The sequence below is a fragment of the Alphaproteobacteria bacterium genome (genome assembly GCA_019635875.1).
GTDB lineage: Bacteria > Pseudomonadota > Alphaproteobacteria > Reyranellales > Reyranellaceae > JAFAZJ01.
In genome coordinates this window covers 555,624-601,686 of the sequence record JAHBYP010000005.1, presented here as the reverse complement: position 1 = coordinate 601,686, position 46,063 = coordinate 555,624, and the positions used below count along the sequence as shown (strand labels likewise).

47 protein-coding genes (1 of these 47 running past the window's edge) are annotated in these 46,063 nt (G+C 69.1%); 28 read left to right on the top strand and 19 right to left on the bottom strand.

Features of this window, described 5'->3' with window-relative positions:
• The first annotated feature begins 164 nt into the window (after nt 1-164).
• On the top strand, nt 165-608 hold the full coding sequence (locus KF889_20875; protein ID MBX3501904.1) for an NfeD family protein: 444 nt from the start codon (nt 165-167) through the stop codon (nt 606-608).
• 100 nt (nt 609-708) lie between these two features.
• On the opposite strand, the gene KF889_20870 is transcribed toward KF889_20875, so the two are convergent.
• The 8 genes from KF889_20870 to KF889_20835 form a co-directional block, all read right to left on the bottom strand.
• Nucleotides 709-1,761 (bottom strand): sulfate/molybdate ABC transporter ATP-binding protein, encoded by a 1,053-nt coding sequence (locus KF889_20870; protein MBX3501903.1) that lies wholly within the window; start codon nt 1,759-1,761, stop codon nt 709-711.
• A complete protein-coding gene (gene cysW, locus KF889_20865; GenBank protein MBX3501902.1) occupies nt 1,758-2,615 on the bottom strand; it encodes a sulfate ABC transporter permease subunit CysW in 858 nt (285 codons plus the stop codon). Before cysW ends, KF889_20870 begins: the two co-directional genes overlap by 4 nt.
• On the bottom strand, nt 2,612-3,460 hold the full coding sequence (gene cysT / locus KF889_20860) for a sulfate ABC transporter permease subunit CysT (GenBank protein ID MBX3501901.1): 849 nt from the start codon (nt 3,458-3,460) through the stop codon (nt 2,612-2,614). Before cysT ends, cysW begins: the two co-directional genes overlap by 4 nt.
• 166 nt (nt 3,461-3,626) lie before the next feature.
• A complete protein-coding gene (locus KF889_20855; protein MBX3501900.1) occupies nt 3,627-4,634 on the bottom strand; it encodes a sulfate ABC transporter substrate-binding protein in 1,008 nt (335 codons plus the stop codon).
• Between the two features lie 85 nt (nt 4,635-4,719).
• The gene (gene cysC, locus KF889_20850) at nt 4,720-6,597 is read right to left on the bottom strand and encodes an adenylyl-sulfate kinase (GenBank protein ID MBX3501899.1); all 1,878 of its coding nucleotides are present in this window, start codon (nt 6,595-6,597) and stop codon (nt 4,720-4,722) included.
• Nucleotides 6,597-7,391, bottom strand: coding sequence for a sulfate adenylyltransferase subunit 2 (locus tag KF889_20845; GenBank protein ID MBX3501898.1), 795 nt, complete (start codon nt 7,389-7,391; stop codon nt 6,597-6,599). The genes cysC and KF889_20845 overlap by 1 nt, the downstream gene beginning before the upstream one ends.
• Entirely contained in the window at nt 7,391-8,122 is a 732-nt protein-coding gene (locus KF889_20840) for a phosphoadenylyl-sulfate reductase (GenBank protein ID MBX3501897.1), read from the bottom strand. The genes KF889_20845 and KF889_20840 overlap by 1 nt, the downstream gene beginning before the upstream one ends.
• 184 nt (nt 8,123-8,306) lie before the next feature.
• Entirely contained in the window at nt 8,307-9,248 is a 942-nt protein-coding gene (locus KF889_20835; GenBank protein MBX3501896.1) for an acetamidase/formamidase family protein, read from the bottom strand.
• A 65-nt stretch (nt 9,249-9,313) separates the two neighbouring features.
• Here KF889_20835 and KF889_20830 point away from each other — a divergent pair, with 65 nt between their 5' ends.
• From KF889_20830 to KF889_20820, 3 genes are read left to right on the top strand one after another with little or no spacing between them, the layout of a single operon-like run.
• On the top strand, nt 9,314-10,204 hold the full coding sequence (locus KF889_20830) for a 23S rRNA (adenine(2030)-N(6))-methyltransferase RlmJ (GenBank protein ID MBX3501895.1): 891 nt from the start codon (nt 9,314-9,316) through the stop codon (nt 10,202-10,204).
• A gap of 43 nt (nt 10,205-10,247) precedes the next feature.
• Entirely contained in the window at nt 10,248-11,666 is a 1,419-nt protein-coding gene (gene cls / locus KF889_20825; protein MBX3501894.1) for a cardiolipin synthase, read from the top strand.
• Complete coding sequence (locus tag KF889_20820) at nt 11,639-12,418, top strand: endonuclease/exonuclease/phosphatase family protein (protein MBX3501893.1); 780 nt, start codon at nt 11,639-11,641, stop codon at nt 12,416-12,418. Before cls ends, KF889_20820 begins: the two co-directional genes overlap by 28 nt.
• A gap of 55 nt (nt 12,419-12,473) precedes the next feature.
• Here the strand turns inward: KF889_20820 and KF889_20815 are convergent, their stop codons facing one another.
• The 3 genes from KF889_20815 to KF889_20805 all read right to left on the bottom strand — a co-directional run bounded on the left by KF889_20815 (nt 12,474) and on the right by KF889_20805 (nt 15,051).
• Nucleotides 12,474-12,803: a DHCW motif cupin fold protein gene (locus KF889_20815; GenBank protein MBX3501892.1), complete on the bottom strand. Its 330-nt coding sequence runs from the start codon at nt 12,801-12,803 to the stop codon at nt 12,474-12,476.
• 3 nt (nt 12,804-12,806) lie between these two features.
• A complete protein-coding gene (locus KF889_20810; GenBank protein ID MBX3501891.1) occupies nt 12,807-14,048 on the bottom strand; it encodes an MFS transporter in 1,242 nt (413 codons plus the stop codon).
• A 175-nt stretch (nt 14,049-14,223) separates the two neighbouring features.
• Nucleotides 14,224-15,051 carry a polyphosphate kinase gene (locus KF889_20805; protein MBX3501890.1) on the bottom strand — a complete coding sequence of 276 codons (828 nt, stop codon included), beginning with the start codon at nt 15,049-15,051 and terminating at the stop codon, nt 14,224-14,226.
• A 107-nt stretch (nt 15,052-15,158) separates the two neighbouring features.
• On the opposite strand from KF889_20805, the gene KF889_20800 reads away from it, so the two are divergent.
• The 12 genes from KF889_20800 to KF889_20745 all read left to right on the top strand — a co-directional run bounded on the left by KF889_20800 (nt 15,159) and on the right by KF889_20745 (nt 26,301).
• Complete coding sequence (locus KF889_20800) at nt 15,159-16,280, top strand: ABC transporter permease (GenBank protein MBX3501889.1); 1,122 nt, start codon at nt 15,159-15,161, stop codon at nt 16,278-16,280.
• Nucleotides 16,281-16,282: 2 nt separating this feature from the next.
• Nucleotides 16,283-17,149, top strand: a complete 867-nt coding sequence (locus KF889_20795) for an ATP-binding cassette domain-containing protein (GenBank protein ID MBX3501888.1) — start codon at nt 16,283-16,285, stop codon at nt 17,147-17,149.
• Nucleotides 17,150-18,217 (top strand): MCE family protein, encoded by a 1,068-nt coding sequence (locus KF889_20790; protein ID MBX3501887.1) that lies wholly within the window; start codon nt 17,150-17,152, stop codon nt 18,215-18,217.
• Complete coding sequence (locus tag KF889_20785; protein ID MBX3501886.1) at nt 18,214-18,957, top strand: membrane integrity-associated transporter subunit PqiC; 744 nt, start codon at nt 18,214-18,216, stop codon at nt 18,955-18,957. Before KF889_20790 ends, KF889_20785 begins: the two co-directional genes overlap by 4 nt.
• 121 nt (nt 18,958-19,078) lie before the next feature.
• Nucleotides 19,079-19,474 (top strand): RidA family protein, encoded by a 396-nt coding sequence (locus KF889_20780; protein MBX3501885.1) that lies wholly within the window; start codon nt 19,079-19,081, stop codon nt 19,472-19,474.
• A 3-nt stretch (nt 19,475-19,477) separates the two neighbouring features.
• A complete protein-coding gene (locus KF889_20775) occupies nt 19,478-20,650 on the top strand; it encodes an FAD-binding protein (protein MBX3501884.1) in 1,173 nt (390 codons plus the stop codon).
• Between the two features lie 115 nt (nt 20,651-20,765).
• Complete coding sequence (locus KF889_20770) at nt 20,766-22,277, top strand: 3-hydroxyacyl-CoA dehydrogenase (GenBank protein ID MBX3501883.1); 1,512 nt, start codon at nt 20,766-20,768, stop codon at nt 22,275-22,277.
• 9 nt (nt 22,278-22,286) lie between these two features.
• Nucleotides 22,287-23,198 (top strand): EamA family transporter, encoded by a 912-nt coding sequence (locus KF889_20765; GenBank protein ID MBX3501882.1) that lies wholly within the window; start codon nt 22,287-22,289, stop codon nt 23,196-23,198.
• 178 nt (nt 23,199-23,376) lie between these two features.
• Nucleotides 23,377-24,816 (top strand): thioredoxin, encoded by a 1,440-nt coding sequence (locus tag KF889_20760; GenBank protein MBX3501881.1) that lies wholly within the window; start codon nt 23,377-23,379, stop codon nt 24,814-24,816.
• Between the two features lie 2 nt (nt 24,817-24,818).
• A complete protein-coding gene (locus KF889_20755) occupies nt 24,819-25,100 on the top strand; it encodes a hypothetical protein (GenBank protein MBX3501880.1) in 282 nt (93 codons plus the stop codon).
• A 21-nt stretch (nt 25,101-25,121) separates the two neighbouring features.
• Nucleotides 25,122-25,340, top strand: a complete 219-nt coding sequence (locus KF889_20750; GenBank protein MBX3501879.1) for a hypothetical protein — start codon at nt 25,122-25,124, stop codon at nt 25,338-25,340.
• A gap of 181 nt (nt 25,341-25,521) precedes the next feature.
• On the top strand, nt 25,522-26,301 hold the full coding sequence (locus tag KF889_20745; protein MBX3501878.1) for a hypothetical protein: 780 nt from the start codon (nt 25,522-25,524) through the stop codon (nt 26,299-26,301).
• Between the two features lie 44 nt (nt 26,302-26,345).
• On the opposite strand, the gene KF889_20740 is transcribed toward KF889_20745, so the two are convergent.
• The gene (locus KF889_20740) at nt 26,346-27,095 is read right to left on the bottom strand and encodes an SDR family oxidoreductase (protein MBX3501877.1); all 750 of its coding nucleotides are present in this window, start codon (nt 27,093-27,095) and stop codon (nt 26,346-26,348) included.
• 117 nt (nt 27,096-27,212) lie between these two features.
• On the opposite strand from KF889_20740, the gene KF889_20735 reads away from it, so the two are divergent.
• The 4 genes from KF889_20735 (at nt 27,213) to KF889_20720 (ending at nt 32,769) form a co-directional block, all read left to right on the top strand.
• On the top strand, nt 27,213-27,830 hold the full coding sequence (locus KF889_20735) for a TetR/AcrR family transcriptional regulator (protein ID MBX3501876.1): 618 nt from the start codon (nt 27,213-27,215) through the stop codon (nt 27,828-27,830).
• 137 nt (nt 27,831-27,967) lie between these two features.
• Entirely contained in the window at nt 27,968-29,068 is a 1,101-nt protein-coding gene (locus tag KF889_20730) for an acyl-CoA dehydrogenase family protein (protein ID MBX3501875.1), read from the top strand.
• Nucleotides 29,069-29,170: 102 nt separating this feature from the next.
• Nucleotides 29,171-30,382, top strand: a complete 1,212-nt coding sequence (locus KF889_20725; GenBank protein MBX3501874.1) for an acetyl-CoA C-acetyltransferase — start codon at nt 29,171-29,173, stop codon at nt 30,380-30,382.
• Nucleotides 30,383-30,534: 152 nt separating this feature from the next.
• Complete coding sequence (locus tag KF889_20720; protein MBX3501873.1) at nt 30,535-32,769, top strand: enoyl-CoA hydratase/isomerase family protein; 2,235 nt, start codon at nt 30,535-30,537, stop codon at nt 32,767-32,769.
• A gap of 307 nt (nt 32,770-33,076) precedes the next feature.
• On the opposite strand, the gene KF889_20715 is transcribed toward KF889_20720, so the two are convergent.
• Nucleotides 33,077-33,271 (bottom strand): hypothetical protein, encoded by a 195-nt coding sequence (locus KF889_20715; protein ID MBX3501872.1) that lies wholly within the window; start codon nt 33,269-33,271, stop codon nt 33,077-33,079.
• A gap of 224 nt (nt 33,272-33,495) precedes the next feature.
• The gene (locus KF889_20710) at nt 33,496-33,726 is read right to left on the bottom strand and encodes a DUF433 domain-containing protein (protein ID MBX3501871.1); all 231 of its coding nucleotides are present in this window, start codon (nt 33,724-33,726) and stop codon (nt 33,496-33,498) included.
• A 110-nt stretch (nt 33,727-33,836) separates the two neighbouring features.
• Here KF889_20710 and KF889_20705 point away from each other — a divergent pair, with 110 nt between their 5' ends.
• Genes KF889_20705 through KF889_20695 form a run of 3 tightly spaced genes read left to right on the top strand, consistent with a single transcriptional unit; the run spans nt 33,837 to nt 35,691 of the window.
• Nucleotides 33,837-34,502 (top strand): methyltransferase domain-containing protein, encoded by a 666-nt coding sequence (locus tag KF889_20705; protein MBX3501870.1) that lies wholly within the window; start codon nt 33,837-33,839, stop codon nt 34,500-34,502.
• Nucleotides 34,484-34,900, top strand: a complete 417-nt coding sequence (locus KF889_20700; GenBank protein ID MBX3501869.1) for a DUF1801 domain-containing protein — start codon at nt 34,484-34,486, stop codon at nt 34,898-34,900. Before KF889_20705 ends, KF889_20700 begins: the two co-directional genes overlap by 19 nt.
• Entirely contained in the window at nt 34,897-35,691 is a 795-nt protein-coding gene (locus KF889_20695) for a hypothetical protein (GenBank protein ID MBX3501868.1), read from the top strand. The genes KF889_20700 and KF889_20695 overlap by 4 nt, the downstream gene beginning before the upstream one ends.
• Here the strand turns inward: KF889_20695 and KF889_20690 are convergent.
• Genes KF889_20690 through KF889_20680 form a run of 3 tightly spaced genes read right to left on the bottom strand, consistent with a single transcriptional unit; the run spans nt 35,642 to nt 38,209 of the window.
• On the bottom strand, nt 35,642-36,550 hold the full coding sequence (locus tag KF889_20690) for an alpha/beta fold hydrolase (protein MBX3501867.1): 909 nt from the start codon (nt 36,548-36,550) through the stop codon (nt 35,642-35,644). The two genes, KF889_20695 and KF889_20690, sit on opposite strands and share 50 nt — an antisense overlap.
• A gap of 10 nt (nt 36,551-36,560) precedes the next feature.
• Complete coding sequence (locus KF889_20685; protein MBX3501866.1) at nt 36,561-37,397, bottom strand: alpha/beta fold hydrolase; 837 nt, start codon at nt 37,395-37,397, stop codon at nt 36,561-36,563.
• A gap of 5 nt (nt 37,398-37,402) precedes the next feature.
• The gene (locus KF889_20680) at nt 37,403-38,209 is read right to left on the bottom strand and encodes an IclR family transcriptional regulator (protein MBX3501865.1); all 807 of its coding nucleotides are present in this window, start codon (nt 38,207-38,209) and stop codon (nt 37,403-37,405) included.
• 304 nt (nt 38,210-38,513) lie between these two features.
• Here KF889_20680 and KF889_20675 point away from each other — a divergent pair, with 304 nt between their 5' ends.
• The 4 genes from KF889_20675 to dxs all read left to right on the top strand — a co-directional run bounded on the left by KF889_20675 (nt 38,514) and on the right by dxs (nt 42,671).
• Nucleotides 38,514-39,440, top strand: coding sequence for a histone deacetylase family protein (locus KF889_20675; protein ID MBX3501864.1), 927 nt, complete (start codon nt 38,514-38,516; stop codon nt 39,438-39,440).
• A gap of 11 nt (nt 39,441-39,451) precedes the next feature.
• Nucleotides 39,452-39,706, top strand: a complete 255-nt coding sequence (locus tag KF889_20670) for an exodeoxyribonuclease VII small subunit (GenBank protein MBX3501863.1) — start codon at nt 39,452-39,454, stop codon at nt 39,704-39,706.
• A gap of 129 nt (nt 39,707-39,835) precedes the next feature.
• Nucleotides 39,836-40,738: a polyprenyl synthetase family protein gene (locus tag KF889_20665; GenBank protein ID MBX3501862.1), complete on the top strand. Its 903-nt coding sequence runs from the start codon at nt 39,836-39,838 to the stop codon at nt 40,736-40,738.
• Between the two features lie 7 nt (nt 40,739-40,745).
• Nucleotides 40,746-42,671, top strand: coding sequence for a 1-deoxy-D-xylulose-5-phosphate synthase (gene dxs / locus KF889_20660; protein MBX3501861.1), 1,926 nt, complete (start codon nt 40,746-40,748; stop codon nt 42,669-42,671).
• A gap of 265 nt (nt 42,672-42,936) precedes the next feature.
• On the opposite strand, the gene KF889_20655 is transcribed toward dxs, so the two are convergent.
• Nucleotides 42,937-43,677 carry an SDR family oxidoreductase gene (locus tag KF889_20655; GenBank protein MBX3501860.1) on the bottom strand — a complete coding sequence of 247 codons (741 nt, stop codon included), beginning with the start codon at nt 43,675-43,677 and terminating at the stop codon, nt 42,937-42,939.
• Nucleotides 43,678-43,721: 44 nt separating this feature from the next.
• On the opposite strand from KF889_20655, the gene KF889_20650 reads away from it, so the two are divergent.
• Entirely contained in the window at nt 43,722-44,465 is a 744-nt protein-coding gene (locus KF889_20650; protein ID MBX3501859.1) for a TlyA family RNA methyltransferase, read from the top strand.
• 80 nt (nt 44,466-44,545) lie between these two features.
• On the opposite strand, the gene sppA is transcribed toward KF889_20650, so the two are convergent.
• Nucleotides 44,546-46,063, bottom strand: partial view of a signal peptide peptidase SppA gene (gene sppA, locus KF889_20645; GenBank protein MBX3501858.1) — the 3' portion only. 240 nt of this gene lie beyond the right edge of the window; 1,518 of the gene's 1,758 nt are visible here — the last part of the coding sequence; its start codon lies off the right edge, out of view — the gene reads right to left on this strand; it ends in the stop codon at nt 44,546-44,548.

Below are 46,063 nucleotides of genomic sequence, written 5' to 3'. Positions count from 1 at the left end.
ATCATGGGCACCCTGGGCGGCATCGCCGAGCTGGCCAAGGAGGCCCAGGCGCGCGCCGCGGCCGGCATGACGGCATTGCCGGCGCCGGCGGGCGGCGGTTCGTCGGCGCGTCCGGCCGGTCCGTGGACGCAGCCGTAAGAGCATATACAAGGGGGGAAACCACGATGTCGGGCTTCACGATCGTTTTCTGGCACTGGTTCGCGCTCGCGGGCGTGCTGCTGCTGCCAGAGATGTTCATGCCCGGCATCGCGTTCCTGTTCATGGCGATCGGCGCCTTCGCCACCGGCGTGCTGAAGCTCGTGTGGCCGTCGGCGACCCTGGACATCCAGCTGGGATGCTTCGCCGTCGTCAGCATCGCCGCCTTCGCCGGCATGCGCGGCTGGATCCGCCAGATCTTCAAGGTGCGCGAAGGCGACCGGCTCAACGAGCGCGGCGGCCAGCTGGTCGGCACGACCATCACGCTCTCCGACGCCATCCGCAACGGCCACGGCCGCGTGCGGGTGGGCGACGGCAGCTGGAACGTCAGTGGCCCGGACATGGCCAGCGGCGCACGGGTGCGCGTGATCGCCGTCGACGGCGCGACGCTCAAGGTCGAGCCGGCGCCTTAACCCTCCATCGTCGTCCTGAGCGCAGCGAGGGGCCCCGCGGTAGTGCGGTCGCATGCCCGTGCTGTGACCGGACGGACCACCGCAAGGTCCTTCGCTGCGCTCAGGACGCCGCCGTTGTAAACGACGCGGCGCGGCGGAAGCGCAGCGAGACCGTATCGCCGGGCCTGAGGCGGTCGGCCTCGTGCAGGTGATGGGCCTGCTCGATGTCGATCGTCGTGCCGTCGGCGAGCGTGATCTCCAGGGCGGCGACCGGGCCGGCGAGGCTGACGGCGCGGACCGTGGCGCTGCCGTCGCCGGCACGGATCGCCGACACGTCGTGCGGGCGCACGAAGAGCATGGCCTTGCCGTTGGGAATGTGCGCGCCGTCGAGGCGGTCGACGATGACGCCCGGCAGCTCGAGCCGGCCGTCGACGATGTCGACCGGGACCCGGTTGGCCTTGCCCAGGAAGTCGAAGACGAAGGCGTTGGCCGGGTTGGCGTAGACCTCCTCAGGCGCGCCGACCTGCTCGATGCGGCCGCTGCCCATCACCACCACGCGGTCGGCGAGCTCGAGCGCCTCCTCCTGGTCGTGGGTGACGAACAGCGTCGTCATGCCGAGCTGCTCGTGCAGATGGCGCAGCCAGCGGCGCAGCTCCTTGCGCACCTTGGCGTCGAGCGCGCCGAACGGCTCGTCGAGCAGCAGCAGCGAGGGCTCGATGGCGAGCGCGCGCGCCAGCGCCACGCGCTGGCGCTGGCCGCCCGAGATCTGGTGCGGATAGCGCGCGCCAAGATCGCCGATCTGCACCAGGCTCAGGAGGTTGGCGACGCGCGCCTTGATCTCGGCCTCCGAAGGCCGCGCGCGGCGGCGCTGCACGCGCAGGCCGAAGGCGACGTTCTCGGCCACCGACATGTGGCGGAACAGGGCGTAATGCTGGAAGACGAAACCGATATGGCGGTCGCGCACGCTCTGGTTCATCGCGTCTTCGCCGGCGATGCGCAGCGTGCCGGTATCCGGCCATTCCAGCCCGGCGATGATGCGCAGCAGCGTGGTCTTGCCCGAGCCCGATGGCCCGAGCAGCGCGATCAGCTCGCCCTTGGCGACATCGAAATCGATGTCGCGCAACGCCACCGACGTGCGGAAGCGCTTGCCGATGCCCTTGAGCGCGATGGTCATGAGGACGACCGGTCCCGGGCCGGCGTGCTCCACTCGACGATCGCCTTGCCCAGCAGGGTGAGCAGCGCCAGGCAGGCGAGCAGCGAGGCGACGGCGAAGGAGGCGACGAAATTGTACTCGTTGTAGAGGATCTCGACGTGAAGCGGCATGGTGTTGGTCTCGCCGCGGATGTGGCCCGAGACCACCGACACCGCGCCGAACTCGCCCATCGCACGCGCGTTGCTCAGCAGCACGCCGTAGAGCAGCCCCCAGCGGATGTTGGGCAGGGTGACGCGGCGGAAGGTCTGCCAGCCCGAGGCGCCCAGGCTCAGCGCCGCCTCCTCGTCCTCGGTGCCCTGTTCCTCCATCAGCGGAATCAGCTCGCGCGCGACGAAGGGGAAGGTGACGAAGATTGTCGCCAGCACGATGCCGGGGATGGCGAAGATGATCTTGAACTCCATCTCCGAGAGCCACGGCCCCAGCCAGCCCTGCAGGCCGAACAGCAGCACGTAGATCAGGCCGGCGATCACCGGCGAGACCGAGAAGGGCAGGTCGATGAGCGTGGTCAGCACGCTCTTTCCGCGGAAGTCGAACTTGGCGATCGCCCAGGCCGCGGCGATGCCGAACACCAGATTGACCGGCACGGCGATGGCCGCGACGATCAGGGTGAGCTTGATCGCCTCCAGCGCCGTCGGCTCGATCAGCGCCGCGATATAGGGTCCGACGCCGCGACGGAAGGCCTCGACGAAGACGCTGACCAGCGGCAGCACGACGAAGATCGCGATGAAGCCGAGCGCCACGGCGATCACCAGCAGCCGCACAGGCAGCGGCTCGGCACGAACGTCGGCGGCTTCCCTGCGGCGCGGCACGATCAGTGCTCCTGGTAGCGCCGCGACCAGCGCTGCAGCAGGTTGATGCCCAGCAGCAGGGCGAAGGACAGCAGCAGCATGACGGCGGCGATCGCGGTCGCCTCGCCGTAGGCGTATTCCTCGAGCTTGATGACGATCAGCAGCGGTACGATCTCCGACACCATCGGCAGGTTGCCGGCGATGAAGATCACCGAGCCGTACTCGCCCACGGCGCGCGCGAAGGCCAGCGCAAAGCCGGTGGCCAGCGCCGGGAAGAGCGTCGGCAGGATCACGCGGCGGATGGTCTGCAGCCGGCTGGCGCCCAGCGAGGCGGCGGCTTCCTCGACATCGGCGCCAAGGTCCTCCATTACCGGCTGCACCGTGCGCACGACGAAGGGCAGGCCGATGAAGACCAGCGCGACGAAGACGCCCAGCGGCGTGAAGGCGACCTTGATGCCCATCTCCGCCAGCGGCGCGCCGATCCAGCCGTTCTCGGCGTAGAGCGCGGTGAGCGCGATGCCGGCCACCGCCGTGGGCAGCGCGAAGGGGATGTCGATCAGCGCGTCGAGCAGCCGCCGGCCGGGAAACGCGTAGCGCACCAGGACCCAGGCGATCAGCGTGCCGAACACGGCGTTCAGCGCGGCGGCGGCGAAGGAGGCGCCGAAGCTCAATCGCAGTGCCGCCAGCACGCGCGGCTCGGCGATCGTCTCGGCGATGCCTTCGAGGCCCAGGATCGAGGCCATGGCGAACAGGCTGACCAGCGGGACCAGCACGATCAGGCCGAGCCAGGCCAGCGTCATGCCGAGCGTCAGGCCGAAGCCGGGCAGGATGCTGGCGCCGATGCGGTGGCCTGCGCTGGTGGCGATGCTCATGCTGGAGTTTGCCTTCCCCCGGAGGGGGAAGGTGCCCGAAGGGCGGAAGGGGGATGTCGAAGACGAACGCAGGAGTCCGTGTTCGACATCCCCCTTCCGTCGCGCTGCGCGCGCCACCTTCCCCCTCCGGGGGAAGGGAGAGTGGCAAGCGCGAACATCTCGATGCTCACCGCGAGCGAAGGATGCGATCGAAGACGCCGCCGTCGGCGAAATGCGTCTTCTGTGCCTGCTGCCAGCCGCCGAAATCCTGGTCGATGGTCAGCAGGTCGAGCTCGGGAAAGGTTTTGGCGTGCCGCGCGGCGACCGCCGCGTCGCGCGGCCGGTAGTTGTGCCTGGCGGCGATCTCCTGGCCTTCGGCGGTGTAGAGGAACTCGAGATAGCCCATCGCCAGCGCCCGCGTGCCGCGCCTGTCGACCACCCTGTCGACCACCGTCACCGGCGGCTCGGCCAGGATGCTGACGCTGGGGATCACGATCTCGAGCCTGTCCCTGCCCAGCTCGTTCGTCGCCAGATGCGCCTCGTTCTCCCAGGCGAGCAGCACGTCGCCCTGGCCGCGCTGCACGAAGGTGATGGTCGAGCCGCGCGCGCCGGTGTCGAGCACCGGCACGTTGGCGTAGATCTCCTTGACGAACTGTTCGGCCCGGCGATCGCCGGCGCCCTCGCCGCGGCGCGCGTAGCCCCAGGCGGCGAGATAGTTCCAGCGCGCGCCACCCGACGTCTTGGGATTGGGCGTGATCACCCTGACGTCCTTGCGCGTCAGATCGCTCCAGTCCCTGACATTCTTCGGGTTGCCCTTGCGCACCAGGAAGACGATGGTCGAGGTGCAGGGCGTGGCGTTCTCGGGCAGGCGCTTCTGCCAGTCCCTGGCGATCAGGCCCTTGCCGGCGATCGCGTCGATGTCGTAGGCGAGCGCCAGCGTGACGACGTCGGCTTCCAGCCCGTCGATCACCGAGCGCGCCTGCTTGGCGGCGCCTCCATGCGATTGCCTGATGGCAACAGCTTGACCGGTCTTCGACTGCCAGGCCCTGGCGAAGGCGGCGTTGACCTCGGCGTACAGCTCGCGCGTCGGATCGTACGAGACGTTGAGGAGCGTTTGGGCTGGCTTGGCGTGGACGGCGGGCGGGAGCGCAAGCGCGGCGCCGGCCGCGGCAAGCATGGATCTGCGGTGAAGCATGACGCACCTCCTGACATGGGTGTCGTGTCGGTCGAGGAGGCCGACAGGATCTGGCGCCGGGGCGTTGCGGGGAACGCGGCCTGGGTCAGCTCAGGACAGCGCCCCAGCCGCCGTGCCGGTCGCCTGTGCTGGTGCCGCTTTTGTCCTCGATGAAGGCGACCAGCGCCTCCGCCGATCGCTTCGCGGACTCCTCGGTGGTGTCGAGCACCAGGTCAGCCTGCAGCGGCACCTCGTAGGGCGCGGTGACGCCGGTGAACGAGCCCAGCTGGCCGCTGGCGGCCAGCCCGTAGAGACCCTTCGGGTCGCGGCCGCGACAGGTCTCGACATCGGCCCGCACATGCACCTCGTGGAATCCCTCGCCGACGATGCGCCGCGCCTCGGCGCGGTCGCGCGCGTAGGGCGAGATCAGCGCGGCGAGCACGATGGTGCCGCTCTCCGCCAGCAGGCGCGCGACCTGCGCCGTGCGCCGGAGATTCTCGGCGCGGTCTTCGCGCGCGAAGCCGAGATCGGCCGCCAGCCCGTCGCGCAGATTGTCGCCGTCGAGCAGTATCACCTGGCGTCCGTCGTCGAAAAGGCGGCGCAACGCCAGATTGGCGATCGTCGACTTGCCGGCGCCGGAGAGGCCGGTGAGCCAGAAGACGCCGCCGCGATGGTGGTTGCGGCTCTCGCGCTCGGCGCGCGAGACGCTGGGCCGCACCGCGACGGTGTTGTTGCGTGCCGCCGTCAGCGCGCGCTCGACGATGAAGCCGCCGACCACCTTGTAGTCGCTGGTCAGCACGCCGCGGCCAGCGCGCGGATCGTCGGCGAAACGGTCGAGATGCAGCGGCTGGGTCGAGCGCAGCACGATCTCGCCCACGCCGTTGCGCTCGACGTGCGAGCCGGGGCCGGCGGCGAGAGTCTCGACGTCGATCACCTTCTCGATCGCCGCCACGACAACGTCGACATCCGCCGTGCCGTAGCGCGCGCGCAGGCGGCGGCCGGCGCGCAGCGGCTCCTCGTCGAACCAGAAGACGCGGACCGCCACCGCGCGGCTTTCGGCCGGCGTCGCGTCGGGCGCGCTCAGCAGATGGCCGCGCGCGGCGAAGACCTCCTCGTCGAGCGTCAGCGCGATGCTCTCGCCGGCCGAGGCGCTGTCCCGTGGCTCGGCGCGCGCCCAGTCCTCGATCGCCGCGACCTGGGCGCGCCGGCCGGTGGGGCTCAGCTGCAGCGTGTCGCCGACCTTGACGCCGCCGCTCTCGATGCGGCCGACGATGGCGCGTCGGTCGCCCAGCCGGTAGACGTCCTGCACCGGCAGGCGCAGCGGCGCGTCGACCGGCGCCGGCCTGCGCACGAAGCCGTCGAGCGCCTGGGTGATCGTCGGGCCGCGATACCAGCCCATCGCCGCGCTCGCGAGGGCGATGTTGTCGCCGTGGCGCGCCGAGACCGGCACGATCGCCGCCGGGCGGATGCCGATCTCGCGCAGATAGTCGGTGATCTCGCGCTCGACCTCGGCGAAACGCGCCCTGTCGTGGCTGACCAGGTCCATCTTGTTGACCGCCACGATCACCTGGGCGACGCCCAGCAGATGCAGCAGGTAGGCATGGCGGCGCGTCTGCTCCGAGATCCCGATCTTGCCGTCGACGACCAGCACGGCGCCGTGCGCCCGCGAGGCGCCGGTCACCATGTTCTTGAGGAACTCCTTGTGGCCCGGCGCGTCGATGATGACGTAGCGCCGCTGCGCGGTGCTGAACCAGATCTGCGTGACGTCGAGGGTGATGCCCTGGTCGCGCTCGACCTGCAGGGCGTCGAGCAGGAAGGACCATTCGAACTGAAGGCCGCGCTTCTGCGACACCGCGCGCAGCTGGGCGAGCTTGCTCTCGGGCAGCGAGCCGGTGTCGTGCAGCAGGCGGCCGACCAGGGTCGACTTGCCGTGGTCGACATGGCCGACGATGACGATGGGGAAGGCGCGCTCGACGACGCTCATCACATATACCCCGCGACGCGCAGACGCTCGAAGGCGTCCTCCGAATCATGGTCCATGGCGCGCCCGGCCCGTTCCGGCTCGCGCGTCTTTTCGAGCTCGAGCACGATCGAGTCGATGTCGGCGGCGTGGCTGTCGATCGGGAAGGTGATGCCGATCTCGCCCAGCGAGCGGTAGCGCTTGCCCTCGCGCGCGAAGTAGAGCGGCACCACCGGGATGCCCTCGCGGCGGATGTAGCGCCAGATGTCGAGCTCGGTCCAATGCAGCAGCGGATGGACGCGCACATGCGTGCCGGGCGGGAACTCGGCGTTGTAGAGGTTCCAGAACTCCGGCGGCTGGTCGCGGACGTCCCAGGCGCCGTCGGCGCGGCGCGGGCTGAAGACGCGTTCCTTGGCGCGCGTCGCCTGCTCGTCGCGGCGGATGCCGGCGATGATGCCGCTGAAGCCGTAGCGCGCGATGGCTTCGGACAGGCCCAGCGTCTTGCGCGCGGCGACGCGGGTATTGGGCGGCAGCGAGGGATCGGTGCGCTCCAGCGGCGGGCAGGGATCGGCGATCAGCTCCAGCTCCCACTCTTTCACGTAGCGCTCGCGGAATTCGTAGGTCTCGGGGAACTCCAGGCCGGTGTCGAGATGCATGACCGGGAAGGGCACGCGGCCGAGGAAGGCCTTGCGCGCCAGCCAGATCATCACGTTGGAGTCCTTGCCCAGCGACCACAGCATGGCCAGCCGCTCGATGCGGCTCCTGGCCTCGCGCAGGATGTAGATGCTCTCCGATTCGAGCCAGTCGAGGTCGTCCATCACGCCTCTCCGCGCACCGGCATCGAGGCCAGCCCGTGAATACCGCACTCGGTCTTGTCGAGGCCGCGCCAGCGTCCGGCGCGGCGATCCTCGCCGACGCGCGTCGGCGCCGAGCACGGCATGCAGCCGATCGAGCTGAAACCGTCAGCCTCCAGCGGATGGCGCGGCAGGTCGTTGGCGACGAAGTAGCGCTCGACGTCCCCGACGCTCCACAGCGCCAGCGGGTTGAGCTTCAGCCGGCCGCCCTCGAGCTCGACCATGGGCAGGTTCGACCGCGCATCGCCGTGGCTGCGCTTGCGGCCGTTGATCCAGGCCTCGAAGCCGTCCAGCGCGCGCTCCAGCGGCGCCACCTTGCGCAGCGCGCAGCAGCGGTCGGGATCGCGCCGCCACAGCAGGCCGTCGGCATCCTCGGCGGCGATGGCCCCGGCATCGGGCGCGATGCTGCGCACGTCGCGCAGGCCCAGCCGGTCGATCAGCGTGTCGCGGTAGCGCAGCGTCTCGGGGAAGAGCTTCTGCGTGTCGAGGAAGATCACCGGCGTGTTGCGGTCGATGCCGGCCACCATATGCAGCAGCACGGCGGCCTCGGTGCCGAAGGACGACACCAGGGCGATGCGGTCACGATAGGCGCCGGTGATCGCCAGGCGCAGGAAGTCGGGGGCCGAGGCGGCGCGCGAGACCTGGTCCAGCAGCCGCAGGTCATCGTCGAAGGGGGGCAGCACGGTGTCGGGCATGGGCGCAGATGACAGCGCCCCGGCCCTTCGCTCAAACGATCATGTCTAAAGCTAGTGTGGAATTAAACTATTGAACACTCGTAGAATGTTGAATTAACGCTCTCTGTCATCCCGAGCGGAGCGAGGGATCCAGGTTGGCCTTGGATCCCTCGCTTTCGCTCGGGATGACAGGGTGCGGGCCATCTCACCCGCCGATCAGCTCCTTCCTGATCATGCAGTGCACGCCCTTGTTGCCGTCGACGGTCTGGGTGACGTGCAGGTCGGCGGCCAGGCTGCACAGCATGTAGGCGTCCTCGGCCGCGATGCCGGTCTTGCCGCGGATCAGCCGGATCATGTCGCGCAACGCCTCCTTGGCGGCGTCGTCGAGGTCGGGGTCGAAGCCGTGGGTGATCCAGTGGGTCGGCGTCTCGCCCCGGGGATTGTTCAGCTTCATGTCCTTGCGCACGGTGAAGCGGAAGGTGCCGGTGAGGCAGGTCTCGAGCGCCGTGAGGTTGACCTCGCCGTCGCCCTGCACGCCATGACCGTCGCCGGTCGAGAATAGCGCGCCGGGCGCGAAGACCGGCAGGTAGATGCTCGTGCCGACGCCCAGCTCCTTGTTGTCGATGTTGCCGCCGAAGGCGCGCGGCTCGACCGAGCTGCACTGGCCCCAGGCCGGCGGCGGCGCCACGCCCATGATGCCGAAGAACGGCTTGAGCTCGAGCTCCGTGCCCCAGGGCATGCGGCAGACATTGCGGTTGCGCTCGATCGGGATGTGGGTCAGCCGATAGGACGGGAAGTCCTCGGGCAGCGTGCCCATCAGCGGCCGCTGCACGTTCCAGCCCCAGTCGACGCGGAACTGGATGTCGAGAATGTCGACCTGCAGCGCGTCGCCCGGCTCGGCGCCCTCGACATAGACAGGACCGGTAAGGATATGGCGGCCCAGATGCGGCGCGCATTGCTCGTGGATCTCGCGGTGCTCGGGCAGGATCGCGAAGGGCGGGTCGGGCAGGATCTCCTTCGCCCCCGAGACGCATTCGATGGTGACCATCTCGCCCGACTTCACCCGCGCCTTGGGCTCCAGCTTGCTGTCGAAATAGCCCCAGTGGATGGTCTGCGGCGACGATTTCAGGACGATCGGTGCGGACATCGGAACTCCTGCCCAGGACGGCGCGATCCAAGCATGAACCGCGCCGTCGTGGTATAGCCACGCTTATGAACTACCAGCACGGATTTCATGCCGGCGGTTTCTCCGACGTGCTCAAGCACGCCACGCTGGCCAACCTGATCGCGGCTTTGTCGGCCAAGGACAAGCCGTACCTGGTCATCGACACCCATGGCGGGCGCGGCGGCTACGACCTGACCGGCCAGGGCGCGGTGACCATGGAATGGAAGACGGGCATCGGCCGCCTGCTGCCGATCCGCCAGCCGCCGGCGGCGCTTGCCGACTACATCCGCGTGGTGCGCTTCTACGACAAGAAGTTCGGCAGCTTCGGCGTCAAGCCGGCCGAGGGCGTGCGGCACTATCCCGGCTCGCCGCGCATCGCGCGCGCCCTGCTGCGGCCCGACGACCGGCTGGTCGTGGCCGAGCTCAACCCGCGCGAGTCGGTGTTCCTGAAGCGCGAGTTCGCCGGCGACAAGGGCATCGAGGTGCGCGAGGAGGACGGCTACGGGCTGCTGAAATCCATGCTGCCGCCGCCGGAGCGGCGCGCGCTGGTGCTGATCGACCCGCCCTATGAATCGCGCGACGAGACCGCCGACGCCGTCGCGGCGATCGGCCATGGCCTGCGCCGGTTCGCCACCGGCGTCTACGCGCTGTGGTATCCGATCAAGGACATGAAGTTCGTCCAGGCGCTGCACGAGGCGGTGATCGCGCTCGACCCGCCGGAGGCCATCGCCGTGCACGTCCAGATGATGCGCATGAACCCGCAGCCGCGCATGCTGGTGGGCTCGGGCATGGTGGTGATCAATCCGCCGTGGAAATTCGCCGACACCATGCGCGAGCTGGCGCCCTGGCTGGCGCGCAACATCGGCAGCAACCAGACGGCCACGGCCGAGGTGAAGACCCTGGTGGCGGAAAAGGGCGGGCGATCGCCCGAGGATTGACGGCATGATCGCCACGCGCGCTCGTCGCCGATAGGGGCTCCGCTTGCTGCTGGCCATCGCCATCGCCTTTCACGTCGCCGGCGTCGGCTGCGCGCTGCGCGCATTGATGCTGGGGCGCGCGCCGCAGGGCACCGTGGCGTGGATTCTGTCGCTGATCCTGGTGCCCTACCTGGCCCTGCCGGCCTATGCGCTGTTCAGCCACGGCAAGTTCCATGGCTACGTCATCGCGCGGCGCGCCCGCGTCGAGGAGCTGGGCGCGCTGATGCGCCACGGCGGCGAGGCGATCGAGCGGGCGCGCGCGCCGCTCGACGTCGCCGATCCCGAGCCGCTGAGAGCCCTGGAACGGCTCGCCGGCTTTCCCTTCACCCGCGGCAACGGCGCGCGGCTGCTGGTCGACGGCCCCGAGGCCTTCACCGACATGCTGCAGGGCGTGCGGCAGGCGACGAAATACGTGCTGGTGCAGTTCTACGTCGTGCGCGACGACCGGCTGGGCGCCGCCTTCCGCCGTATCCTGGTCGATCGCGTCGCATCCGGCGTCAAGGTCTACGTGCTCTACGACGACGTCGGCAGCGAGAATCTGTCGAGCCGCTACATCCAGTCCCTGGTCGACGGCGGCGTGTCGGTTTCCTCGTTCAACGGCCGCAAGAGCTGGTTCGTGCGCCACTCGCGCATCAACTATCGCAACCACCGCAAGATCGTCGTCGTCGACGGCGAGTCGGCATGGGTCGGCGGGCTGAACATCGGCGACGAGTACGTGCATCGCGATCCGGTGCTGTCTCCGTGGCGCGACACCCATGTGCACGTGCGCGGCCCCAGCGCGCTGTGCTGCCAGATGAGCTTCATCGAGGACTGGTTCTGGGCGACCGGCGAGGCGCTGGCGCTGGTCTGGGACATCGAGGCCCCGCCGGCGGAGGATCGCGTCGTGCTCGCGCTGCCGACGGGGCCGGCCGACGACCTCGAGACCTGCAGCCTCGCCTTCACCCAGATGATCGCGCTGGCCCGCAAGCGGGTGTGGATCGCCAACCCGTACTTCGTGCCCGATTCGGCGGCGCTCTCGGCGCTGATCCTGGCCGCGCAGCGCGGCGCCGATGTGCGCATCCTGCTGCCCGGCCGCCCCGACCACTACACGACCTGGCTGGCGAGCCTGTCCTTCGTGCCGGAGCTGACGCGCGCCGGGATCGCGGTGCTGCTCTATGAAAGCGGCATCCTCCACCAAAAAGTCGCGCTCATCGACGATGATCTGTGTACGGTAGGAACCGCGAACTTCGACAATCGTTCCTTCCGCATCAACTTCGAGATCACCTTGGCCTTTCTCGACGAAGCATTCGCACAGGAAGTCGCGGCGATGCTCGAGCGCGATTTCGCCGGCGCGCGATCGGTGTCGGCCGATATCGTGCAGGCCCGTCCATTCCCCTTCCGCGTCGCGGTGCAGGCATGTCGTTTGCTGGCACCGGTGCTCTAGTCGGCGAGGACGTGCGCACGGTCGTCGCCGATGCGCCGGCCGAGCCCGCCCTGATCCGCGCCGCGACCTACAACGTGCATTCCTGCATCGGCATGGACCGGCGCAGCGATCCCGACCGCGTGCTGCGCGTCATCGACGCGATCAACCCGGACATCCTGGCGCTGCAGGAGGTGCGCGCCTATTCGCCCGACCTCGACCAGTTCGAGCTGTTCCACCGCCGGCTCAACATGGAACCGGTCTTCGGCCAGACCTTCCGCGCCCGGCGCTTCGGCTTCGGCAATGGCCTCTACGTGCGCGGCTCGATCCTGAAGAAGCGCATCGTCGATCTCGCCATCCCGCCCTACGAGGACCGCTGCGCCATCGACGCGGTGGTCGAGGTGCGCGGCCAGCGGCTGCGCGTGATCGCCGCGCATCTGGGGCTGCGCCCCGCCGAACGCGGCCGCCAGATCGAGCTCTTGCGCGACGCGCTGGCGCAGGAGCCCGAGGACCTGACCCTGGTGATGGGCGACCTCAACGTCTTCGGCCCCGAGCGGCGGCGGCTGACCAAGATCGGCGCGCCGATGGATCTGAAGCGCGTGCGCACATTTCCGGCGCCGCGGCCGCTGATGGCGCTCGACCGCCTGTGGTCGATCCCGTTCGACAACCTGGAAAGCCTCGAGGCGTTCTCGACCGACGGCGCGCGCTGGGCCTCCGATCACCTGCCGTTGGTCGGCATGGTCCGGCCGCTTTCAGTCCTGTCATCCCGAGCGTAGCGAGGGATCCAGGGCGGCCCTGGATCCCTCGCTACGCTCGGGATGACAGTCCGGCTCAATCGACGATGAACAGCTTCGCACCGACCGCCGTACGCGAGCGGTGCGGCTCGGCGTTGTCGGCGACCTGGTAGCTCATGCCCGGCCTGAGCACGAAGCGGCGGCCGTCCTTCAGCTCGGTGTCGAGCTCGCCGTCCAGGCACATCAGGATGTGGCCCTTCTCGCACCAGTGATCGGCGAGGTAGCCCGGCGTGTAGTCGACCAGGCGCACGCGGATGTCGCCGAACTGGCGCGTGCGCCAAATCGCCTTGCCGGTCTCGCCGGCATGCTCGGTCGGCTCGACTTCGCTCCAGTCGGTGGTGCCGAAGGGGATCGCGGACATCTTCATCGCTCAGGACTCCATGGCGGCGCGCCGTGCCCGTAGCACGGATGGCTCGGGACAGAACAGCACGGTCAGTCCAGCGGCGAGCGCCAGCGCGGCGCTGGCGGCGATCGCCGCCGTGTAGGACTGCGTCGCGTCGAAGATCCAGCCCGCCGCCGGCGGTCCCACGAGGATGCCGACGGCGACGCTGGCGTATTGCGCGCCGAGGATCGAGCCCACGGCCCGGGTGCCGAAATAGTCGGCCATCACCGAGGGCGCCAGGGCGACGAAGCCGCCGTAGAGCGCGCCGAACATTGTGGCGAAGACGACCAGCGCCAGCCAGTGGCTGGTCGAGGCCCACAGCAGCAGGGCCGGGCACGAGCCCAGGATGCTGAGCGCGTACATGCGCCGCCGGCCGATCCTGTCGGCCAGGCCGGCGAAGACGAAGCGGCCCAGCGTGCTGCCGACGCCCAGCAGCATGATCAGCGTCACGCCGAAGGTCTCGCCGTGGCCGACGTCGCGCGCGTAGGGCACCATGTGCACGAAGGGCGTGAACAGCCCGAACGAGTAGATCGCGCAGGCCGCGAACAGCAGCCAGAACACCGGCATGCGCATCGCCTCGCCCAGGCTGGCGCCGGAGGCCGGCGCGGCCGGGCCGGCGGCGGCGGGCGCGGCATCGCCGTCGGGCAGCAGGCCGTAGGTTTCCGGCGAGCGTCGGATGGTGAGGGTCGAGAACAGCGCGGCGGCGAGCGCGATCAGCGCCAGGCCGGCCCAGGCGCCGCGCCAGCCGACGCTGTCGATCAGCAGCTTGGCCAGCGGCGGGCCGGCGAGGGTGCCGATGCCGATGCCGGCCACGGCGATGCCGGTGGCCAGCCCGCGCTTGCGGTTGAACCAGCGCTGAAGCGCCGCGACGGCGGGCACGTAGGCGGCGCCGACGCCCAGCCCCACGCCCAGGCCGTAGCCGGCGAAGACCTGCCACAGGGTCTCGGCGCGGCTGGCGGCGAAGATGCCCAGCGCCACCAGCGCCATGCCGCCGCCGACCACGAGGCGCGGCCCGAAGCGGTCGGCGATCGCCCCGGTGATCAGGCCGAGCGAGAAGTACAGCGCGCCGGCGATCGAGAAGACCAGCGAGATCTCGCCGCGGTTGGCCGCGAACTTCTCCTGCAGCGGCAGGAAGAAGCTGGAGAAGCTGTAGGCGATGCCGAAGCCGACGCACAGCACCACGAACGTGCCGGCGACCACCCACCAGCCGGGAAAGACGCGACGGCTCATGGTCTTCCCTTCTCCCCGCGCAGGCGGGGAGAAGGTGCCCGGAGGGCGGATGAGGGGCTTCGCGGAGTCTCAACAGCGACGCCATCGGTCGTTGCGCGAGGAAGCCCCTCATCCGCCTCGCTGACGCTCGGCACCTTCTCCCCGCCTGCGCGGGGAGAAGGGACGGACACAGGCGTCATGTCCTGTCCGCTCGCGACGCCAGCGGGCTGACCTTGTCGGGATCCCAGCCGATCACCTTGCGCGCCGCCTCGGCGACCGCGGGATCGACCGGCGGCGGCTCGAGGTCGGCGCCCTTGCCCAGCAGATCGGCGACCAGCTCGACGCCGTCGACCCGGCTGCGCTTCTTGCTGTCGCTGGAGATCACGTACCACGGCGCGTCGTCGGTGTCGGTGCGCTCCAGCATGTCGTCGAACGCCTCGACATACTCGTCGCGCCGGCCGAGGTTGCGGAAGTCCTCGAGCGTCACCTTGAAGCGCTTCTCCGGCGTTTCCAGCCGGCGCATGATGCGCTCGCGCTGCTCGGCGGCGCTGAGGTTGAGCAGGATCTTGATCAGCTTGACGCCGGAATCGGTCAGCATCTTCTCGAAGGCGTTGATCTCGCCATAGGCGCGCTGCCACTCGCTCTTCTTCGCATAGCCCTCGATGCGCTCGACCAGCACGCGGCCGTACCAGGTGCGGTCGAAGATGGCGAGGGTGCCCGGCGCCGGCAGCTTCTCCCAGAAGCGGTAGAGGTAGTGCTTGCCCTGCTCGTCGGGCCGTGGCGCCGCGATGCGCCAGACCTCGACCGGCCGGGGGTCGAGCTTCTCGGTCAGGCGCTGGATCAGGCCGCCCTTGCCGGCGGCGTCCCAGCCCTCGATGGCGACGATGGCGCGGGCATTGGTGCGCGACAGCCATTGCTGGACCCGCAGCAGCCTGAGCTGCGCGCGGACCAGCCGCTTGAGGTAGTCGTCCTCGTCGATGCCTTCGGCCAATGGCAGCTTGTCTAGCTTCTTCCAACGCCCCATCTTGTGTGTCCGAGTCCTTCGTTCGCCCAATATTTCGTCATCGTGCCCCGTCCCATCCGCCCCGTCGAGCGTTGACACGCATGGTCGACATCCCCCAAGCGCGTGACATGAGCGGTGGCGAGGAAGCCGCGCCGTGGTGGCGGGTCGCCGACCGCAAGGATGGCCCGGTGATCGTCGCCGGCGGCCCCTGGGTGGTCATGAGCCTGCGCGATCTGCAGGCCGGTGCCGACGGTCCGCCGGCCGACGCCAGGAGGATCGACATCGCCGGCATCACGGCGCTGGACACGGCCGGCGTCACCGAGCTGGTGCGCCTGCGCCGCGCCGCGGGCGACTGCCCGATCGAGGGCGGCGACGAGGCCAGGGGCAGCCTGATCGAGCTGGTCGAGCGCAATGTCTGCGAGGCGCAGCCGCCGCCGCCGCAGCTGCCCATGCTGCTCGACGTCCTCAACGACCTGGGCGAGACCTTCACGCGCTTCCTCGACCGCGCGGCGCGCCTGCTGGAGTATTTCGGCGAGGTGTTGTTCGTCATCGCCAAGGGCCTGTTCCGGCCGCGCGCGGTTCGGCTCAACGCCACCGTGGTGCAGATGCGCGAGGTCTGGGTCCGCGCCCTGCCGATCGTGGCCATCCTGCTGTTCCTGATCGGCGTCGTCGTCGCCTACCAGGGCGTCGAGCAGCTCAAGCAGTTCGGCGCCGAGACCTTCACCGTCGAGGCCGTCGGCATCAGCATCCTGCGCGAGCTCGGCGTGCTCCTGACCGCGATCATCGTCGCCGGCCGCTCGGGCAGCGCCTTCGCCGCCCAGATCGGCACGATGAAGGTCAACCAGGAGCTCGACGCCATGCAGGCCATGGGCATGTCGCCGGTCGAGTGGCTGGTGGTGCCGCGCATCGCCGCGCTCACGCTGTCCATGCCGCTGCTGGTGTTCTGGGGCAACGCCGTCGGCCTGCTGGGCGGCGCCTTCGCCTGCGAGATCTATCTCGACTTCACCGTCAGCCAGTACTTCGACCGGTTGCGCGACACCATCAGCATCAATCATTTCTGGGTCGGCATGATCAAGGCGCCGGTGTTCGGCTTCGTCATCGCCGCCATCGGCTGCTACGAGGGCCTGCAGGTCGAGAGCGACGCCGAGAGCGTCGGGCGTCAGACGACGACGGCGGTTGTCGAGTCGATCTTCTTCGTCATCGTGCTCGACGCGATGTTCTCGATCTTCTTCCTCTCGGTGGGCATGTGAGCATGGCGGCGGAGAGCATCGCCGCGCCGGCACCCGGGCCCCCGTTGGCCGAAGGCGGCCAGATCCGCGATCATCGCGACGGCCGCGAGACGGTCATCAGCCTCCGCGACATCCGCAACAAGTTCGGCACCACCAACATCCATCGCAATCTCGATTTCGACGTATTCCGCGGCGAGATTGTCGGCCTGGTCGGCGGCTCCGGCTCCGGCAAGTCGGTGCTGCTGCGCACGATCATCGGCCTGCAGAAGCCCAGGCAGGGCCGCATCGAGATCCTCGGCCAGGACGCCGCGACGCTCGGCCCGTCGGCGTTGGGGAACCTGCAGACCCGCTGGGGCGTACTTTTCCAGGAGGGGGCGCTGTTCTCGTCCCTGACGACGGCGGAAAACATCCAGTTGCCCCTGCGTGAGCGTGCGCGTCTGCCCCAGTCGAAGCTCGAGGAGCTGGCCGCGTTGAAGATCGCCATGGTCGGGCTGCCACCGGATACCGCCGGCAAGAAGCCGTCCGAGCTGTCGGGCGGCATGAAGAAGCGCGCCGGCCTGGCGCGCGCGCTGGCGCTCGATCCCGAGCTGCTGTTCCTCGACGAGCCGACCGCCGGGCTCGACCCGATCGGCGCCTCGGCCTTCGACGACCTCATCCGCCAGCTGCAGCGCAGCCTGGGGCTTACCGTGCTGATGGTCACCCACGACCTCGACACGCTGCACGCGATTTGCGATCGCGTCGCCGTCCTGCTCGACAAGCGCGTCGTGGCCGGTACGATGGACGAGCTGATGGCGTACGATCATCCCTGGGTGCGGGACTACTTCCACGGGCCGCGCGCGCGGGCCGCCGGGATCGGCACCGGTGGCGGCGAGCGGCACAAGAGAGCCTGAATGGAACATCGCTCGCCCTACGTCGCGATCGGCGCCACCGTCCTGGTCTTCATCCTGGCGGTGGTCGGCTTCGTCGTCTGGAAGCTGCGCGCCGGCAGCCAGGAGAACCTCGCCTATTACCGCATCCTCTACGACGAGGACGTCCAGGGGCTGACGCGCGATTCGCCGGTCTACTATCGCGGCCTGCGCGTCGGCCGCGTGCAGGCGATCAACCTGGTGCGGCTGCCGGCCGAGCTCAGCGACGCCGAGCGGGTGCAGAGCCCCGACAAGGGCGCCCGGCGCATGGTCGAGCGCATCTCGGTCGTCGTCGGCATCGATCGCACGATCGACATCCACACCTCGGCGCGCGCGGTCTTCGAGCGGCCGCTGATCACCGGCGCGGCCTACATCCAGATCGTCGCCGGCATGGGCCCCGTACGCGACGATGCCGAGCTGCCCAAGCGCCAGCTCGACGAGGAGCCGTTCCCCGAGATCGTGGCGATGCCCTCGACGCTGCAAAGCACGGCGCAGAGCGCACAGGAGCTGTTCGCCAAGGCGAGCACCCTGGTCGACCGGCTCAACACGGCGCTGTCGGCCGACGCGGTCGCCGCCTTCAACGACAGCCTCAAGAACCTCTCGACCCTGACCACGTCGCTGGCACGCAACGAGGGCAACCTCGACAAGGCGCTGGCCGAGCTGCCGCGGGCGATCACCGAGATGCGCGGCACGATGGAAAAGTTCACCCAGGCGGCCGACACCATCAACCTGATCGCGCTGGAGATCGGCCCGCAGGACGAGCAGACGCGCAAGGCGCTGGCCGGCAAGACTCCGAGCGAGGTGCGCCGCACGCTGTCGAGCCTGCGCGAGGCGGTCGACGGCATCAACGCCACCACCGCCTCGCTCAACAGGATGGTCGCCGACAACCGCGGCCCGGTGCGCCAGTTCACCGAGCAGGGCCTGGTCGAGCTCAATGCCACCATCCGCGAGCTCAAGAGCCTGTCGTCCAACCTCAACGCCATCTCGACGCGCCTCGAGCGCGACCCCGCCAACTATCTGTTCGGCAGCAAGCAGGGATACCAGCCGAAATGAGCGATCCGGATTCCAGGATCCCGCGGCGCGTCGCGGCCGCGGTGGCGTTCGCCGCGCTGCTCGGCGCCTGCAGCCTGCTCGACAAGGCCGACGACCCGGTCAACCTGTTCACCGTCACGCCCAAGAGCACCTTCGACGCCGGCCTGCCGATGGTGCGCTGGCAGCTGATCGTCGAGACGCCGACGGCGGCGGCGCATCTCAACAGCGGCCGCATTGCGCTGCAGATGACGCCGACCTCGTCCGACTACTACGCGCAGAGCGCCTGGATCGATCGCGCGCCGTTGATGGTGCAGACCCGCACGGTGGAGTCATTTGAGAACACCAAGCGCATCGTCGGCGTCGGCCGCGATCCGGTCGCGGTGAAGGCCAACTACATCCTGCAGACCGACCTGCGCGAGTTCCAGGCCGAGTACTTCCACGGCGGCGCGCCGATCGTGCATGTCCGCATCATCGCCCGGCTGGTGCGCATGCCCGACCGCCAGATCGTCGGCGCCGCCGCGTTCGAGCGCTGCTGGCGCGCCAGGGCCGACAAGATACCCGAAGTGGTGAAGGCCTTCGACGAGGCGCTGGGCTCGGTGCTCAAGCGCCTGGTCGCCTGGACGCTGACCGCCGCACCGCCGCACGTGCTGCCCGATGGCGTGCCCTCGCCGGCGCCGCGCGGCGGTGCCGCCGGCGTCGACAACAGCGCCGGCTGCCCGAAACCGGGGCAGAACGTCGACACGCCTGTCGTGCAGGACTGAGATCTGTCATCCCGAGCGCAGCGAGGGATCCAGGCCGACCTTGGATCCCTCGCTGTGCTCGGGATGACAGAGATACCAGCGTAGGGCACCATGCCTCCCGCGAACTGAAGGAGAGGGCGTCATGCAGGTTCTACAGCCAGCCGACTGGGCGCGGCCGCGCGGTTTCTCGCATGGGCTGGTGCTCGACAAGCCGGGCCGCTGGGTCGTGCTGGCCGGCCAGACCGGCACCAACGAGGCGGGCGACTACGACGAGGATTTCGCCGCCCAGGTCGCCGCGGCGCTGAAGCGCATCGTCAAGCTGGTACGCGAGGCGGGCGGCGGGCCCGAGCACATCGTGCGGCTGAACTGGTACATCACCAGGCAGGACGAGTACGAGGCCGCCGGCGCCGGCATCGGCGCGGCGTGGAAGGAAACGCTGGGCCGCAACTTCCCGACCTCGACTTTGCTCTATGTCTCGGGCCTGGTCGACCGTCGCGCCAAGGTCGAGATCGAGGTCACGGCCTTCATCCCGCAATAGGACATGGCCAATCGCTGGACGAACTGGGCGGGCAATGTCGAGTGTGCGCCGCAGGCGATCGTCGTGCCGCGCGACGAGGCCGACGCGATCGCCACGCTGCGCGCCGCGATCCGCGACGGGCTGACGATCCGCGCCGTCGGCGCCGGCCACTCGCACGCCCCGCTCTGCGCCAGCGATGGCATGCTGATATCGCTCGACCGGCTGCTCGGCGTGCGCTCGGTCGATCGGGAGCGCCAGCGCGCCACGATCGGCGCCGGCACGCGCATCAGCGCGCTGGGCGAGCCGCTGCTGGCGCATGGCCTGGCGTTGGCCAACCAGGGCGACATCGACGTCCAGGCGCTGGCCGGCGCGATCTCGACCGGCACGCACGGCACCGGCCCGTCGCTCGGCAGCCTGTCGACCATGGTGCGCGGCCTGCGGCTGATCGACGGCCGCGGCGATCTCATCGACGCCGACGAGAGCACGCCGGCGCTGCTGCGCGCCGGGTCGGTCGCCATGGGCAGCGTCGGCGTGATCCTGCGCGTCACCCTGCAGCTGGTGCCGGCCTATCGGCTGCACGAAAGGCTGTGGTCGGCGCCGCTCGAGCAGACCATGGACCGGCTCGACATGCTGATCGCCGCGACCCGGCATTTCGAGTTCTTCTGGCGGCCCGATACCGGGATGTGCGATTGCAAGGCGCTGCATCCCACCAACCTGCCGCCCGATCCGATGCCGCATGTCGAGGGCCAGCGCATCGACCACAGCTACCGGGTGTTTCCCTCGGTGCGCCAGGTCAAGCATGTCGAGAGCGAGTGGTCGGTGCCGGCGGAGAAGGGACCCGAGTGCTTCCGCGAGATCCACGCGCTGATGACCACGAAGCATCCCGACGCGCGCATGGCCGTGGAGTATCGCACCGTGGCCGAGGACAATCTGCTGCTCAGCCCCAATTACGGGCGCGCCAGCGTGACGATCTCGATCCACGAGTATGTTGATCGCGACTGGCTGCCGTTCTTCAGCGACGCCCAGGCGGTCTTCGTCAACCACGACGGCCGGCCGCACTGGGGCAAGTGGCACTCGCTGCGCGCCCTGGACGTCGCCGACCGCTATCCGGGCTTCAACGCCTTCCACGCCACCCGCCGCTCGCTCGATCCGCGGGGCGTTTTCCTCACCCCCTACATGGGCGGCTTGTTCGGCTGAGGCGGGTTCGCTAAAGCCTGTCATCCCGAGCGCAGCGAGGGATCCACGATGACCCTGGATCCCTCGCTGCGCTCGGGATGACAGTGATCTGAAGACCGACCGCAGGAGCCCCGCCATGAGCCTCGACGTTTCGCGATCCGACCTCGTGGTCGGCGTGGTGGGCACCGGCGCGATGGGCCGCGGCATCGCCCAGGTCAGCGCCCAGGGCGGCATCCGCACCCTGATGTACGACGCGGCCGAGGGCGGCGCCGCCAAGGCGCGCGAGGCGATCGTCGGCCAGCTCAAGGGCATGGTCGCCAAGCAGCGGCTCAGCCAGGAGGATGGCGAGAGGGCCGAGCGCAGCCTCGAGATCGCCGAGGGGCTGCAGGCGCTGGCGCCGTGCCACGTCGTGATCGAGGCCGTGTTCGAGAACCTCGAGGTCAAGCAGAAGCTGTTCGGCGAGCTCGAATCGGTGGTCAACGACACCGCGATCCTGGCCTCCAACACCTCCTCGATCCGCATCGCCTCGATCGCGCGCAACCTCAGGAAGCGCGACCGGGTCTGCGGTATGCACTATTTCAACCCGGTGCCGCTGATGAAGCTGGTCGAGGTGATCCGCGCCGCCGATACCGCGCCCTGGGTGGTCGAGGCGATGGTGGCGCTCGGCAGGCGCCAGACGCGGGTGCCGGTGGTCGTCGGCGACACGCCGGGATTCCTGGTCAATCTCGGCGGCACGGCGATCGGCACCGAGGGCCTGCGCATCTACCAGGAGGGCCGCGCCACGCCCTCGCAGATCGACGCCATCATGCGTGACGCCGGCGGCTTCCGCATGGGACCGTTCGAGTTGATGGACCTCACCGGCATCGACGTGAACTTCCCGGCGCGCAAGATCATCTACGAGGGCTTCTTCCACGACCGCCGCATGACGCCCAGCCCCTATCACGAGGGCCTGTTCCATGCCGGCAAGCTCGGCCGCAAGACCGGCGGCGGCTGGTACGACTACAAGGACGGCAACAAGGTCGATCCCGGCGCCGATGTCGTGAGCGACGCCAAGGTCGCCGAGTATCTCGTGGCCGACGCCGACGCCGACGAGGCGGTGCTCGACCTGCTGCGCGCCGGCGGCGCCGAGGTCTCCCCGCACGACGATGGTGAGGCACCGATCATCGTCACGCCGCTGGGCGACGACTGCACCGCGGTCTGCGTCGCCGGCGGGCTCGATCCGAAGCGCACCGTGGCGATCGACCCCACCGGCGACTTCGCCAAGCGCGCCACGATCATGATGGCGCCGGGCGGCGACGTGGCCGCGCGCAACGCCGTGGCCGCGACGCTGACGGCGGCCGGCGCCAAGGCCACGGCGATCAAGGACAGCCCGGGCTTCGTGCTGCAGCGCATGCGCGCGATGATCGCCAATCTCGGCTGCGAGATGGCGCAGATCGGCATCGCCTCGGCCGCCGACGTCGACACCGCCATGACGCTGGGGCTGAACTATCCGCAGGGCCCGCTGGCGATGGCCGATGCGATGGGCGTGAAGGACACGCATCGCGTGCTCGAGCGCATCCAGGCGATCACCGGCGACGACCGCTACCGGCCGAGCCAATGGCTGCGCCGCCGCGCGCTCCTGGGGCTCAGCGCCACGACGGAGGAGTAGGGGCAGGCCGTGCCCCTGCACCATATCGCCGGCGCGCTGCTCGTCGCGGTCATCTGGGGCTTCAATTTCGCCGCCATCCGCATCGGCCTCGACTCGTTCCCGCCGCTCCTGATGACGGCGCTGCGCTTCGTCGGCGCGGCGATCCCGGTGCTGTGGCTGGCGCGGCCGACCAACGCGTCGTGGCCGATGATGATCGCCGTGGCCTTCACCTGGTATGTCGGCCAGTTCGTCTTCCTGTTCTCCGCCATGGCCGAGAGCGTGCCGCCCGGCCTCGCCGCTGTCATCGTGCACACCCAGGCGCCGCTCACCATCGTCTTCGCCCTGCTGATCGGCGAGAGGCCGACGCCCAAGCAGGGCGCCGGCGTGACCATCGCCGTGCTCGGCCTCGTGCTGGTGGGCGCCTCGGTCGGCGGCGCGGGTATCGGCGCCGTGACGGTCATCGGCTTCGGCCTCGCCCTGATGTCGGCGACCAGCTGGGCGGTGGGCAATATCCTCGCCAAGCGGCTGGGCCGCATCGACCTCAACATGGTGGCCTGGCTCAGCCTGATCGCGCCGTTGCCCTCGCTGGCGCTGTCGCTGTGGCTCGAAGGGCCGGCGGCGATCGCCGCCTCGGTCGCCAACGCCACCTGGGCCAGCTGGCTGGCCATCGCCTATCTCGCAGTCATGGCGACCCTGGTGGCCTACCTGATCTGGGGCTCGCTGCTGCGCCTCTATCCCGCCAGCGCCGTCACGCCCTTCGCGCTGCTGGTGCCGGTGATCAGCGCCGTCGTGTCCTACTTCGCCTTCGACGAGCGCTTCGGGCCGCTGCGGCTCTCCGGCATGGCGCTGATCGTCGGCGGCCTGGCGGTGATCGCCTGGCCGGTTTCTTCCTTCTCCCCGCGAAGGCGGGGAGAAGGTGCCGAGCGCCAGCGAGGCGGATGAGGGGCTTCTCGTTCGACACCATCAACTGCCGCTGTTGGCGCACCGCGAAGCCCCTCATCCGGCGCTTCGCGCCACCTTCTCCCAGCCTTCGCGGGGAGAAGGGAAGAACCCAACGCCCGATAGACGGCCGTCCCGGCTGACGTTAGCCTCCGTGCCCAGAACATCGAGGGACGTCCACATGGTGAGCCTGCCCGACGGATTGGCCGTCGTCGTCAAGCGCGATTGCCCGACCTGCGAGCTGATCACGCCCGTGCTGCACCAGCTCGCCGGCGGCCGCGAGAAGCTCACGGTCCTGACCCAGGACGATCCGGCGTTCCCCGCGGGTATCTCGGGCGTGGTCGACGACACCGATCTCGAGCGCTCCTGGCATCTCAACATCGAGACCGTGCCGACGGTGATCCGCATTGTCGGCGGCCGCGAGTCGGCGCGCGCCTTCGGCTGGCATCGCGGCGAATGGGAAGCGCTCACCGGCGTGCGCGGCCTGGGCGAGGGCCTGCCGGCCGAGCGGCCGGGCTGCGGCTCGAAGACGGTCGATCCCGGCATGGTCGACGAGCTGGAGCTGCGCTTCGGCGGCGTCAGCTTCGCCGCGCGCGCGGTAGAGATCGGCGGCTACGAGGACGATGTCGAGGCCTGCTTCGAGCGCGACTGGAGCGACGGGCTGCCCGTGGTGCCGCCGACGCCGGTGCGCGTGCTGCGCATGCTGCGCGGCACGATGCGTGACCCCAAGGAAGTGCTCGGCATGATGCCGCCGGACTACCCGGCCTGCACGGTCGAGAAGGTGGCGATCAACGCCGTCATGGCCGGCTGCAAGCCGGAGTACATGCCGGTGCTGCTGGCCGCCGTCGAGGCCGCGCTCGACGATCGCTTCTGCCTGCACGGCGTGATCGCCACGACGATGTATATCGGGCCGATCGTCATCGTGAACGGCCCGGCGCGCCGCCACCTCGGCATGAACTGCGGCGTCAATGTGCTGGGCCAGGGCAACCGCGCCAACAGCACCATCGGCCGCGCCCTGCAGCTCACCATCCGCAACATCGGCGGCGGCAAGCCCGGCGGCGTCGATCGCGCCACCCTGGGCAATCCCGGCAAGCTCGGCATGTGCTTCCCCGAGGACGAGGAGGGCATGTCCTGGGATCCGCTCTCGGTCGAGCGCGGCGTCGCGCGCGGCAAGTCGGCGGTGACGGTGTTCGCCGGCTACGGCGTGCAGGGCATCGTCGATCAGAGCTCGCGCACGGCGGAGTCGCTGGCGAAGAGCTTCGCCATGGCGCTGAACGCGGTGTTCCATCCCAAGACCTTCCCCGGCCCCGACGTCTTCATCGTCTGCTCGCCCGAGCATCACCGCGTCTTCCGCGACGCCGGCTGGAGCAAGGCGCGGGTGAAGGAGGAGCTGCACCGGCTCTGCGTCGTGGAGGCCGACAAGGTCCTGCGCGATGTCGATGGCTGCGCCGTCGGCGTGCCCGAGAAGCTCAAGGGCAAGACCCTGCACAAGTTCCGCCCGGACGGACTCAACATCGTCCATGCCGGCGGCTCGGCGGGCCTGTTCTCCGGCCTTCTGGTCGGCTGGGGCGCGCACGCCGAGATCAATTCCCAACCCGTCACCAAGGAGGTGCGAAGCTGACCATGGACAACCGGACCCTGCTCGACCCCACGGGCGAGCTCAAGGTTCTGGGACGGCAGAAGCCGCCCAGACCATCGTCGCTCGACGGCGTGACCGTCGGGCTGCTCGACATCGCCAAGGCGCGCGGCAACATCTTCCTCGATCGCCTCGATCAGCGATTGGGAGAGCGCGGCATCGCCGTGAAGCGCTACGCCAAGGCGACGCCCAGCCGTCTCGCGCCGGTCGATCTGAAGCAGAAGATCGCCGGGGAGGTGCAGGTCGTCGTCGAAGGCCTGGCCGATTGAGGGTCTTGCACAACGTGCAGTCTGCACGACATTGCTGACCTCGAGAGCCGCGGCATTCCGTCGATGGGCGTCGCAACGACCGCCTTCGTCGAAGCCGCCGCCGCGCAAAGCGCCACGCTCGGCTATGAGCCGACCCTCGTCTGGGTGCCGCATCCGATCCAGGATCGCACCGACGACGAGATCCGGCAGATCGCCGACAACGCGTTCGACGAGATCCTGCGCCGCCTGACCTCGACGTGAGGGGCGCGGGTGCCGGAAATTGTGCCTTCCCCCGGAGGGGGAAGGTGCCCGAAGGGCGGATGGGGGATGTCGAAGACGGACGGAGGAGTCTGTCTTCGACATCCCCCATCCGTCGCGCTACGCGCGCCACCTTCCCCTCCGGGGGAAGGTAGAATGATGGCGTAAGGGGAGATTTGCTGTGATGCGCCAGCTCGTGAGCCGTTCCGTCATCATCGTCGCCTTGTCCACGCTCGGCGCCTGCGCCACCACGCCGTTGGTGCAGCCGATGAGCCCGGCAGACGCCCAGGCGGTGCGTGCCGACATGCAGGCGCTCAATCTCAAGGGCGAGGACGCCGACAAATTCGTCGGGCCGATCGCCGCGTTGTTCCGCTGGGAGTCGACCGAGGTGCCGGTGGCGATCGTCTTCGCCGACGGCTTCGACCGGGCCTGCCGCACGCGCACGCAAAGTCACTTCAACACCGTGGCGGCGCAAATCCAGCGCCAGACCAATCTGCGGTTCACCCGCGTCGACGATCCAGCCAGGGCGCGCGTGCTCTTCGAGTTCGCGCGCGAGGCGAGGGCCGACCAGGCGTTCCGCGCCCTGTCGAAGGGCGAGAATATCATCCAGACCTGGAAGAACCCGCCGGTCGCCGGCGCGCGCCGCTGGGAGGCCTGGCAGCTCTCCGACCGCGCGCGCAACACCATAGAGCGCGCCTGGATCCTCGACACCGGCCACTACCTCGACAACAGCCCGGGCAGCCGCCTGCGCCAGTGCAGGCCGTTCGACTTCGCCATCTACCTCAAGCAGTTCTCCTCGAAGGTCGAGATCGCGCCGCTGAACTTCGGCATCGAGCGCTTCCAGGAGCCGGCGCAGATCAACCGGTACGACACGATGCTGCTGCGCGTGTACTACGCCGAGGGCGCGCGCCCCGGCATGACCGGCGCCGAGCTCGCCGGCCGCATCAAGCTAGCCGTACAGTAGAGGAACCACCTTCCCCCGCTGGCGGGGGAAGGTAGGAGAGGCGGCTACGCGTTGAACCCGCCATCGACGTCGAGCGTCGCGCCGGTGATGTAGGACGCATCGGGGCCGGCGAGGAACGCGACCGCGGCGGCGATTTCCTCGGGCTTCCCGTAGCGGCCGAGCGCCGTGCCGACCTTCTGGATCTCGGCGAATTCGCCGTCGGAAGGGTTCATGTCGGTGTCGATCGGGCCGGGCTGCACGGTGTTGACGGTGATGCCCTTGCCACCGAGGTCACGCGCCCAGCCGCGCGTGTAAGACGCCACCGCTGCCTTGGTCGCACCGTAGTCCGCCATGCCAGGCCACGGTGTGCGCGTGCCGACGCCCGAGCCGATGGTAATGATGCGGCCGCCCTCCTTGAGATGCGCCGCCGCGGCACGCACCGCCGCCGCCACGCCGCCGACATTCACCGCGAATTGCCGCTCGAGCGCCGTGACGTCGGTCGCCGGGTCGCCCAGCGGGCCGGTGACGAACACGCCGGCGCTGTTGACCAGGATGTCGAGGCGGCCGAATCGCTTGACCACCGCCTTCACCAGCCCGGCGACCGCCGTCGGATCGGCCTGGTCGGCCTTGAACGAGGCGGCGCGCACGCCGTTGCCCTCGATCTCGCGTGCCACCGCCTGCGCCCGATCGGCCGAGGCGGCGTAGCTGATGGCGACGTCGGCGCCGTCGGCGGCGAGACGTCGGGCGATCGCCGCGCCGATGCCGCGCGAGCCGCCGGTGACGAGGGCGATCTTGCCCTGAAGATGCCTGCCCATTGTCGTCTCCATGGGGGAGGTTCTGTATCGTTAGGTACAGAATAGGTCTTGCCGGCCGTTCGTCAAGGTCTTATGTATCGAGCGGTACATTTATTGGATTGGCCGATGGAGGGTACGATGGCGACCGGCCGGCCCCGGGCATTCGACAGCGACGCCGCGCTGGAGAAGGCGATGCAGGTCTTCTGGCGCCAGGGCTACGAGGGCACCTCGCTCTCCGACCTTACCGAGGCGATGGGCATCAACCGGCCCAGCCTCTATGCCGCCTACGGCAACAAGGAATCGCTTTTCCTCAAGGTGCTGGAGCGCTACGAGGCCGGGCCCTCGGCCTATGTCGCGGAGGCGCTCGCGGCGCCCACCGCCCGCGAATGCGTCGAGCTTCTGATGCGCGGCGCCATCGATGTCGTCAGCGGACCGGGCAAGCCGGGTGGCTGCCTGATGGTGCAGGGCGGCACGGCCGGCGGCCCCGAGACCGCGGCGGTGCGGCAGGAGATGGCCCGCCGTCGCAACGGCGATATCCTCGTCTTGCAGAAGCGGCTGGAGCGGGCACGCGGTGAGGGCGAGCTGGCGTCCGATTGCGATGTGCGGGCGCTCGCGTGCTTCTACGTCGCCGTGATACGCGGCCTGGATATCCAGAGCGCCGACGGCGCCCGACGTGCCGAGCTGGTGCGGGTGATCGCCACGGCCATGACGGCCTGGCCGGGCGGCAACCGGGTGCGGAAACGCCGCGCGAATTGAATTGACGTTTACGTAAAGGGAAAGTATGTGCCCGGCTGGACGTTGCCGGTGGGCCGGCCCATGGTGACGCCGAAAGAAGCGTGGAGGGAGTGGCGCCTTTGAGTGCGTTGGCCAGCGTCTATACCCCGGAACACGAGATGTTCCGCCAAACCTGCCGCCGCTTCTTCGAGACGGAGGTGCAGCCGCATCACGCGCAGTGGGAAGACGAGGGCGTCGTCCCGAAATCGGTGTGGCGCAAGGCCGGCGAGCTCGGCCTGCTGTGCATGGACGTGCCGGAGGAGTATGGCGGCGTCGGCGCCGACTGGCTGCACAACGTGATCGCCATCGAGGAGCAGTGGCGCGTCTTCGCCTCAGGCCCCGGCTTCTCGCTGCACAACGACATCACCTCGCCCTACATCAGGCATTTCGGCACCGAGGAGCAGAAGAAGCGCTGGCTGCCCAAGATGGTGAGCGGCGAGATGATCACCGCCATCGCCATGACCGAGCCCGGCACCGGCTCGGACCTGCAATCGGTGCGCACGTCGGCGGTACGCGACGGCGACGATTACGTGATCAACGGCTCGAAGACCTTCATCACCAACGGCCAGAACGCCGACCTGATCATCGTCGTCTGCAAGACCGACCCGAAGCAGGGCGCGCGCGGGACCTCGCTGATCTGCGTCGAGGGCCACGCCAAGGGATTCCGTCGCGGCCGCAACCTCGACAAGATCGGCATGAAGGCGCAGGACACCTCGGAGCTGTTCTTCGACGACGTGCGCGTGCCGGTGAGCAATCTGCTGGGCGCCGAAGGCACCGGCTTCGCGCAGCTGATGCAGGAGCTGCCGCAGGAGCGCCTGGTGATCGGCGTGCAGGCGATCGCCGCCATCGAGGCGGCGCTGAAGGCGACGATCGAGTACACCAAGGAGCGCAAGGCCTTCGGCAAGCCGATCATCGAGTTCCAGAACACCCGCTTCAAGCTCGCAGAGCTGAAGACCAAGGCGACGGTGGCGCGCACCTATCTCGACGACTGCGTCGCGCGCCACCTGCGCAAGGAGCTCAGCGTCGCCGACGCGGCGATGTGCAAGTACTGGCTGACCGACCTGCAGTGCGACTTCGTCGACCAGTGCCTGCAGCTCTTCGGCGGCTACGGCTACATGTGGGAATACCCCATCGCGCGGCTCTACGCCGACAGCCGGGTGCAGAAGATCTATGGCGGTACCAACGAGATCATGAAGGAACTGATCGGCCGCACTTTGTGAAACCACGTCATCCCGAGCGCAGCGAGGGATCTCCTCGTTTCTGTGCCACGGTGGCAGGAGATTCCTCGCTGCGCTCGGAATGACGAATTTGAGGAGAGGCAGATGACCGACGCCTACATCTACGACGCCGTGCGCACGCCGCGCGGCAAGGGTCGCAAGGACGGCTCGCTGCACGAGGTGACCCCGGTGCGCCTCGCCGTGACCGCGCTGCAGGCGCTGCGCGACCGCAACCAGCTCGACACGTCGCTGGTCGACGACGTCGTGCTGGGCTGCGTCATGCCGATCGGCGAGCAGGGCGCCAACATCGCCCGCACCGCCGCGGTCATGGCCGGCTTCGAGCAGACCGTGGCCGGCGTGCAGGTCAACCGCTTCTGCGCCTCGGGCCTGGAAGCCACCAACATGGCGGCCGCGCAGGTGATGTCCGGCCAGTCGCAGGCGGTGATCGGCGGCGGCGTCGAGTCGATGTCGCGCGTGCCGATGGGCTCCGACGGCGGCGCCTGGCCCGTCGACCCGGCGGTGGCGATCCCGATGTACTTCGTGCCGCAGGGTATCTCGGCCGACCTGGTGGCGACCAAGTACGGATTCAGCCGCGACGACGTCGACGCCTACTCGGTCGAATCCCAGAAGCGCGCCAAGGCGGCGTGGGACGCCAGGTACTTCAAGAAGTCGATCGTGCCGGTGAAGGACCAGAACGGCGTCGAGTTGCTCGACCACGACGAGCACATGCGGCCGCAGACGACGATGCAGTCGTTGGCCTCGCTCGAGCCCTCATTCAAGATGCACGGCGAGGTCATGCCGGGCTTCGACGCGGTGGCGCTGCAGAAATATCCCGAGGTCGAGAAGATCAACCACGTGCACCACGCCGGCAATTCCTCGGGCATCGTCGACGGTGCCGCCGGCATCCTGATCGGCACCAAGGAATTCGGCGAGAAGGCCGGGCTGAAGGCCCGCGCGCGCATCCGCGCCTTCGCCTCGATCGGCTCGGAGCCGACCATCATGCTCACGGGCCCGGCGCCGGCCTCGGAGAAGGCGCTGAAGCGCGCCGGCATGTCGGCCAATGACGTCGATCTCTACGAGCTCAACGAGGCGTTCGCCGCCGTCGTGCTGCGCTACATGCAGGCGCTGAACATCCCGCACGACAAGATCAACGTGAATGGCGGCGCCATCGCCATGGGCCATCCGCTGGGCGCCACCGGCGCGATGATCCTCGGCACCCTGCTCGACGAGCTGGAGCGCCGCGGGCTCGCCACCGGCCTGGCCACGCTGTGCATCGGCGCCGGCATGGGCACCGCCACGATCATCGAGCGGGTCTGAGTTTCCTTCTCCCCGCGAAGGCGGGGAGAAGGTGGCGCGCAGCGCCGGATGAGGGGCTTCTCTGGCCACTCGCGCGCCGTACCCAATCAAGCGAAGCCCCTCACCCCAACCCTCTCCCCGCCTGCGCGGGGAGAGGGGGAGGAGACGAGATCATGATCAACTACGCAGTCGATTCGGACGGCATCGCCACGATCACGTGGGACATGCCGGATCGCACGATGAACGTGCTCAACGAGAAATCGATGGCCGCCTTCGCCGAGGCCGCGCAGAAGGCGGTCAAGGACGAGAAGGTCAAGGGCATCATCCTGACCTCGGGCAAGGCCGACTTCATCGCCGGCGCCGACCTGGAGATGCTGCTGTCGGCCGATACGTCCGACGCCAGGGCGCTGACCGAGCAGTTCAGCCAGCTGCAGAAGATGTTCCGCGCCATGGAGACCTCGGGCAAGCCGTGGGTCGCGGCGATCAACGGCACGGCGCTGGGCGGCGGCTTCGAGATCTGCCTGGCCTGCCACTACCGCATCGCCGCCGACAATCCGAAGGCCAAGATCGGCCAGCCCGAGGTGAAGATCGGCCTGCTGCCCGGCGGCGGCGGCACGCAGCGCATCCCGCGCCTGATCGGCGTGATGGCCGCGGCGCCGATCCTGATCGAGGGCAAGGACCTGTCGGTGGCCGAGGCCAAGGGCCTGGGCCTGATCCACGAGGTCGTGCCGGCGGGCGAGCTGCTGGCGCGCGCCAAGGCGTGGCTGATGACGCCCAGCACCGAGAAGGTGTCGCCGACCTTCACCAAGGGCGTGCAGATGGACGCCCGTGCAGTGCAGCCCTGGGACAAGCCGAACTACCGCATCCCGCAATTCGCCGGCGGCAAGGTGTGGCCGGGTGGTGTCGAGATGTTCATCGGCGGCAACGCCATGATCTCGGGCAAGACCAACGGCGTGTACCCGGCGCCCAAGGCGATCCTCAGCTGCGTCTACGAGGGCCTCAACGTGCCCTTCGACACCGGTCTGAAGATCGAGACCCGCTACTTCGTCTCGCTGCTGCGCGATCCCGTGTCCAAGAGCATGATCCGCACGCTGTTCTTCGGCCTGCAGGAAGCCAACAAGCTGGCGCGCCGGCCCAAGGGGGTCCCGAAGCAGGAATACAAGAAGATCGGCGTGCTCGGCGCCGGCCTGATGGGCGCGGGCATCGCCAACGTCTCGGCGCGCGCCGGGCTGCAGATCGTGCTGCTCGATCGCGACCAGGCCTCGGCCGACAAGGGCAGGGCGCATATCCAGGCCGATGTCGAGAAGGACGCCGGCCGTGGCCGCCTGACCAAGGAGCGTGCGGCGGAGATCCTGGGCCGCGTGCAGGCCACCGCCGACTACGCCGACCTGAAGGGCTGCGACCTGGTGATCGAGGCGGTGTTCGAGAACCGCGAGGTCAAGGCGGCGGCGACCAAGCAGGCCGAGGCCGTGCTGGCACCGACGGCGATCTTCGCCTCCAACACTTCGACCCTGCCGATCACCGGCCTGGCCGAGGCCAGTGCGCGTCCGGCGAACTTCATCGGCCTGCACTTCTTCTCGCCCGTGGAGAAGATGCCGCTGGTCGAGATCATCGTCGGCAAGCAGACCTCGCAGGAGACGCTGGCGCGGGCGCTGGACTACGTCCAGAAGATCCGCAAGACGCCGATCGTGGTGAATGACAGCCGCGGATTCTTCACCTCCCGTGTCTGCGGCGCCTTCATCAGCGAAGGCCATCGCATGCTGAAGGAAGGCATCCCGGCGGCGATGATCGAGAACTGCGCCCGCCTGGCCGGCATGCCGGTCGGCCCGCTGGCGCTCAACGACGAGGTCGCCATCGACCTGTCGTACAAGATCATGGACCAGACGCGGCGCGACGCCGAGGCGGCGGGCCAGAAGTACGAGGGCAGCGGCACCGAGGACATGCTCGAGCTGATGGTCAAGAAGCTGGAGCGCTTCGGCCGCAAGAACGGCAAGGGCTTCTACGAGTACCCCAGTGACGGCAAGAAGCGCCTGTGGCCGGGGCTCAAGGAGCACTTCAAGGAGCGCGAGGAACTCGCCCATGGCGAAGGGCCGGGCAAGGACGCCGTCGCCGCCGAGGTCAGGAAGCGCCTGCTCTACGTGCAGGCGGTCGACACCGCGCGCTGCCTGGAGTCCAACGTGCTGACCGATCCGCAGGACGGCGACATCGGCTCGATCATGGGCCTGGGCTTCGCGCCGCAGACCGGCGGCGCCATCAGCCTGATCGACCAGGTCGGCGTCGCCAAGTTCGTGCAGGAGTGCGATTCGCTGGCGCAGAAATACGGCTCGCAGTTCAGCGTGCCCAAGCTGCTGCGCGACATGGCCGCCAAGGGCCAGAGCTTCTACGGCGCCAAGGCCAAGGCCGCCTGAGCTCGCCACCGCTTATCAGGAGGCGGGGCGGCGTCGGCCGCCCCGTTCTCGTTCTGATTGCGGCCAGTCTCATACGCTGAAGACGATCGGTCTCGTTCGCGAGTTGTTGGCCGCGCCACCTCGGCGCTCGATGACGACAGCGACTCGCCAGCGTTCGCGTCAACGTCGATGTGCCGCCTGACGAACTCGATTTGCCACTGTTCGAAGTGCGACAACGGCACCAGATGCATTCCGCGACATTGCAGCGCCCGGCAAGCCAGTCGTAGCGGTCGCTTCGAGAGGGACCCAGTTACGCGCCCAAAGGCGCCTAGTAACCAAACCTGAAGGGCCCGGCGGAAGGGCCTTTCTGCTCGAGGCCACCCGGGCCGGCCTCGATGCTGAACAGCTTGAATGGTCCAATGCCCAGCTTCGTTTCGGCGCCGCCGGGGCCGATTTCCGCGCAGCCGCTGAGCGCGAGGGCGAGGACGCAGAGCCCAGCAAACACGATCTCAGATCGGAACACGATCGTCTCCCAGGTTTCGCCTCCGCACTGGAGCGTGGAGTCTCGCCTTATAGCTTGAGACGACCGGGGTTGGCGAGCCGTTCAAGCCGCCACCGTGACTGCTCTTGCGGCATTCAATCTGACGGAAGACGACCGACGCTCCGCGCGGAAACATTGCGACGTCATGACCGAGCGACAGCAGGCCCGCCTGTACTCGGCCATCGAGCGACTCATACGCCGTAACCTCACCGAGGCATGGCCAGCTCGATGTCGCCATCCGTGAGGAAGTCGGCCGCGAAGGCGAGCGCCTGGCGGACGTCTTCGCGGCTAAGGTGCGGATAGCCGAGAAGCAAGTCAGCCTGGGTTTTGCCGGCGGCGAGCTTCCGCAGGATTAGATCCATCGCGATTCGCGTACCGCTGATGCACGGCTTGCCGACCATCACGGCAGGATCGACTGTGATGCGATCGTACTTCATGGGATCAGTATGGCCGACATGGCTCCCCCAGGGCACGACGCTGGCCGGGCGACGGTATTCGCGCTATTGTTGAACGGATATCAAATCGTCACGCAGGCCATTGATTCCCAATGATTCCAACCGCCCTCAAGAACCTCTATTACGGCGCGATGCAGGGCCCGATGTGGGTCAATGGGCGGCTCTACAGGGCGTTGCGGCAGCCCAGGGACGGCACGCTCAACGTCCATCTCGGCTGCGGCAAGGAGCGCTACATCCCGGGCTGGCTGAACGTCGATGCCAACCTGGTCTCGGCCAAGATCGACCTGTGGATCAACTTCCTCGACAAGCTGCCGTTTCGCGACAACTCGGTCGACCGGTTCTACTCCTTCCACGTCGTCGAGCATCTGCCGGAGCATCACCTCGCGACGCATTTCGCCGACATGTTCCGCTGCCTGAAGCCGGGCGGCGGCATCCGTATCGGCGGGCCGCACATCGAGAACGCCGCGCGCAAGTTTGTCGAAGGCGACGCCACGTGGTTCTCCGACTTCCCGATCAACCGCAAGAGTGTCGGTGGGCGGTTCGCGAACTTTGTGTTCTGCTCCGGCGAGCACCTGACGGCGCTGTCGCCCTCGTTCCTGCGCGAACTCGCCGAGGACGCCGGCTTCGTCGACTGCCGCACCTGCCTGCCGATCCGCGAGAGCACGGTCGTGGGGCAGGAGATCCTTTCCACCGAGTACGAGGACGATTTCGAGTGCCCGCACACGGTCGTGATCGAGGCGTGCAAGCCGCAGGCGTGATCGAGGCCTATCTCGCGTCGCTCGAGAAGCTGCGCCACGAGCGCGGTGAAGCGCTCGATGCGCTGATCCGCAAGCTCGCGCCCGATGCGGCAATCGACATGAGCTACCGCATGCCGACCTACAGGCGCGGCGAGCACTTCGTCGCCTGGGCGAGCCAGAAGCGCTGCCTGTCGGTCTACACCTGTTCGGCCGGGCGGTCGGCGGCGTTTCGGGCAAAGTGGCCGAAGATCAAGGCCGGCATGGGCTGCGTGAATTTCAAGGATACCGACCCGTTTCCCGTCGACGATCTCAGGACTCTTGTGCGCGATGCGCTCAAGCCATCGGCCGAGATTCTCGCCCGCGAAGCCGCTTTGCGTGGCAAGAAAGGGGAACGCAAGCAGGAGGGACCGCCGAGATGACGCCATCAGAGATCGCCGCCCTGGCCGACAAGGTCGCCGCCGCCCGCCGCGAGCGCCGCGTGATGGATTTCATGCCCGGCGCCACCGACGCCATGAGCGAGGACGAGGCCTATCACACGCAGTTTGCAGTGCATGAGCGGCTGACCGCCAACGGCGCCGATCGCATCGCCGGCTGGAAAGTCGCCCTGTCGCTGCCGGCGCTCTATGTGCCGGCCGGCCTGAGCCAGCCCGCCTTCGCCGGCATCTACGCCAGCGGCGTGAAGCAGAGCGGCCTCACGGTCGCCAAGGGCGACATCTTCAAGGCCGGCGTCGAATGCGAGGTCGTGGCGCGCATCGCCAGGGACGCCCCACCGGGCGCGCAACCCTATGACGCCGAGACCATCAAGCCCTTCGTCGCCTCGCTCCATTGCGGCATGGAGATCGTCGAGAACCGCCACGCCGATCTGAGCAAGGTCAGCGGCAAGGGCCGCATCGTCGACGAGGTCCTGCAATACGCCTGTGTCGTGGGCCCCGAGATCGCCGGCTGGCAGGGCATCGACCTGGCCGCGGTCGACGGCAGCTGCGCCCTTGACGGCAATCGCGTCGCCGGCGGCCCAGGCACCAATGTCATGGGCGGGCCGCTGATCGCGCTGGCCTGGCTGGCCAATCGCCTCAACCAGTTCGGCAAGCAGCTGAAGGCCGGCGACGTCATCCTGACCGGCTCGACCCATCCACCCTACATGCTGCCCGGCGCGGGCGCCGTCATCGCGACATGGCAGGGGCTGGGGGAGACGAAGGCGACGTTCGGATGAATTGAGCAGCCGCCTCGAGGTGGCTGCTGTCGCTGCGGCCCAGCCAGTGGGTCGCGCCGGGAATGATCATCAGGCGCTTGGGCTCGCGCGCCGCCTCATAGACGGCGCGGCCCTGCTCGACGCTGATGATCTGGTCGCGGTCGCCGTGCACGACCATGACCGGGCAGCGCGCGCGGCCGATCTTGCCGACGGTGTCGAAGCGGCTGCGCGTGAGCGCGTGGAAAGGCTCCGGCACCCATGGGTACATCGCCGAAACCTGTGCCGAGACCGAGGCCAGCGGCGCCACCAGGATCGCGGCGCGGCAGGGCTGGCTCACCGCCAGCTCGGCCGACACGGCGCTGCCCAGAGAGTAGCCGTAGTGCGCGATGCTCTCGGCCGGCACGCCGCGTGCCCTCACGAGATACTCCATCGCCGCACGGCCGTCGGCGAACAGCGTCTTCTCGTCCTCGGACTTGCCTTCGCTGCGGCCATAGCCGCGATAGTCGTAGAGCAGCACGTCGAAGCCCAACGACGCGATGTGCGCCGCCGCCGGCGAGAAACGCTGCACGTGGCCGGCGTTGCCGTGGGCGTAGAGAACGGTGACCGGCGCGGGCCTTTCCTTGTCCGCGCGCCAATACCACGCATGCAGCTTCACGCCGGGGGCGCTGTCGAAGAACACGTCCTCGGCGCCCGAAGGCGCTCTCCACTCGTAGGTGGCGGCGCGCGGCCGGAAGGTGAAATGGTGCTCCAGCGCGGGCACGCCAATGAAGACGATGCTGCCGAAGAACACTGCGAGGAAGGTCAGAAGGCGAAGCGTGTGCCGGATCATGGCCCTAAGCTGCTCGTTGGCCGGCAGATCGACTGCGGCGGCCGTACTCACTGACCCTATCTCAAGAATGCGGCGAACGGATGAATTCTGCCGCCGCGTCGACATGGGCGTTTCCTGCCGAGCCGAGCCAATGCGGGCCTCCGGGTATGACCATCAGTCGCTTGGGCTCGCGAGCGGCGGCCCATACGGCGCGGCCCTGTGCGGCATCGATCACTTCGTCGCGATCGCCGTGAATGACCATGACCGGGCAGCTGGCGCGGGCGATCTTTCCGACCGTATCGAAGCGATTGCGCGCCAGGCCGTGCAGCGATTGCGGTAGCCAGGGCAGCACCAGCGAAATGTGGGCGGACATCGATGCGAGGGGAGCCAGCAGGACGACGGCGCGGCACGGGTGGCTCACCGCGAGCTCGGCGGCGAGGACGCTGCCCAACGAATAGCCGTAGTGCGCGATCGACTCCGGCGGCACCCCCCGCAGGCGTACCAGATAGTCCAGTGCCGCGCGGCCATCGCTGATCAGCGTTGCTTCGCTTTCCGAGATGCCCGCGCTGCGCCCATAGCCGCGATAGTCGAAGAGCAGCACGTCGAAGCCCGCAGCGGCCAGACGCGCCGCCTCGACCGCGAACGGCACGACGTTGTCGGCATTGCCGTGAGAATAGAGGACGGTGATGGGCGCCGGCTTCGCGGGATCCGCGCGCCAGTACCAGCCATGCAGCGTGATGCCCGGCGCGCTGTCGAAGAAGACGTCCTGCGCGCCGGCTGGCGGTGTCCACGGGCGCGCCGGGTCGGCAGGAAGCGGGAAGAACGTGAGGTGGCGTTCCAGGATCGGCAGGCCGAAATGCCCTGCAACGCCCAAGGCCACGGCCAGGACGACCAGGGCGCGGAGCGCCCCCCTCAGCATGAACCTCAGGCGCGCATCGGCCGGCGCATCGACTCCGGCATCGAATGGCGTCCCGCCAGGCCGTTGCGCACGTCGCGCACCAGCGTGACGAGGCGCGGGCCCCAGAGCTGCTCGAGCTTCTCCTTGGCCGTCTGGTAGATCGGCGCCGAGCAGGTGAAGGCATGGGTGGCGATGCCGTCGGGGCCGCGCAGTGGCACGCCGACGCCGCAGATCTCCGGCAGCCACTCGCCCCAAACGACGCAGAAGCCGCGCTCGGCGATCTCGCGCTCGGCGCGCTCGACGCCGGTCTTCACCTTGCTCCAGTCGTCGCGCCAGCGGCGGCGGATGGCGTCGAGCAGCTTGACCTTCTCGGCCTCGGGCAGACCCGCGACATAGGCGCGGCCCATCGCCGTGCTGGCGATCGGCACGCGCGAGCCGACGTCGTAGGTGATGGCGATCGCCGCCGGGCCGCGCTGGGCCTCGAGCCAGATCATCGAGTGACGGTCACGCGCACCCAGCGCCATGGCGCAGTTGAGCGTCGTGGCGAGCTGCTGCATCGGCTGGCGCGCGACATGGCGCACGTCGATGTTGGAGAGCGCCGCATAGCCCAGCGCCAGCACCGAGGCGCCCAGCTCGTATTTGCGGAAGCGCCGGGCGTAGCTCAGGTAGCCGAGTTCGGTCAGCGTGTGCGTCAGGCGGGCCACCGTCGGCTTGGGCAGGCCGGTGCGCGCGGCTATCTCCTGGTTGCCGAGCATGCCGTCGCCGGCCTGGAAGGCGCGCAGGATGTCGAGGCCGCGGGCCAGGGCGGTGACGAACTGGCGGTCCTTGGGCATCTCTGCGAGCGCATCCGCGGCATGGCTGAAATTGGCCGGCAGGGCCGCGGCCCGGGTGATGGTGTGACTCACATTGCCCATGGCGTTCCGTCCTGAATGGTTGTTCATATTGGCGTCGACGCTAGCACGAGATTTCCGACCCCGCAATTTGCAGAATGCAGTTCTGCGATGAGAAAATGACGCGCTGCAATGACTGAAATGCTGCGGTGCTTCGGCCCCTCGGCCGGGTTTTTCTTCCCGGATTCCGGTGGGAACGCTATCACCGCAGGAACGAGACAAATTCCTGTAGGGAAGAGACGCCCCGATGGCTACTTACCTTTTTACGCATCCGGCATGCCTTGGACACGACCCTGGGGAGGGTCACCCCGAGCGGCCGGCACGGCTGGCCTCGGTGCTGAAGGCGCTGTCCGGACCCGAGTTCGCCCCGCTGCAACGACGCGAGGCGCCGCTGGCGACGACCGAGCAGCTCTCGCGCGCGCATCCGCCACGCTATGTCGAAGCCGTGCTCGCGGCGTTTCCCAGCGCAGGCTATGTCCAGCTCGACGGCGACACGGTCGTCTCGCCGGGCTCGAAGGACGCGGCGCTGCGCGCGGCGGGTGCGCTGGTCGCGGCGACCGACGCGGTGATGGGCGGCGAGGCGAGCAACGCCTTCTGCGCCGTGCGGCCGCCGGGCCATCACGCCGAGCCGACGCGTCCCATGGGCTTCTGCCTGTTCAACAACGTCGTCGTCGCCGCGCGCCACGCGCGCGCACGGCACGGCATCCGCCGGGTCGCGGTGATGGATTTCGACGTGCATCACGGCAACGGCACCGAGACGCAGTCGATGGCCGACGCCGACCTGTTCTACGCCTCGACGCACCAGAGCCCGCTTTATCCCGGCAGTGGCATGCACAACCACGCCGGCCACCCCAACATCGTCAACGCGCCACTGCCGCCGCGCTCGGGCTCGGCCGAGTTCCGCGCCGCCGTGAGCCAGCAGGTGCTGCCGGCGATGCGCGCCTTCGCCCCGGAAATGGTGCTCGTCTCGGCCGGCTTCGACGCCCACCACGCCGACCCGCTGGCTGAGCTCAGGCTGACCGAGGAGGATTTCGGCTGGGCCACCGAGCAGCTCCTGCAGGTCGCCCGGGAGCATGCCGGCGGGCGGCTGGTTTCGGCGCTGGAGGGCGGCTACGATCTGGACGCGCTGGGCCGCTCGGCGCAGGCGCATGTGCGGGCGCTGATGGCGGCATAGGGAAAGAGGGTATGGCGGAACAGAAGCAGGCGGCCAGGGACATCGCGGCCTTGTCGTTCGAGGACGCGCTGCGCGAACTGGAAGGCATCGTCCAGCAGCTCGAGCGCGGCCAGATCAAGCTCGACGAGGCGATCGCCGCCTACGAACGAGGCGCGGCGCTGAAGAAGCATTGCGAGGCCAAGCTGGCCGAAGCCAAGGCCAAGGTCGACCGCATCGTCGTCGCCGTCGACGGGTCGGTCTCGAGCGAGCCCTCGGGCATGGCCTGAGAGGCGCGCTGCACGCTTTCGGCACAAGCCGGCCATTGCGCCGGCATGCCGCGCCGTCAAGATCGTGCCCGGAGGTCGACGATGTCGTACACCGGGCAGCCCCGTCACAGAGTCGGTTTCGACGAATCCATGCCCCTGACCGACCATCGCGACTTCGCCGCGGCGCTGCCCTTCTCGTCGGAGGTGGTCGAGCGCGCCATGGACAGGCTGCTGCCCGCCAATGGCGATCCCGAGGGCCGGCTGGCCGAGGCGATGCGCTACGCCGCGCTGGGCGGCGGCAAGCGGCTGCGCGCCTTCTTCGTGCTCGCCGGCTCGACGCTGTTCGGCGTCGGGCAGGTCTCGGCCGCGCGCGTCGCGGCGGCGGTGGAGTTCGTGCACGCCTATTCGCTGGTCCACGACGATCTGCCGGCGATGGACGACGACGATCTCAGGCGCGGCCAGCCGAGCTGCCACAGGAAATTCGACGAGGCGACAGCGATCCTCGCCGGCGACGCGCTGCAGGCGCTGGCCTTCGAGGTGCTGGCGCACCCCGACACGCACGGCGATCCCCAGGTGCGCATCCAGCTGGTCACCGCTTTGGCCCAGGCCATCGGTCCGCGCGGCATGGTAGGCGGCCAGATGCTCGACATGATCGCCGAGGAACGTCCGCTCAGCATCGATGAGACCACGCGCCTGCAGCGCATGAAGACAGGCGCGCTGATCGCCTTCTCGTGCTCGGCCGGCGCGATCCTCGGCAAGGCCTCGGACCAGGCGCGGCTGTCGCTCTCGGCCTATGCCCACGACGTCGGCCTGGCGTTCCAGATCGCCGACGATCTGCTGGACGTGGAGGGCACGTCGCAGGCGCTGGGCAAGACGCCCGGCAAGGACGCCGCGCAGGGCAAGGCGACCTTCGTCTCCCTGCTGGGCCTCGAACGGGCACGCGACCAGGCGTCGCGGCTCGCCGACCAGGCCGCTTTACACCTTGATTCCTTTGGCCCCAGAGCGGACCTCCTTAAGCAGGCGGCACGCTTCGTCGTCGACCGCCGCGCCTGAGAGCCTCATGTCAGATCCCATCCGCCCCGCCACGCCGCTGCTCGATCAGATCGAGACGCCGGCCGATCTGCGGCGCCTGCGTCCCGAGCAGCTGCGCCAAGTCGCCGACGAGCTGCGCGAGGAGACGATCTCGGCGGTGTCGCTGACCGGCGGCCATCTCGGCGCGGGCCTGGGCGTGGTCGAGCTCACCGTGGCGCTGCACTACGCCTTCGACACGCCGCGCGATCGCGTCGTCTGGGACGTCGGCCACCAGGCCTATCCGCACAAGATCCTCACCGGCCGGCGCAAGCGCATCCGCACCCTGCGCCAGGAGGGCGGACTCTCCGGCTTCACCCGACGCAGCGAGAGCGAATACGACCCGTTCGGCGCCGCGCATTCCTCGACCTCGATCTCCGCCGGCCTGGGCATGGCCGTGGCGCGCGATCTGTCGGAGGCGAAGAACCATGTCGTGGCGGTGATCGGCGACGGCGCGATGAGCGCCGGCATGGCCTACGAGGCGCTCAACAACGCCGGCGCGCTGCGCTCGCGGCTGATCGTCGTGCTCAACGACAACGAGATGTCGATCGCGCCGCCGGTCGGCGCGCTGTCGGCGCATCTGACGCGCCTGCTGACCTCGCGCCCGTTCCAGTCGCTGCGCGAGCTGGGCAAGAGCGTCGCCGAGCGCCTGCCGCCGCCCTTCGCCGACGCCGCGCGCCGCGCCGAAGCGGTGGCCAAGGAATTCGTGCACGGCGCCACGATCTTCGACGCGCTGGGCTTCCACTATGTCGGCCCGGTCGACGGCCACAACATGGAGCACCTGCTGCCGGTGCTGCGCAACGCGCGCGCCGCGACCTTCGACAAGCCGCTGCTGATCCATGTCGTCACCCGCAAGGGCAAGGGCTATCCGCCGGCCGAGGCGAGCGACGACAAGTACCACGGCGTGGTGAAGTTCGACGTCGTCACTGGCAAGCAGGTCAAGGCGGTCAGCAACGCGCCCAACTACACCTCGGTCTTCGCCAGGGCGCTGATCGCCGAGGCCGAGGCCGACCCGAAGATCGTCGCCATCACCGCCGCCATGCCCAACGGCACCGGCCTCGACCAGTTCGCCAGGCGCTTCCCGGAGCGCAGCTTCGATGTCGGCATCGCCGAGCAGCACGGCGTGACCTTCGCCGCCGGCCTCGCCACCGAAGGCTTCAAGCCCTTCGCGGCGATCTACTCGACTTTCCTGCAGCGCGCCTACGACCAGGTCGTGCACGACGTGGCGATCCAGAAGCTGCCGGTGCGCTTCGCCATCGACCGCGCCGGGCTGGTAGGTGCCGACGGCGCCACCCATGCCGGCAGCTACGACGTGGCCTATCTCGCCTGCCTGCCGGATTTCGTCGTCATGGCGGCATCTGACGAGCTCGAGCTGATGCACATGGTGGCGACCTCGGCGGCGATCGACGATCGCCCCTCCGCCTTCCGCTATCCGCGCGGCGAGGGCGTCGGCGTCGATCTGCCGGCCAAGGGTACGCCGCTGGAGATCGGCAGGGGCCGCATCGTGCGCGAGGGCAGCAAGATCGCGCTGCTGAGCTTCGGCGCGCGGCTGCAGGAATGCCTCAAGGCGGCGGACGATCTGGCCGCGCGCGGCCTGCCGACCACGGTGGCCGACGCCCGCTTCGCCAAGCCGCTCGACACCGACCTGGTGCGCCGGCTGGCGCGCCACCACGAGGTGCTGATCACCATCGAGGAGGGTGCGGTCGGCGGCTTCGCGGCGCAGGTGATGCAGCATCTCGCCACGGCCGGCGCGCTCGACCACGGGCTGAAGATCCGGCCGATGATCCTGCCCGACCGCTTCATCGACCACGCCGCGCCGGCCAGGCAGTACGAATGGGCCGGCCTCGACGCCAAATCGATCGTCGCCACCGCGCTCGCCGCCCTGGGCGTCGCCAGCGAGGAACGCGCACGCGGCTGAGTCACACTGTCATTCCGAGCGCAGCGGGGGGATCCAGGTCGCTTCGAGATCCCTCGCTGTACTCGGGATGATCGAGACCCCAATCGTCGACTCGCCCGACACGGCGATGGGCCGCGTCGGCCGACGCGTGAGGCACGCGTCGCACGGCAGGATGTGCCGGCACAGTGCCGGCACAGTTGGGAAAGGAAGGGAAGGGAAAGGAAGGGGAAAGGAACAGGTATTCCGCCGGAGGCGGACGCTGTCGCGTCGCCGGCCTTCGGCTCTGTCAGGCCGGCGGCATCCAGCTGATCAGGCTGATGCCGCCATCGACATCGATCGTCGTGCCGGCGACGTAGCGGCCGAAGCGTTCCGACAGCACCGCCACGGCCATCTGCGCGATGTCGTCGGGCGTGCCGGCGCGGCCCAGCGGGATCTGCGAGACCAGCGCGCCGAGATCGTCGGAGACGAAGCCGCCGCCGGGGATCGCGCCCGGCGCGATGGCGTTCACCCGGATGCCGTCGCGCGCCAGCGTGCGGGCCAGCTCCTTCATCACCATGGTCATGCCGGCCTTCGAGGCGCTGTAGTGGGCGAGATTGCGCGGCACGTAGCGGTGCAGCGAGGTGATGTAGAGGATGCGGCCCTTGATCCCGCGCTCGCGCATGTGGGCGGCGACGGCGCGGCCGAGGAAGAAGCCGCTGCGCAGATTGACCTCGACCATCGAGTCCCAGACCTCCTCGGTCAGCGCCATGGCATGGTCGGCCTCGCGCCGCCGCGGGCTGGCGGCGTGGACGAAGAGCGAGATCGAGCCCAGCCGCTTCACCGCCTCGTCGTGCAGCAAGCGCCAGCCGTCGCGCCTGGCAAGATCGGCGGCGACGAACTCGATGCCGTCCTCGGCCGGCGGCGGATTGATGTCGCTGCCCAGCACGCGCGCGCCATCGGCCATCAACGCCCTGGCGATGCCGCGGCCGATGCCGCCGGCGGCGCCGGTGACCAGCGCGGCATCGCCGGCCAGCAGGTTGGTCGCCATCGTCTCCTCCCATGTCGTGTCGGCGTCGATGCTAGCATGGCGACATGGCAGGGCAGCGCCGACGACTCGACCGCGCGCTCGTCACGCGCGGGCTGGTGCGCTCGCGCGCCGAGGCACATCGCGCCATCGAGGCCGGACTGGTCACGGTCGCCGGCCGGGCCGCGGGCAAGGCGAGCGAGATGGTCGGCGACGACGAGGCGATCGTCCTCGTGGCTGGCGTCCATCCCTATGTCTCGCGCGGCGGTCTCAAGCTCGCGCATGCGCTCGACCATTTCGGCATCGCGGCGGCGGGACGGCTGGCGCTGGATGTCGGCGCCTCCACCGGGGGCTTCACCGACGTGCTGCTGCGCCGTGGCGCGCGCAAGATCTACGCCGTCGATGTCGGCCATGGTCAGCTCGACGCGAGCCTGCGGGACGATCCACGCGTGGTGTCGCTGGAACGGCTCAACGTGCGCGAGATCGATGCGACGCATGTGCCGGAGCCGGTCGGGCTGATCGTCTGCGATGTCAGCTTCATCGGCCTGCGCGTGGCGCTGCCGGCGGCGCTGGCGCTCGCCGCGCCAGGCGCCGATCTGGTGGCGCTGATCAAGCCGCAATTCGAGGTCGGGCCATCGCGCGTCGGCAAGGGCGGCATCGTGCGCGACGCCGTGCTGCATGAGGAGGCATGCTCGACTATCCGCGACTGGCTGGGTGCCCGGCCGGGCTGGTCGGTGCGCGGCATCGTCGACAGCCCGATCGAGGGCGGTGACGGCAACCGCGAGTTCCTGATCGCCGCGTGGCGCCGTTAGCCTGTCATCCCGAGCGCAGCGAGGATCCAGTCAACTTCCCTGGATCCCTCGCTGTGCTCGGGATGACAGGTGGGCCGAGATCAATCCCACAGCGGTGGCAGCGGGGGCAGGCGCATGGCTTCGGCCTGCCATGTCAGCGGCAGGTCGCCCAGCCGGCGGCTGATCTCCGTCGTCACGCGCCGCATCTCGCCGCGGGCGGCCATCTCGGCGCGCCGCCCGGTGAGCAGCTCCAGGATCTGCTCGATGCGACCCTTGGGAGCGGGGTAGCGCCGCACATGGGTCTCGCGCGCCGCGTCGATGCCGGCCTTGGCCTTGGCGAAGGCGATGGCGAGCGTCAGGCCGCCCAGCTCGTCGACCAGTCCCGCCGCCTTGGCGTCGGTACCGGTGAAGACGCGGCCGCGCGCGGCGGCGTCCAGCCGCGTGGCGTCGAGCCGGCGCGCGTCGCCGACCTTGCGGGTGAAATCGGCATAGATGCGATCGAGCACGCGGTCGACGGCGGCCTGCTGCAGTGGCGTGTAGCCGTTGGTCGGCGAGTTCATCGCCGCGTTGGCGCCGGCATGGATGGTCTCGACTCTGATGCCCAGCGAATCGAGCAGGTCGCCGACCACCGGCTTCAGCCCGAAGACGCCGATCGAGCCGGTGATGGTGCCACGCTGGGCGACGATGACGTCGGCGGGCAGGGCGGCGAAATAGCCGCCCGAAGCGGCAACGTCGCCGAAGGAGACGACCACCGGCTTGCCCTTCTGCCTGGCCCGTTCGATGGCGCGGCGGATGGTGTCGGACGCCGGGTAGGAGCCGCCGGGCGAATCGATGCGCACGACGATGGCCTTGATCTCGGCCTCGCCGGCCGCCTCGTCGATCGCGCGCGCCAGCCTGTCGGCGACGGCGAGCCGGCCGCCGGTCAGCGGCGAGGCGCCTTCGTCGGTCGACACGATGGCGCCGTCGACCGTCACCACGGCGATCGCCTCGCCGCGGCGCGCCCGCACGTCGGAATCCCCGAGATAGTCGGCGAACTCGTAGAGCGCGTCCTTGCGGCCGGCGCGGCGCTCGATTTCGGCCATCACCTCGTCGCGATAGCCGAGCTTGTCGACCAGCCTGGCCGACAGCGCGTCGGACGGCGCCAGTGGCGCGGTGTCGATCAGGCGGCGCAGTTCATCGGCCGGCAGGTTGCGGCTGCGCGCGACGTCCTCGATCACCTGGCCGAACAGGCCGTCGACCAGCGCCTGCAGGTTCTCGCGGTGCGCCGTGGTGAAGCCCGATTCGAGGAAGGTGTTGGGCGCCGACTTGAACTCCAGCCGCTTGCCGCCCTCGAAGCGCACGCCGAGCCTGTCGAGGCCGTCCTTGAGGAACGGCACCTGGGCGGCGATGCCGACGACGCCGAAATCGCCGGAGGGCTGCAGCCAGATCTGCTCGAAGGCGCTGGCGAGGTACCAGTTGCGCAGGCCGCCCGGGCCGGTATCGAAGCTCTCGGTGTAGACGATCGCGAACTTGCCGGCGGCGCGGAAGAAGGCGATCGCCTCGCGCAGCTCCTGCACCGAGGCGATGCCCGGGCCGCCGCCGCTCAATGTGGCGACCAGGCCGATGACGCGCTGGTCGGC

Excerpts from the sequence above, each read along its gene's own strand:
- KF889_20780 (MBX3501885.1), top strand. The coding sequence starts at position 19,079 with ATGCAGGTTCTACAGCCAGCCGACTGGGCGCGGCCGCGCGGTTTCTCG.
- KF889_20730 (MBX3501875.1), top strand. The coding sequence starts at position 27,968 with ATGTTCCGCCAAACCTGCCGCCGCTTCTTCGAGACGGAGGTGCAGCCG.
- KF889_20770 (MBX3501883.1), top strand. The coding sequence starts at position 20,766 with ATGAGCCTCGACGTTTCGCGATCCGACCTCGTGGTCGGCGTGGTGGGC.
- KF889_20685 (MBX3501866.1), bottom strand. The coding sequence starts at position 37,397 with ATGCTGAGGGGGGCGCTCCGCGCCCTGGTCGTCCTGGCCGTGGCCTTG.
- KF889_20705 (MBX3501870.1), top strand. The coding sequence starts at position 33,837 with ATGATTCCAACCGCCCTCAAGAACCTCTATTACGGCGCGATGCAGGGC.
- KF889_20675 (MBX3501864.1), top strand. The coding sequence starts at position 38,514 with ATGGCTACTTACCTTTTTACGCATCCGGCATGCCTTGGACACGACCCT.
- KF889_20655 (MBX3501860.1), bottom strand. The coding sequence starts at position 43,677 with ATGGCGACCAACCTGCTGGCCGGCGATGCCGCGCTGGTCACCGGCGCC.
- KF889_20710 (MBX3501871.1), bottom strand. The coding sequence starts at position 33,726 with ATGAAGTACGATCGCATCACAGTCGATCCTGCCGTGATGGTCGGCAAG.
- KF889_20735 (MBX3501876.1), top strand. The coding sequence starts at position 27,213 with ATGGCGACCGGCCGGCCCCGGGCATTCGACAGCGACGCCGCGCTGGAG.
- cysT (MBX3501901.1), bottom strand. The coding sequence starts at position 3,460 with ATGAGCATCGCCACCAGCGCAGGCCACCGCATCGGCGCCAGCATCCTG.
- KF889_20665 (MBX3501862.1), top strand. The coding sequence starts at position 39,836 with ATGCCCCTGACCGACCATCGCGACTTCGCCGCGGCGCTGCCCTTCTCG.
- KF889_20840 (MBX3501897.1), bottom strand. The coding sequence starts at position 8,122 with ATGCCCGACACCGTGCTGCCCCCCTTCGACGATGACCTGCGGCTGCTG.
- KF889_20745 (MBX3501878.1), top strand. The coding sequence starts at position 25,522 with ATGCGCCAGCTCGTGAGCCGTTCCGTCATCATCGTCGCCTTGTCCACG.
- KF889_20695 (MBX3501868.1), top strand. The coding sequence starts at position 34,897 with ATGACGCCATCAGAGATCGCCGCCCTGGCCGACAAGGTCGCCGCCGCC.
- KF889_20725 (MBX3501874.1), top strand. The coding sequence starts at position 29,171 with ATGACCGACGCCTACATCTACGACGCCGTGCGCACGCCGCGCGGCAAG.
- KF889_20785 (MBX3501886.1), top strand. The coding sequence starts at position 18,214 with ATGAGCGATCCGGATTCCAGGATCCCGCGGCGCGTCGCGGCCGCGGTG.
- KF889_20650 (MBX3501859.1), top strand. The coding sequence starts at position 43,722 with ATGGCAGGGCAGCGCCGACGACTCGACCGCGCGCTCGTCACGCGCGGG.
- KF889_20740 (MBX3501877.1), bottom strand. The coding sequence starts at position 27,095 with ATGGGCAGGCATCTTCAGGGCAAGATCGCCCTCGTCACCGGCGGCTCG.
- KF889_20835 (MBX3501896.1), bottom strand. The coding sequence starts at position 9,248 with ATGTCCGCACCGATCGTCCTGAAATCGTCGCCGCAGACCATCCACTGG.
- KF889_20805 (MBX3501890.1), bottom strand. The coding sequence starts at position 15,051 with ATGGGGCGTTGGAAGAAGCTAGACAAGCTGCCATTGGCCGAAGGCATC.
- KF889_20870 (MBX3501903.1), bottom strand. The coding sequence starts at position 1,761 with ATGACCATCGCGCTCAAGGGCATCGGCAAGCGCTTCCGCACGTCGGTG.
- KF889_20795 (MBX3501888.1), top strand. The coding sequence starts at position 16,283 with ATGGCGGCGGAGAGCATCGCCGCGCCGGCACCCGGGCCCCCGTTGGCC.
- KF889_20775 (MBX3501884.1), top strand. The coding sequence starts at position 19,478 with ATGGCCAATCGCTGGACGAACTGGGCGGGCAATGTCGAGTGTGCGCCG.
- KF889_20720 (MBX3501873.1), top strand. The coding sequence starts at position 30,535 with ATGATCAACTACGCAGTCGATTCGGACGGCATCGCCACGATCACGTGG.
- KF889_20755 (MBX3501880.1), top strand. The coding sequence starts at position 24,819 with ATGGACAACCGGACCCTGCTCGACCCCACGGGCGAGCTCAAGGTTCTG.
- KF889_20800 (MBX3501889.1), top strand. The coding sequence starts at position 15,159 with ATGAGCGGTGGCGAGGAAGCCGCGCCGTGGTGGCGGGTCGCCGACCGC.
- KF889_20680 (MBX3501865.1), bottom strand. The coding sequence starts at position 38,209 with ATGCCCAAGGACCGCCAGTTCGTCACCGCCCTGGCCCGCGGCCTCGAC.
- dxs (MBX3501861.1), top strand. The coding sequence starts at position 40,746 with ATGTCAGATCCCATCCGCCCCGCCACGCCGCTGCTCGATCAGATCGAG.
- cysC (MBX3501899.1), bottom strand. The coding sequence starts at position 6,597 with ATGAGCGTCGTCGAGCGCGCCTTCCCCATCGTCATCGTCGGCCATGTC.
- KF889_20855 (MBX3501900.1), bottom strand. The coding sequence starts at position 4,634 with ATGCTTCACCGCAGATCCATGCTTGCCGCGGCCGGCGCCGCGCTTGCG.
- KF889_20790 (MBX3501887.1), top strand. The coding sequence starts at position 17,150 with ATGGAACATCGCTCGCCCTACGTCGCGATCGGCGCCACCGTCCTGGTC.
- KF889_20670 (MBX3501863.1), top strand. The coding sequence starts at position 39,452 with ATGGCGGAACAGAAGCAGGCGGCCAGGGACATCGCGGCCTTGTCGTTC.
- KF889_20845 (MBX3501898.1), bottom strand. The coding sequence starts at position 7,391 with ATGGACGACCTCGACTGGCTCGAATCGGAGAGCATCTACATCCTGCGC.
- KF889_20875 (MBX3501904.1), top strand. The coding sequence starts at position 165 with ATGTCGGGCTTCACGATCGTTTTCTGGCACTGGTTCGCGCTCGCGGGC.
- KF889_20820 (MBX3501893.1), top strand. The coding sequence starts at position 11,639 with ATGTCGTTTGCTGGCACCGGTGCTCTAGTCGGCGAGGACGTGCGCACG.
- KF889_20815 (MBX3501892.1), bottom strand. The coding sequence starts at position 12,803 with ATGAAGATGTCCGCGATCCCCTTCGGCACCACCGACTGGAGCGAAGTC.
- KF889_20810 (MBX3501891.1), bottom strand. The coding sequence starts at position 14,048 with ATGAGCCGTCGCGTCTTTCCCGGCTGGTGGGTGGTCGCCGGCACGTTC.
- KF889_20830 (MBX3501895.1), top strand. The coding sequence starts at position 9,314 with ATGAACTACCAGCACGGATTTCATGCCGGCGGTTTCTCCGACGTGCTC.
- KF889_20760 (MBX3501881.1), top strand. The coding sequence starts at position 23,377 with ATGGTGAGCCTGCCCGACGGATTGGCCGTCGTCGTCAAGCGCGATTGC.